Annotated in this window: 53 protein-coding genes and 1 tRNA gene (1 of these 54 cut by a window edge); 48 read left to right on the top strand and 6 right to left on the bottom strand. The window is 50.5% G+C overall.

What is annotated here, in order from left to right; genetic code table 11:
• The first annotated feature begins 742 nt into the window (after positions 1 to 742).
• The 12 genes from rpmH (at position 743) to NSU01_RS35500 (ending at position 12702) form a co-directional block, all read left to right on the top strand.
• Positions 743 to 877, top strand: coding sequence for a 50S ribosomal protein L34 (rpmH, locus tag NSU01_RS35555; protein ID WP_039295761.1), 135 nt, complete (start codon positions 743 to 745; stop codon positions 875 to 877).
• Positions 878 to 1381: 504 nt separating this feature from the next.
• Positions 1382 to 1732, top strand: a complete 351-nt coding sequence (gene rnpA, locus NSU01_RS35550) for a ribonuclease P protein component (protein ID WP_042140607.1) — start codon at positions 1382 to 1384, stop codon at positions 1730 to 1732.
• Between the two features lie 86 nt (positions 1733 to 1818).
• Positions 1819 to 2766 carry a YidC/Oxa1 family membrane protein insertase gene (locus NSU01_RS35545; protein ID WP_042140606.1) on the top strand — a complete coding sequence of 316 codons (948 nt, stop codon included), beginning with the start codon at positions 1819 to 1821 and terminating at the stop codon, positions 2764 to 2766.
• On the top strand, positions 2763 to 3497 hold the full coding sequence (gene jag, locus NSU01_RS35540) for an RNA-binding cell elongation regulator Jag/EloR (protein ID WP_039295766.1): 735 nt from the start codon (positions 2763 to 2765) through the stop codon (positions 3495 to 3497). Before NSU01_RS35545 ends, jag begins: the two co-directional genes overlap by 4 nt.
• A gap of 195 nt (positions 3498 to 3692) precedes the next feature.
• Positions 3693 to 5069, top strand: a complete 1377-nt coding sequence (gene mnmE, locus NSU01_RS35535) for a tRNA uridine-5-carboxymethylaminomethyl(34) synthesis GTPase MnmE (RefSeq protein ID WP_042140605.1) — start codon at positions 3693 to 3695, stop codon at positions 5067 to 5069.
• 15 nt (positions 5070 to 5084) lie between these two features.
• Entirely contained in the window at positions 5085 to 6971 is a 1887-nt protein-coding gene (gene mnmG / locus NSU01_RS35530; RefSeq protein WP_076243744.1) for a tRNA uridine-5-carboxymethylaminomethyl(34) synthesis enzyme MnmG, read from the top strand.
• Positions 6972 to 6974: 3 nt separating this feature from the next.
• Positions 6975 to 7697: a 16S rRNA (guanine(527)-N(7))-methyltransferase RsmG gene (gene rsmG, locus NSU01_RS35525; RefSeq protein ID WP_076243743.1), complete on the top strand. Its 723-nt coding sequence runs from the start codon at positions 6975 to 6977 to the stop codon at positions 7695 to 7697.
• 505 nt (positions 7698 to 8202) lie between these two features.
• Positions 8203 to 9018: a nucleoid occlusion protein gene (noc, locus tag NSU01_RS35520; RefSeq protein ID WP_039295780.1), complete on the top strand. Its 816-nt coding sequence runs from the start codon at positions 8203 to 8205 to the stop codon at positions 9016 to 9018.
• Positions 9019 to 9228: 210 nt separating this feature from the next.
• The gene (locus NSU01_RS35515) at positions 9229 to 9990 is read left to right on the top strand and encodes an AAA family ATPase (RefSeq protein WP_042140602.1); all 762 of its coding nucleotides are present in this window, start codon (positions 9229 to 9231) and stop codon (positions 9988 to 9990) included.
• Positions 9983 to 10825 carry a ParB/RepB/Spo0J family partition protein gene (locus tag NSU01_RS35510; protein ID WP_042140601.1) on the top strand — a complete coding sequence of 281 codons (843 nt, stop codon included), beginning with the start codon at positions 9983 to 9985 and terminating at the stop codon, positions 10823 to 10825. Before NSU01_RS35515 ends, NSU01_RS35510 begins: the two co-directional genes overlap by 8 nt.
• 93 nt (positions 10826 to 10918) lie before the next feature.
• Entirely contained in the window at positions 10919 to 12082 is a 1164-nt protein-coding gene (locus NSU01_RS35505; RefSeq protein WP_042140600.1) for an aminotransferase class V-fold PLP-dependent enzyme, read from the top strand.
• A 119-nt stretch (positions 12083 to 12201) separates the two neighbouring features.
• Positions 12202 to 12702, top strand: a complete 501-nt coding sequence (locus NSU01_RS35500) for a DUF4446 family protein (protein WP_076243742.1) — start codon at positions 12202 to 12204, stop codon at positions 12700 to 12702.
• Here the strand turns inward: NSU01_RS35500 and yyaC are convergent.
• Complete coding sequence (gene yyaC / locus NSU01_RS35495) at positions 12674 to 13282, bottom strand: spore protease YyaC (protein ID WP_039295795.1); 609 nt, start codon at positions 13280 to 13282, stop codon at positions 12674 to 12676. The genes NSU01_RS35500 and yyaC overlap by 29 nt on opposite strands.
• 104 nt (positions 13283 to 13386) lie before the next feature.
• On the opposite strand from yyaC, the gene NSU01_RS35490 reads away from it, so the two are divergent.
• The 4 genes from NSU01_RS35490 to NSU01_RS35475 all read left to right on the top strand — a co-directional run bounded on the left by NSU01_RS35490 (position 13387) and on the right by NSU01_RS35475 (position 15074).
• Positions 13387 to 13662: a DUF3343 domain-containing protein gene (locus NSU01_RS35490; protein WP_076243741.1), complete on the top strand. Its 276-nt coding sequence runs from the start codon at positions 13387 to 13389 to the stop codon at positions 13660 to 13662.
• Positions 13655 to 14695: a mechanosensitive ion channel family protein gene (locus tag NSU01_RS35485; RefSeq protein WP_076243740.1), complete on the top strand. Its 1041-nt coding sequence runs from the start codon at positions 13655 to 13657 to the stop codon at positions 14693 to 14695. Before NSU01_RS35490 ends, NSU01_RS35485 begins: the two co-directional genes overlap by 8 nt.
• Positions 14695 to 14907 (top strand): DUF951 domain-containing protein, encoded by a 213-nt coding sequence (locus tag NSU01_RS35480; RefSeq protein ID WP_039295799.1) that lies wholly within the window; start codon positions 14695 to 14697, stop codon positions 14905 to 14907. Before NSU01_RS35485 ends, NSU01_RS35480 begins: the two co-directional genes overlap by 1 nt.
• A gap of 76 nt (positions 14908 to 14983) precedes the next feature.
• Positions 14984 to 15074 (top strand) — tRNA-Ser (locus NSU01_RS35475).
• Positions 15075 to 15419: 345 nt separating this feature from the next.
• Here NSU01_RS35475 and NSU01_RS35470 read toward each other — a convergent pair.
• Positions 15420 to 15617 (bottom strand): YjzC family protein, encoded by a 198-nt coding sequence (locus tag NSU01_RS35470; RefSeq protein WP_039295806.1) that lies wholly within the window; start codon positions 15615 to 15617, stop codon positions 15420 to 15422.
• Between the two features lie 220 nt (positions 15618 to 15837).
• Here NSU01_RS35470 and rpsF point away from each other — a divergent pair, with 220 nt between their 5' ends.
• The 21 genes from rpsF to NSU01_RS35365 all read left to right on the top strand — a co-directional run bounded on the left by rpsF (position 15838) and on the right by NSU01_RS35365 (position 39411).
• Positions 15838 to 16122 carry a 30S ribosomal protein S6 gene (gene rpsF, locus NSU01_RS35465; RefSeq protein ID WP_038598251.1) on the top strand — a complete coding sequence of 95 codons (285 nt, stop codon included), beginning with the start codon at positions 15838 to 15840 and terminating at the stop codon, positions 16120 to 16122.
• A gap of 48 nt (positions 16123 to 16170) precedes the next feature.
• Entirely contained in the window at positions 16171 to 16680 is a 510-nt protein-coding gene (gene ssb / locus NSU01_RS35460) for a single-stranded DNA-binding protein (protein ID WP_039295814.1), read from the top strand.
• 21 nt (positions 16681 to 16701) lie between these two features.
• Positions 16702 to 16974 (top strand): 30S ribosomal protein S18, encoded by a 273-nt coding sequence (rpsR, locus tag NSU01_RS35455; RefSeq protein ID WP_036699837.1) that lies wholly within the window; start codon positions 16702 to 16704, stop codon positions 16972 to 16974.
• Between the two features lie 208 nt (positions 16975 to 17182).
• Positions 17183 to 17557, top strand: a complete 375-nt coding sequence (locus tag NSU01_RS35450) for a VOC family protein (protein ID WP_042140595.1) — start codon at positions 17183 to 17185, stop codon at positions 17555 to 17557.
• Between the two features lie 459 nt (positions 17558 to 18016).
• Positions 18017 to 19990 carry a DNA mismatch repair protein MutS gene (locus NSU01_RS35445; RefSeq protein WP_076243738.1) on the top strand — a complete coding sequence of 658 codons (1974 nt, stop codon included), beginning with the start codon at positions 18017 to 18019 and terminating at the stop codon, positions 19988 to 19990.
• A 229-nt stretch (positions 19991 to 20219) separates the two neighbouring features.
• Positions 20220 to 21941, top strand: a complete 1722-nt coding sequence (gene opp4A, locus NSU01_RS35440) for an oligopeptide ABC transporter substrate-binding protein (protein ID WP_076243737.1) — start codon at positions 20220 to 20222, stop codon at positions 21939 to 21941.
• Positions 21942 to 22345: 404 nt separating this feature from the next.
• The gene (locus tag NSU01_RS35435) at positions 22346 to 23392 is read left to right on the top strand and encodes an LCP family protein (protein WP_076243736.1); all 1047 of its coding nucleotides are present in this window, start codon (positions 22346 to 22348) and stop codon (positions 23390 to 23392) included.
• 188 nt (positions 23393 to 23580) lie between these two features.
• Positions 23581 to 24006 (top strand): CBS domain-containing protein, encoded by a 426-nt coding sequence (locus NSU01_RS35430; RefSeq protein WP_039295831.1) that lies wholly within the window; start codon positions 23581 to 23583, stop codon positions 24004 to 24006.
• A 256-nt stretch (positions 24007 to 24262) separates the two neighbouring features.
• Positions 24263 to 24565, top strand: coding sequence for a MazG-like family protein (locus NSU01_RS35425; protein WP_171717780.1), 303 nt, complete (start codon positions 24263 to 24265; stop codon positions 24563 to 24565).
• Positions 24566 to 24571: 6 nt separating this feature from the next.
• Positions 24572 to 25489, top strand: coding sequence for a DUF2232 domain-containing protein (locus tag NSU01_RS35420; RefSeq protein ID WP_076243735.1), 918 nt, complete (start codon positions 24572 to 24574; stop codon positions 25487 to 25489).
• A gap of 11 nt (positions 25490 to 25500) precedes the next feature.
• Positions 25501 to 27504 (top strand): DHH family phosphoesterase, encoded by a 2004-nt coding sequence (locus NSU01_RS35415; protein ID WP_076243734.1) that lies wholly within the window; start codon positions 25501 to 25503, stop codon positions 27502 to 27504.
• A complete protein-coding gene (gene rplI, locus NSU01_RS35410; protein ID WP_039295840.1) occupies positions 27501 to 27947 on the top strand; it encodes a 50S ribosomal protein L9 in 447 nt (148 codons plus the stop codon). Before NSU01_RS35415 ends, rplI begins: the two co-directional genes overlap by 4 nt.
• Position 27948: 1 nt before the next feature.
• Positions 27949 to 29310, top strand: a complete 1362-nt coding sequence (dnaB, locus tag NSU01_RS35405) for a replicative DNA helicase (RefSeq protein ID WP_042140590.1) — start codon at positions 27949 to 27951, stop codon at positions 29308 to 29310.
• Positions 29311 to 29642: 332 nt separating this feature from the next.
• On the top strand, positions 29643 to 30929 hold the full coding sequence (locus tag NSU01_RS35400; RefSeq protein ID WP_039295846.1) for an adenylosuccinate synthase: 1287 nt from the start codon (positions 29643 to 29645) through the stop codon (positions 30927 to 30929).
• A 195-nt stretch (positions 30930 to 31124) separates the two neighbouring features.
• Positions 31125 to 31790 (top strand): hypothetical protein, encoded by a 666-nt coding sequence (locus NSU01_RS35395; RefSeq protein ID WP_339302389.1) that lies wholly within the window; start codon positions 31125 to 31127, stop codon positions 31788 to 31790.
• 297 nt (positions 31791 to 32087) lie between these two features.
• A complete protein-coding gene (locus NSU01_RS35390) occupies positions 32088 to 33632 on the top strand; it encodes a M23 family metallopeptidase (RefSeq protein ID WP_076243732.1) in 1545 nt (514 codons plus the stop codon).
• 149 nt (positions 33633 to 33781) lie between these two features.
• On the top strand, positions 33782 to 34513 hold the full coding sequence (gene yycF / locus NSU01_RS35385) for a response regulator YycF (RefSeq protein WP_039295853.1): 732 nt from the start codon (positions 33782 to 33784) through the stop codon (positions 34511 to 34513).
• The gene (gene walK / locus NSU01_RS35380) at positions 34513 to 36345 is read left to right on the top strand and encodes a cell wall metabolism sensor histidine kinase WalK (protein ID WP_042140586.1); all 1833 of its coding nucleotides are present in this window, start codon (positions 34513 to 34515) and stop codon (positions 36343 to 36345) included. The genes yycF and walK overlap by 1 nt, the downstream gene beginning before the upstream one ends.
• The gene (gene yycH / locus NSU01_RS35375) at positions 36342 to 37634 is read left to right on the top strand and encodes a two-component system activity regulator YycH (protein ID WP_076243731.1); all 1293 of its coding nucleotides are present in this window, start codon (positions 36342 to 36344) and stop codon (positions 37632 to 37634) included. Before walK ends, yycH begins: the two co-directional genes overlap by 4 nt.
• Positions 37635 to 37847: 213 nt before the next feature.
• Complete coding sequence (gene yycI, locus NSU01_RS35370; RefSeq protein ID WP_076243730.1) at positions 37848 to 38588, top strand: two-component system regulatory protein YycI; 741 nt, start codon at positions 37848 to 37850, stop codon at positions 38586 to 38588.
• Between the two features lie 16 nt (positions 38589 to 38604).
• On the top strand, positions 38605 to 39411 hold the full coding sequence (locus tag NSU01_RS35365) for an MBL fold metallo-hydrolase (RefSeq protein WP_076243729.1): 807 nt from the start codon (positions 38605 to 38607) through the stop codon (positions 39409 to 39411).
• Here NSU01_RS35365 and NSU01_RS35360 read toward each other — a convergent pair.
• Positions 39380 to 39586, bottom strand: a complete 207-nt coding sequence (locus tag NSU01_RS35360; RefSeq protein WP_039295868.1) for a hypothetical protein — start codon at positions 39584 to 39586, stop codon at positions 39380 to 39382. The two genes, NSU01_RS35365 and NSU01_RS35360, sit on opposite strands and share 32 nt — an antisense overlap.
• 385 nt (positions 39587 to 39971) lie before the next feature.
• Between NSU01_RS35360 and NSU01_RS35355 the strand changes: the two genes are divergently transcribed.
• From NSU01_RS35355 to cydC, 7 genes are all read left to right on the top strand, one after another.
• On the top strand, positions 39972 to 41219 hold the full coding sequence (locus NSU01_RS35355) for a trypsin-like peptidase domain-containing protein (protein ID WP_076243728.1): 1248 nt from the start codon (positions 39972 to 39974) through the stop codon (positions 41217 to 41219).
• 394 nt (positions 41220 to 41613) lie between these two features.
• Complete coding sequence (locus tag NSU01_RS35350; RefSeq protein ID WP_019914582.1) at positions 41614 to 41814, top strand: cold-shock protein; 201 nt, start codon at positions 41614 to 41616, stop codon at positions 41812 to 41814.
• 92 nt (positions 41815 to 41906) lie between these two features.
• The gene (locus NSU01_RS35345) at positions 41907 to 42137 is read left to right on the top strand and encodes a cold-shock protein (protein WP_039295880.1); all 231 of its coding nucleotides are present in this window, start codon (positions 41907 to 41909) and stop codon (positions 42135 to 42137) included.
• A 223-nt stretch (positions 42138 to 42360) separates the two neighbouring features.
• A complete protein-coding gene (locus NSU01_RS35340; RefSeq protein WP_076243727.1) occupies positions 42361 to 43749 on the top strand; it encodes a cytochrome ubiquinol oxidase subunit I in 1389 nt (462 codons plus the stop codon).
• Positions 43750 to 43752: 3 nt separating this feature from the next.
• Positions 43753 to 44766, top strand: a complete 1014-nt coding sequence (gene cydB, locus NSU01_RS35335; RefSeq protein ID WP_039295886.1) for a cytochrome d ubiquinol oxidase subunit II — start codon at positions 43753 to 43755, stop codon at positions 44764 to 44766.
• On the top strand, positions 44766 to 46529 hold the full coding sequence (gene cydD / locus NSU01_RS35330; RefSeq protein WP_076243726.1) for a thiol reductant ABC exporter subunit CydD: 1764 nt from the start codon (positions 44766 to 44768) through the stop codon (positions 46527 to 46529). Before cydB ends, cydD begins: the two co-directional genes overlap by 1 nt.
• On the top strand, positions 46526 to 48310 hold the full coding sequence (cydC, locus tag NSU01_RS35325) for a thiol reductant ABC exporter subunit CydC (RefSeq protein ID WP_076243725.1): 1785 nt from the start codon (positions 46526 to 46528) through the stop codon (positions 48308 to 48310). Before cydD ends, cydC begins: the two co-directional genes overlap by 4 nt.
• A gap of 430 nt (positions 48311 to 48740) precedes the next feature.
• Here the strand turns inward: cydC and NSU01_RS35320 are convergent, their stop codons facing one another.
• Positions 48741 to 50078, bottom strand: a complete 1338-nt coding sequence (locus NSU01_RS35320; RefSeq protein WP_076243724.1) for a DUF2252 family protein — start codon at positions 50076 to 50078, stop codon at positions 48741 to 48743.
• A 195-nt stretch (positions 50079 to 50273) separates the two neighbouring features.
• Here NSU01_RS35320 and NSU01_RS35315 point away from each other — a divergent pair, with 195 nt between their 5' ends.
• A complete protein-coding gene (locus NSU01_RS35315; RefSeq protein ID WP_076243723.1) occupies positions 50274 to 52058 on the top strand; it encodes a M3 family oligoendopeptidase in 1785 nt (594 codons plus the stop codon).
• Positions 52059 to 52161: 103 nt separating this feature from the next.
• On the top strand, positions 52162 to 52329 hold the full coding sequence (locus NSU01_RS35310; RefSeq protein WP_063776434.1) for a CxxH/CxxC protein: 168 nt from the start codon (positions 52162 to 52164) through the stop codon (positions 52327 to 52329).
• Between the two features lie 80 nt (positions 52330 to 52409).
• Here the strand turns inward: NSU01_RS35310 and NSU01_RS35305 are convergent, their stop codons facing one another.
• On the bottom strand, positions 52410 to 53822 hold the full coding sequence (locus NSU01_RS35305; RefSeq protein WP_076243722.1) for an MFS transporter: 1413 nt from the start codon (positions 53820 to 53822) through the stop codon (positions 52410 to 52412).
• A gap of 197 nt (positions 53823 to 54019) precedes the next feature.
• Between NSU01_RS35305 and NSU01_RS35300 the strand changes: the two genes are divergently transcribed.
• Complete coding sequence (locus tag NSU01_RS35300; RefSeq protein ID WP_042140576.1) at positions 54020 to 54379, top strand: helix-turn-helix transcriptional regulator; 360 nt, start codon at positions 54020 to 54022, stop codon at positions 54377 to 54379.
• 280 nt (positions 54380 to 54659) lie between these two features.
• Positions 54660 to 55139 (top strand): 23S rRNA (pseudouridine(1915)-N(3))-methyltransferase RlmH, encoded by a 480-nt coding sequence (gene rlmH, locus NSU01_RS35295; RefSeq protein WP_039295905.1) that lies wholly within the window; start codon positions 54660 to 54662, stop codon positions 55137 to 55139.
• Between the two features lie 207 nt (positions 55140 to 55346).
• On the opposite strand, the gene NSU01_RS35290 is transcribed toward rlmH, so the two are convergent.
• Positions 55347 to 55393, bottom strand: the final stretch of a protein-coding gene (locus tag NSU01_RS35290; RefSeq protein ID WP_081972309.1) for a helix-turn-helix transcriptional regulator. It continues 211 nt past the right edge of the window; the window shows 47 of its 258 coding nt (coding positions 212–258); its start codon lies off the right edge, out of view; its stop codon occupies positions 55347 to 55349.

The following is a 55393-nucleotide window of genomic DNA, read 5'->3' as shown; positions in this document are numbered from 1 at the left end:
AGACTGTCACTCCTTTAAATCTTCCAAATGTGGCATCAGCCATGAAGTGGAAATGTCGAAGAAAATGGGTTGTTGCTGAATCTTATCCCCAATATGCAATATCAAGAGACAAAAAAATATGGATAAATTTGAATTGTTCACAACTTTATCCACAGCTTGTTGATAATATAGAGAACAAACAAATCTATTCACATTCAAAAGTAATACCATCATAGCAAAACCCCCCTTGTTTTTCAATGAGCCACGCTATTTTATCCACAAATTCAATCACTTGTGTATAATTTTTAGGAACACCACTACATATTGTTGATAAATTGTTTACCGTTCGACAGTTTCCGTCATGGCTTCGATATTTTTATACACAGGTTGTGCTCAGTTGTGAGCAGTCGACTATTTTTTTTGATCACAGGTGGATAACTATAATGTCCTGTGGATTACTTTTTGAGACAAAAGGGCTGTGGATAAGACGCGGAGGCCGAATTTTGGAGGGACGGAAGCAATCTGGGGATAGATAGACAGCAGCAGCTGAAGAGACCTGTGGAGAAATAAAAAAGAGGGAGGAAGGGGACAAGGTTGACTTTTGCCTTGATTATGTGTTTAAATATATAAAGGTGTTTTCTGTGAGGATATGTCTCCAAATTTAATTGATAATACTTGTAGATACTGTCCCTACTCTAAGGACGGCTTAGTCCGTTTCTGCTTATATGACAGTAATTAAGTTCCTGTAAGGGAGGTGCAATACATGAGACCGACGTTCAGACCGAATGTGAGCAAACGCAAAAAGGTGCATGGTTTCCGCAAAAGAATGAGCACGAAAAACGGCCGCAAAGTGCTGGCAGCCCGCCGCTTGAAAGGCAGAAAAGTTTTGAGTGCGTAAGTTAGGCCACTTAGGGACCACTGCGGTGGTCCTTTTTTACAAGATGAGAATTCAATGGGGTCCCCATAAAGTACCTGAGTAATCATCGAAGCAAAGCCCCACTTTGTGGGGTTATTTTACATGGGATCCCCGCAAAAGTTACGGATCACGCTTCACTACAGAGCCGCACTTTGCGGGGCTTTTTTTGATTGTTATATAAGGAAGGAAGAGGATGCCCGGCATTTTTCCCTTCTATATATAGCGCAGAATTGGATGCATCTCCTCAGAGCGGGAGGACCACTGTTATTCTGCAGCTGCAACAATAAAAGTTTGGCTCTGCAGAGGATGATAGCGCTACTGCGGGGTTTTTTTGAAAGATGAAAATGTATACGCTTTGCATTATGAAGGAGCCTTATCTTTCCGCTGAAACAGATGCCGTTTATGGCATCACCTGAATGACTATACTAATTAGAAGATGAAATTCCGGAGCTTACGCGAAATCCGGTATTTGAATAGGAGAGTCCCGTGCACAAAAGTCTACGATTACGAAACCGTGCCGACTTCAGCCGCGTATACCGCCATGGGAAGTCATTTGCGAATCATCAATATGTGGTGTACTGGTTTCCCAGAAAAGAGGTGGAGCGTTTCCGCGTAGGTATATCTGTCAGCAAGAAGGTTGGAAACGCCGTGGTACGCAACCGTATGAGGCGGCTGGTAAAGGAAATTGTCCGTCACCATGAGCCGGAAATTATCGGGGGTCTGGACATCGTGTTCATCGTAAGAAAAGGAGCTCTCTCCAAGGATTACGGCGAGCTCGAGAAAAGCGTGCTGCATGTGCTTCGCAAAGCCAAGCTGCTCAAGGCTTTGCACAAGTAAGAGGGGCACAGGGGGCTTGTTTATTTGTATCCATAATTATGTTATGATTTACGGTGCAATGGAATGTTTATGAGAGGGGTTTTGAAGTGTCTCTAATGAAGACTAAGCGAGGAAAAATGTTTCTTCTCCTCGGGTTAATGGTTCTAATGATTGCTGTTCTGTCGGGGTGTTCTCCGTCTGGGGCGGCATCAGTGACGCACACTACGGAAGATTTGAAAAATGGAGGCTTCTGGCAGAGTAATGTCGTCTATTATTTCGCCATTGCACTGGATACTTTCGCGAAGTGGTTTAATGGCCAGTACGGATTAGCCGTACTTGTAATGGTTATCATTGTGCGTACGTTAATTTTGCCGCTTACCATGAAACAGGTTAAGAGTTCACGTGCGATGCAGGCCATCCAACCGGAACTTGAGAAGATTAAGAAAAAATATAAAGATGAGCCCGAAAAGGTACAGCAGGAAACGATGCGCCTGTTCCAGGAGAACAAGGTAAATCCGATGGCAGGCTGTCTGCCGCTGATCGTGCAGATGCCGATCTTCATCGCCCTGTACAACTCGATCTATTACAACCCGGATCTTAGATTGCATGACTTCCTGTGGCTGCAGCTCGGCAAGCCCGATCACCTGTTCATTCTGCCGCTTCTTGCCGCTGCTACGACATTCATTCAGACCCGTATGATGACCAAAATGAACCCGGTACAACAGCAGGGTCCAATGCAGTTCATGATGATGGTATACCCGGTTCTGATTTTCATCATGTCCTACAACTTCCCGTCTGCGCTTCCGCTGTACTGGTTCTATAGCAATCTGTACACCATTATTCAGAACTACTTCTTGTACCGCAACAACGATAAACATAAAGCGGCTATTGCCGCTGCAAGTGCCACCGCTAACGCTACTGCGGGTAACGGCAAAGCCAAAGAAGTGAATTTGACGAAGAGCAAGAACAGCAACAATAACGCCCGCAAAGATGTTACTCCTGCTGCAAAAGGTAATAGCAGCAAAGGGAAGAAGGGGGTCAAAAAGTCAAAATGAGCAAAGTCGTCGCGACAGGGAAAACCATTGAAGAAGCTGTAGAACGGGGACTTAACCAGCTTGGAGTTCAGAAGGACCGGGTAACGGTCAACGTACTTGAACAGCCGTCAAAAGGATTCCTTGGATTGATCGGTGCGAAGGGAGCCAAGGTAGAATTGACCTTGATCTCTGAAGCCGCACCGGCATCAGCGGCGAGTGCTCCGCTACTGTCTCAGCAGTCAACAAGAGAGAGCAAACCAGAGGCGATCAGCGGCGTACCGCGCCAGGATTCCGGACAACCGGTGGAGGAAGCTTACCAACAGGCCGTTCATTTCATTGTGGATGTCGCCAAGAGCATGGGGCTCGAGGTGGAAGTTGAAATCGTTCATACCAAGGAATCAACTGTTCTGCAAATATCCGGTCCGGATCTCGGGCTGCTGATCGGCAGAAGAGGACAAACTCTCGATGCTCTGCAGTATTTGGCTAATATTGTTGCCAACCGCTATTCCGACAGCTTCATCCGCCTTGTGCTGGATGCGGAGAACTTCCGTGAACGCCGCAAGAAGACGCTTGAGGAATTGGCGGACCGGCTCGCGGGACGTGTAGTCCGGACCCGTAAAGAGGTCGTCCTGGAACCCATGTCCCCGCAGGAACGCAAGATTATTCATTCCAGATTACAAGATCACCGGCAGGTTAACACGCTTAGCAAGGGTGAAGAACCGAACCGCCGCGTCGTTATAACATTGAAGTAGATCTATATGCCGCAATGACTCCTTGACCTATGCGAGGAGTCATTGTTTTTTTGAAATATAACAATTTATATGGTTCGCGAAATATATTACCCTTATATTTCCCGCTGAAACGTATGCCGTCCTTTGGAGGACGGCTTAACCGTTTCCACTTGAAGATACAAATAAGAAAAGATCAAGTCAGAGGTGAATAACAACATGCTTAGTGACACTATTGCTGCTGTATCGACGGCTCTGGGCGAGGGCGGAATTGCCATCATCCGGGTTAGCGGACCGCAGGCTATCAGCCAGGTTGCTCCATTGTTCCAAAGCCGTATCCCCCTTACGGAAGCTGAATCCCATACTGTGCATTATGGACATATTGTAAGTCCGCTGGATGGGGAGCGGATGGAAGAAGTGCTGGTTACGGTTATGAAGGGACCGCGTTCTTTTACAACGGAAGATGTAGTGGAGATCAGTGCCCATGGCGGCGTAATCTCTGTAAGAAGAGTGATGGACCTGCTGCTGCAGCAGGATATCCGGCTGGCTGAGCCGGGGGAATTCACCAAACGTGCTTTTCTGGGCGGACGGATTGATCTTTCGCAGGCGGAGGCTGTTATCGACCTGATTCGTTCCAAATCAGACCGTGCCTTCTCGGTTGCGCTTAAGCAGGTTAGCGGTTCTCTATCCGCACGGATTCATGAGCTTCGGCACACTCTTATTGAGATGCTGGCTCATATTGAAGTGAACATTGATTATCCGGAACATGATGTGGAATCCTTAACTGCCGATTTCATCAAGGACAAGAGCCAAGAGGTTATGGAAGGCATTAACAAGCTGCTTCGTACAGCTAATGAAGGAAAGATTCTGCGCGAAGGGATTACAACAGCAATTGTAGGCCGGCCTAATGTCGGCAAATCCTCCCTGCTTAACGCGCTTGCCCGCGACAACAAGGCGATTGTAACCGATATTCCGGGAACAACGCGTGATGTAATAGAAGAGTATGTTACGATTAATAATATTCCCCTGAAGCTGCTGGACACTGCCGGTATCCGTGAAACGATGGATGTGGTAGAAAGAATCGGTGTGGAACGTTCGAAGGCGGCTTTTAGCGATGCGGATCTGATTCTGCTGGTGCTGAATGCCAATGATGAGCTGCATGAGGATGAACTGGCACTTATGGAACAAATCCACGGTAGACAAGCCTTGGTCATCATGAATAAAATGGACTTACCGTCCCGTCTGGATACGGATAAGCTGCGCTCTTTTTTTGACGAATCGAGCATTGTACCGATGTCTGTGCTGGAAGAGGAAGGACTGGATAAACTGGAAGAGGCGATCTCGGCACTCTTTTTCGGAGGCAAGCTGGAGTCGGGTGACTTGACTTACGTAAGTAATGTAAGACATATTGCCCTGCTGAAGAAGGCGCATAAATCACTTCAGGATGCCTACGAAGCTGCGGAGATGCTTATTCCTATAGATATGATACAGATTGATGTGCGTCTGGCCTGGGAGCAGCTCGGTGAGATCGTTGGAGATACGGCTGCGGATTCTCTGCTGGATCAGATTTTCTCGCAGTTCTGCTTAGGCAAATAAAAGGAGGGAACAGTTATGAATTATGATGGAGGCAGCTATGATGTTGTCGTCATTGGCGCCGGACATGCCGGCTGTGAAGCGGCTCTGGCTGCTGCACGGATGGGCTGCCGCACACTGATGATCACGATTAACCTGGATATGGTGGCCTTCATGCCATGTAATCCATCCATTGGCGGACCCGCCAAGGGCCATGTAGTGCGTGAAATTGATGCGCTGGGCGGGGAAATGGGCCGCAATATAGATAAGACTTTCATTCAGCTGCGGATGCTTAATACCGGGAAAGGACCTGCTGTCCATGCACTTCGTGCACAGGCAGACAAGTTCCTCTATCAGCATGCGATGAAGGAAACGATGGAAAAGACGCCAAACCTGACACTGCGCCAGGGCATGGTGGAAGAACTGATTGTTGAGGACGGCCGCTGTGCCGGGGTTGTTACGAAGACCGGAACCATATATCACAGCAAAACTGTTATCCTGACGACCGGAACCTATCTGCGCGGCAAAGTGATTATGGGTGAACTGACTTATGAGAGCGGACCGAACAATCAGCAGCCGTCCGTACGGTTGTCGGAGAATTTGCGTGAGCTTGGATTCGATCTTGTCCGCTTTAAGACAGGAACACCACCGCGTGTGCATAAGGACACGATTGATTTCTCCAAGACAGAAATCCAGCCGGGCGATGATAAACCGAAATTCTTCTCTTTTGAAACCAAGTCATCAGATAATGAACAGCTGCCTTGCTGGCTGACTTACACATCACCGGTCACACATCAGATTATTAATGACAACCTGCACCGGGCACCGATGTTTACCGGAATTATTGAAGGAACAGGTCCTCGCTATTGTCCATCGATCGAAGATAAGGTCGTGCGGTTCAGCGATAAATCACAGCATCAAATCTTCCTTGAGCCTGAAGGTAAAAACACATCGGAATACTATGTACAAGGTCTGTCTACAAGCCTCCCTGAGGATGTACAACTGGCAGTGCTGCGTTCCATTCCCGGTATGGAAAAGGTTGAAATGATGCGTAACGGCTATGCCATTGAATATGATGCGATGGTTCCAACACAGCTCTGGCCTTCCCTTGAAACCAAACGGTTGCCGGGACTGTTCACAGCAGGGCAAATCAACGGTACCTCCGGTTATGAGGAAGCTGCAGGGCAGGGTGTAATTGCAGGCATTAACGCAGCGCGTAAAGTACAGGAGAAGGAGCCGGTGGTGCTTGACCGGTCCCAAGGTTATATCGGTGTGCTGATTGATGATCTCGTCACCAAGGGAACCAATGAACCTTATCGTCTGCTGACTTCGCGTGCGGAATACCGCCTGCTGCTCCGTCATGATAATGCGGACCTGCGCCTGACTCCAATCGGTTATGAAATTGGACTTATTCCAGAGCAACGGTATGAGGCATTCCTTGATAAAAAAGGACGAGTGGACCGTGAAATCATCCGCCTGCAGGAAACGAAGGTTAAACCTGTTCAAGTAAATGAAGCTCTTGCCGGATATGACTCTGCACCGATTGTTGACGGAAGCAATCTGCTAACCTTAATGCGCCGTCCGGAGCTTGCCTACAGCTTCGTAGATATGATATCGCCTGCCCCAGAAGAACTGGACGAAGATATGAAGGAGCAGGTTGAGATTCAGATAAAGTATGCCGGATATATTGAGAAACAGCTCCAGCATGTTGAGAAGCTGCAGAAGATGGAGAAGAAGAAGATCCCTGAAGATATCAACTACAATGAGATTCATGGACTTGCGATGGAAGCCCGGCAAAAGCTGACCAAGATCGCTCCAATCTCCATCGGCCAGGCTTCGCGCATCGGAGGAGTAACACCGGCGGATATCTCGATTCTGCTTGTACATCTGGAGCATTATAACCGTGTGACAGCGGCGAAAGGATAATCTATGGATACTACGGCAGCCCAGTTCACCGCTCTGCTCAAGGAGCGCGGACTACAGCTCTCAACGAAGCAGTTAGAACAATTCGAACTATACTTCCAGGAATTGATTTCCTGGAATGAGAAGATGAACCTTACAGGTATTACGGAAAGAAGTCAGGTGTATACGAAGCATTTCTACGACTCTCTATCTCTGGCTTTCTATCTGAATATGGATGAAACCAAGAGTCTTGCTGATATCGGATCGGGTGCAGGGTTTCCTGGAATTCCGCTGAAGATTTGTTTCCCGCATCTGAAGCTGACGATTGTAGACTCACTCAGCAAACGGATCTCTTTTCTACAGCATGTATGTAACACCCTGGGCCTGACTGGCGTACAACTGATCCACGGACGTGCCGAGGATGTCGCCAGACAGTTTGTACACCGTGATGCTTATGATGTGGTGACTGCACGTGCAGTTGCCCGCCTATCTCTTTTGAATGAACTTTGTCTTCCGTTCACACGCAAGGATGGAATCTTCGCCGCAATGAAGGGGAGCGACCCGGCTGAGGAATTGGCAGAAGCCACACGCAGCTTCAAGGAACTTCGCGCTGAACTGCAGAAGGTGGAATCCTTCAGCTTGCCTATTGAAGAATCCGCCCGGCATATTATTCTCGTACGTAAGACCGGGGCAACACCAGCGAAGTATCCGCGTAAGCCAGGCGTGCCTGCGAAGTCGCCCCTTGTATAATTGTTTCACGTGAAACAATCAAAATCATATTTACGAAACCAGATCAAGCTCATGCAGAATGGGCTTGATCTTTTTTTATGAGATTTGTGGTATATGCCCCCATCAACGGCATTTTCACCTGTGCCATAACATATAACCTCAAGACTGGACCATATAGAGTTTATTTGTGAATAAGGGGACCCAGGGGGACCTTTAGGCAGGAAAAATAGGTCTATATGGAGAATAGGATTATGAGCAGAAAAGTGATAGAATACTATAGTAAGACTTTTTATAGAGAAGACTCTTCTGCTACTCTGTTACTACCCTGGTTACAGAGAAATGAAGGTCAGAAATATGGCTAGGCTGTTCTTGAATTAAAGAGCTGATCAGCGATCTGATTCATTCTTTAATTGTAGGGAAAGTGACTATGAATAGGATAGATGCTTTTCTCACGCTGTACGATAGGCTTTTCGCAAGAAAGGTTAGAAGGATCGTACTATAACGAAATTAGGTGGTTATGAACGGAATGAAAGAACAATTCACCAAGCTTTTTGGATTTACCGAGCGGAGCAGCGGAGAAGAGATCAAACAAATCCCGGTTCATGAGGTTATCAGCAGTCCATATCAACCACGGACGATATTTGATGATGACAAGATAGATGAGCTATGCCAGACTATCAAAACTCATGGAGTTATCCAGCCGATCGTTGTGCGTATGCGTGATTCCCAGTATGAAATCATTGCCGGTGAAAGACGTTGGCGGGCGGTCAAAAAGCTGGGCATGGAGACTATTCCAGCTCTTGTACGCGAATTCAATGATTCACAAGCAGCTTCAATTGCACTGATAGAGAATTTGCAACGTGAGGGTCTGACTTCTATTGAAGAGGCAATCGCCTATCAGAAGCTGATTGATCTGCATCAATTGACGCAAGAGAGTCTGGCCCAACGGCTTGGCAAAAGTCAGTCAACGATTGCCAACAAAATTCGCTTGCTGAATTTACCGGAGGCAGTCAAAGTTGCACTAATGGAAAGAAAGATCACTGAGCGTCATGCGCGTTCGCTTTTGTCTCTGGACAGTGAAGAGATGCAGATGAAGGTGCTGGCTGAGATTATCTCCAAAGAGCTCAATGTGAAGCAAACAGAAGCACGTATTGCATTCTATAAAGCCGTTACACAGACTAAGAAATCAAAACGGGTATCCTATACAAAAGATGTTCGTCTCGCTCTTAATACCATTCGCCAATCCATAGACATGGTGTCCGGTTCGGGGATGGAAATCAAGACCTCCGAGAATGACCGTGGCGATCATTATGAGATTGTTATTCAAATCCCAAAAAGATAAATGGTTTCAAAAGCTGAAGGCGGCCCTGAGGTGATTGGCCGCCTTTTCTATGACTAGCTCCAGACGTTATCACACATACACTTTATGGATAAGTTAATGTATATTTGTCTACACTTCCCGCACATGTGATGCCGTAGTATACAAATCATTATGCCAATACAACTCATGACCTTACAAGATGATTCTTTCTAACAATTCGAGGTGAAATAAGTGTCCAAGATTATTGCCATAGCAAATCAAAAAGGCGGGGTCGGTAAAACAACAACCTCTGTAAACCTGGGTGCCGGCATGGCTACTTTAGGGAAAAGAGTGCTGCTTGTTGATATTGATCCGCAAGGCAACACTACGAGCGGCGTTGGCGTCAACAAAGCGGATGTAGCAAATTGCATTTATGATATTCTTATTAATGAAGCAAACCCGCAGGAAACGATATTGGAGACTCAAATCGAAGGCCTTCATATCATACCGGCTACTATTCAATTGGCGGGTGCGGAAATTGAATTAGTCTCTACCATATCCAGAGAACTAAAGCTGAAGAAGGCTCTAAATGCGGTCAAGGCGAATTATGATTACATCATCATCGATTGCCCTCCATCATTGGGCATTCTTACCATTAATTCTCTGACAGCAGCGGATTCAGTCATTATACCGATTCAATGTGAATACTACGCGCTTGAAGGGCTAAGCCAACTGCTTAACACAGTAAGACTAGTGCAGAAGAATCTTAACCCTCACCTTAAGATAGAGGGGGTACTGCTCACTATGCTTGATGCCCGGACCAATCTGGGGATTCAGGTGATTGAAGAAGTGAAAAAGTACTTCCAGGAGAAGGTATATAGAACCATTATTCCGCGTAATGTCCGCCTAAGTGAAGCGCCTTCACACGGACAATCCATTATTACTTATGATTCCCGTTCCAAAGGAGCGGAAGTGTATTTAGAGTTGGCAAAGGAAGTGATTTCTTATGAGTAAGCGCCTAGGCAAAGGCTTGGATGCTTTAATACCTTCTTTATCCATTAACGAGGATGACAAGGTTGTAGAAATACCCTTGTCGCAGTTAAGAGCCAATCCGTATCAGCCGCGTAAAGATTTCAACGAAGAAGCTATTCAGGAGCTGGCTGAATCTATCAGACAGCATGGGGTTATTCAGCCAATCATTGTCCGCAGTGTATTGAAGGGGTATGAGATTATTGCTGGTGAACGCCGGTTCCGTGCATCCCAATATTGCGGCAAAGCAACGATCCCTGCGGTGGTCCGCAGCCTGAGCGACCAGCAGGTTATGGAGATTGCCCTGATCGAAAACCTGCAGCGTGAGAATCTAAACGCAATGGAAATTGCGGTTGCATATCAAGGGCTAATGGATCAATTTGCTCTTACCCAAGAAGAGCTATCACTGAAGGTGGGGAAGTCCAGATCCCATATTGCCAACTTCCTGCGGCTGCTTAGTCTGCCAGAGGAAGTGAAGGATTATGTTTCACGTGGAACAATTTCTATGGGCCATGCCCGGGCAATTGTAGCGCTGAAAGATCCGGAGACGATAAAGCAATTAGCTGAACAGTGTGTGGAACAGCAGTGGAGTGTGAGAGAGTTGGAAGAGGTAGTGAAAAACCTCGACCGCAAACCTGCGAATGGGATCAAAGCTAAGGTGGTCAAACGCGATCCTTATATTGATAACGTTGAGGAAGTATTGCGGGAACGCTTCAAAACAACCGTTAAGATTAAGCAAGGTAAGGAAAAAGGAAAAATAGAATTAAATTATTACAGTGCCCAAGACCTGGAAAGACTGCTGGAGTTGCTCGGGAACTGATTTGGATATTTGTGCCGAAAACATATCCTGAGATATCCCTAAAACGGATATGGAGGGATATGTTTTTTAAACGGAAAATAGTGAGGTGAAGAGATGGAGAGACTGGTTTATCTGGATCATGCAGCAACCTCGTGGCCTAAGCCGCCTGCAGTGGCTGCTGCAATGGTGGATGCTCTGGAGCATTCAGGGGCAAATGCCGGACGCGGTAACCACTCGCTGGCGATAGGTACAGGGCGCGTGCTGGTGCGGGCACGGGCTTTGCTGGCTCAACTGTTCGCTGTCTCCAATGCTCAGAATATTGCCTTTACCCATAACACAACCATGGGGCTAAATATGGCTATTAAGGGTACACTTCAACCAGGGGATCATGTGATTTCAACGATGACAGAACATAACTCTGTACGCAGACCCTTAGAGTATTTGCGCCGGACAATAGGTATTGAAGTGGATTATTTACAGGTGGATGGTGAGGGGCAGGTTGATCTGCTAGAACTTCAAAAATCATTCCGCCACAATACCAGAATGGTGGTTTGTAATCACAGTTCCAATCTGCTCGGGAGCATACTTCCTCTTGGAATTATCGGCGATATGGCCAAATCACACGGAGCTGTGTTTCTGGTGGATGCTGCTCAGAGTGCGGGCTCGCTGGATATAAATGTGCCGGAAATGAATATCGATCTGCTGGCTTTTCCGGGGCACAAAGGGTTGTTGGGACCTCAAGGCACCGGGGGGCTGTATATATCGCCACACTTAGATCTGGAACCTCTGATGCACGGCGGAACAGGCAGCCAGTCGGAAAATAGTGATCAGCCCATGGTGCGGCCTGACCGCTATGAAGCTGGCACTCAGAACGCTGTTGGTGTAGCCGGGCTGCTGGCGGGTGTGAAGGAGATACTGGCCATGGGAACGGAACGGATTCATATGCAGGAGTGGGAGCTGACGCAGAGGCTGATGGAAGGCTTGGCCTTCATCCCGGGGATTAGGATTCTCGGCCCTGGCCTGGGCATTCAGCGCAGCGGAATTGTCGCGTTTGTAGTGGAGGGACAAGAGTCAGCGGATATTGCCCATCGCCTGGACCGTGAATATAACATTGCAGTGCGTGCAGGCATGCATTGTACGCCGCTGGCCCATAAAGCCGCAGACACTTTGGAGAGTGGTGCGGTGAGGGCGAGTGTTGGTGTAAGCTCGACAGAAGAGGATGTTAACAGATTGCTGGATGCCATGGCCGAAATGTATGGTGCTTCACGAACAAGATAACAAGTGGACATGGCGTTGGCGTCCTTTTTAAAGGACGGTACCGTTCGGCGGGAAATAGAAGGATAGCTATCATGTGAAACCTGATGAATTTTTATATTTAGACAAAGGATGGTCCATATATGTCGGAATTAAATGAAGTAATAAGTGAACAGCTGTCGGTGTTCATTATGGGTTTTGCAGTGATAATTATTCTGCTGGCAATTGTTCTAATTATTCAAGGTGCCAAGATCCGCAAGATGCGGCGCAGATATGAAGCGATGATGACCGGGAACGGCATTGAGGATCTGGAGAGCCTGCTGGTAAACCTGAAGAACCAGGGAGATATGCTGGAGGATGGTCAGCGTGAGCATAAGGCAATGATTGAAGCCGCACAAGCCAAAATGCGGGGGATGAAGTCCAAGGTAGCCATGAAACGCTATAATGCCTTTGGAGAGCGCGGCAATGATCTGAGCTTCTCGCTTGCCATTCTGGATGACAACCATAGCGGAATTGTGCTGAGCAGCCTGCACAACCGCGAGAACTCATATATATACTCCAAGCCGCTTGAAAAGGGAGAGTCGCAGTATCCTCTGTCTCCAGAGGAGAAGGAAGTTATTGCTCTCGCGCTGCAGCAGATCTAGCATGAAGGTTCCATTGCTTAAGTGCGGAGTATAGGCTGGAAGCAATGATATCGGATAATCTCATTACAAGGCTTAATCTCGTATTCTGCAGTACAAAATATTCCATGAAGCCGCCGACATTCACAATGCCTGTCAAATGGATATCGCCTACTGGCGGGAGTTGCTTGTTGACCCCTGCTCCCGGCCGGAGGGGGCCGTCTACGACCTGGATACAGCCAACGCTTGTTGACTGGCCCAGACAGGCATCAATTCCGATGATGAACGGGTTAGGGTGCTTCTGATAAATGAGGGAGAGAGTCTCCTCCAGGTTAACAGCATGAACTGGCTCGTCCAGCGTTCCGTAGAGATGGAATAAGGGGCTATGGAAGCGGGCAAGCGCAGTGCCGACCAGCGGTCCAAGTGAATCACCGGTAGAGCGGTCTGTGCCTACACAGACAATGACAATTGGTGTATCTGTACGTGTGCGTGAAAAGTGGAAAAGAAGCCGGTGGGTAATCGCAGAATAGATATCGGGATCAGCATGTGATATTTTTAAACAGGATGGTTCTTGCAGGGATGAAGCTTTAGAAGAGAAATTCATATGATCTTCCTTTCTGTTCTGATGATCCTAGTATATGGATGAAAGTGGCTTTTTATACTATGGCGGCAGTAGATAGGACGAATAGCCCAGAGGAGGCGCGGAGTGTGGAGGATGAACTGCTAATAGCCTTTGATTCGACCCAGCAGGCGCTGCGCGCTGAGATGCTGCTGGAATATGCGGAGATTGAAATTGATATATTTCCTACACCCAAGGAGATTACAGCCGGTTGCGCCATGTCGATCCAATTCTACCGGAATGCATTGGAAGAGGTGCGGGTCATTGTGGCGGAGCAGAATGTAGAGATACGCGGGATCTTTGCCAAATCAAGTGATGGTATTGGATATGTGGAGGTTGTGGAGAAGGAGGGGCAGGATGAATAACTGGATGCTGGAAGTGACAACACCGAGCGAGGCAGTCGAAGAAGCGGTCCGCTTTAAGGATAGAATATGGGAATGGATAACCAATGCAGATATGTGGGCAACCGTGCTGTTTTCCGGGGTACAGATTCTGCTGCTTTTTCTTGTGACCCGGGTGATTATTAAAGTAGTCTCGGGTGTTATCGACCGTTCCCTGGAGAGGGAGACGCGGGGAAGGCGCTTAGCGAATAACCGCCGATTCTCAACAGTAGGCGGACTTATGAAAAATGTGGTTGCCTTCATCTGTAATTTTGTCATGATTATGATGATTCTGTCTGTATTCCAATTCGATCTGAAACCGCTGCTGGCCGGGGCCGGAGTTGTGGGGCTGGCGATAGGGTTCGGCGCACAAAGTTTGGTCAAAGATGTAATTACCGGTTTCTTCATCATCTTCGAGGATCAATTTGCAGTAGGCGATGTCATCCAGAGTGGAACCTATAAAGGTACGGTAGAAATGATTGGCCTGAGAACGACCCGGCTGCTGAGTGCGACAGGGGAAGTGCATATAATACCGAATGGCACGATTGTAAACGTTACGAATTATTCGCTGGCTAATGCCCTGGCGGTAGTGGATGTGCCTGTCAAAATAGAGCGGGGTTTAGAAGCAACACTTGCACTGATTGGAGAAGCGCTTAAGGGGATAGAGGAACGGAACCCCAGTGTAATTGACTATCCCAATGTACTGGGTATTCAGTCGATGAGTACTTCGGAGTATGTAATCCGGGTGGCGGCTACTTGCATGCCTAACGCCAGAGATTCCGCAGAGCGGCAGATTCAGAGTGATATTAAGCAGGCCCTGGAGCAGCAGAGCGCTTTGGAAGCAGCCAAGGCAGAGCAGGAGGCTCGTGTGCAGGCAGACAGGGAGGCAAGGGAGGCTGAAGCGGCTCAAGAGGAGGAACTCTCTGAGAGCGCCCGTAGAGCCCGTGAGGAGCAGCAGGCAAGTCCGAGAAGACAGATAGCTGCTGCGCAAGAGGGAGAGGAAGGGGAAGAAGAATAATGGAACGCAAAGTATTCGGGCTGGGTGATATTGTACAGATGAAGAAGCCGCATCCCTGCGGAACGAACGAGATGGAGATTATCCGTATGGGAATGGATATCCGGATTAAATGTACCGGCTGTCAGCATAGCGTCCTAATCCCCCGTGCTAAATTCGAAAAAAATATGAAGAAGGTTCTTCATTCTGCTGAGAGCGGAGCCGAAAACAATTAAGCTTGCAGCAGAGGTAAAGCGCTAGTGCAAAAAGCTTGCAATTGTAACTTTGGCATGATACAATAACTCTTGCTGCGGAGAGGTACCCAAGAGGCCCAAGGGGGCTGACTCGAAATCAGTTAGGCGTGTCACAGCGTGCGTGGGTTCGAATCCCACCCTCTCCGCCACTTCAGCATTATATACAATAACTACTATCCCTTCGTTCAGGTGACGAAGGTTTTTTTATTTCTGCATGAAGACATACAAAAAGAGAGACCTTTGCAGGTCTCTCTCCAGAGGCAGTACATCAATGATGTTTGGAAATCTCTGTTTGTAGCCGCTAAAGTGAAACAGGTTGTGCCAGGCTGCTTTTTTTAGGAGCGGCCTTTACTCTCCCCGGGTTACAATAGTTGCTGATTCAGAATCCCTGTGATTGTGTTCGTCTACGACGTTCAACGGAACCACACCTCTCTTTTGTACTGCCTGAGTATAGTATGTGCAGCCGGACAGGTTTTATACATGCGATTGATTAATTAATGCACGCGTGCTTTCTCGACTTTTTTCCACTTGCGGTTCTGGTTGGAGGTCTCAGGAAACGTGTCGCCCTTCTCCATTTCAATCCGCTTGGGATTCTGGATCTCGGTATGGAAGCTGCGCGCTTCGCCTACTTCTGTATAAACCCCCGGATTGGGGGCTTTATCGCCCTTTTCGTACTCTGTTTTCTCGCCCATAGTATGATAAGCCTCCTTCTGTAAAGTGGTGGAGCGGTTATATTGTGGCCTTGCAGAGACATCTTCATGTAATTAATATCGGTCCATGATCTGGTGCGTATGAATAAAGCTTGCATTCATCAGTGGGATTTGGTATATTGATTTGGTGCGAGTCTATGTTTGTGCTCGTTCCTTGCTCCTGACGTGATCAGGGGCCTCAGACCATAAGGAGGTGAAAATTATGCGCAAATATGAAGTCATGTACATTATTCGTCCTGACATTGAACAAGAAGCCGTTCAAGCAGCAGTCGAAAAATTCCAAGGCATCATCTCCAACGGCGGAGAAATTACAAAGCACGATGTGCAAGGTAAACGCCGTCTTGCGTATGAGATCAAGAAATTCCGTGATGGCGTTTATGTTTTGGTTAACTTCAATGCAGAACCTGCAGTAGTTACCGAATTGGAACGTCTCATGAAGATTTCCGACGAAGTAATTCGTTATCTCATTACGAACGACGTTGCCTAAGATATTGACAAGCTTTGTAACGAATCGCGCTATAAGGAGGGGATTGAATTGTTGAACCGTATCATTCTGATCGGTCGGTTGACCCGTGACCCGGAACTTCGTTATACTCCCGCTGGTGTTGCCGTAACGCAGTTTACGCTTGCCGTAGACCGCAATTTTACGGGCCAGAACGGTGAACGCGAAGCGGACTTTATCCCGGTAGTAACCTGGAGACAGCTGGCTGAGACCTGTGCCAATTACTTGCGCAAAGGACGACTGGCAGCCGTAGAAGGACGCATCCAAGTACGGAATTACGAGAATAATGAAGGTAAACGTGTATACGTCACTGAAGTTATTGCTGATAATGTCCGATTCCTGGAATCCTCGCAGAACCGTGAAGGCGGAAATGCACCAAGTGGTGGAAGTACTCCCGAAGAGCCTGCCTTTGGTGGCGGCGGTAACGGCGGTAACAGTGCACGCGGAAATAACAATAATTTCTCGCGTAACAACAATACTCAAGATCCTTTTTCAGGCGATGGAAAACCGATCGATATATCGGACGATGATTTGCCATTTTAATAAGGAAGGACTGAACTGAACATGGCTTTTAAACCAAGAGAAGGCGCGGACAACGACAAAAGACCGGCACGTCGTGGTGGACGCAACAAGCGTAAAAAAGTGTGCTACTTCACTGTGAACAAGATTACTCACATTGACTATAAAGACACTGAGCTTCTTAAGAAGTTCATCAGCGAACGCGGAAAGATTTTGCCGCGTCGTGTAACTGGTACAAGTGCAAAATACCAACGCGCTCTGACCATTGCTGTAAAACGCTCGCGTCAAATCGCGCTGCTGCCTTACACAACGGAATAGGACGTTTTATGAAGCAGCCGGCTAAGCCGGCTGCTTTTTTGCATGCATACAAAAGAAATACGCGGGCAAAAACTGTATAATAGGGGCAGAATACTAGCTATATAGATTGAACTTGAAAATATTCTCTGGAGTCACGGCAATCCCATAATAGAAAAAATACAAGTTCAATCTATATAGGCCATTTAAATAAAACTTGGAGGAATGAACAATGATCAGCGCAAGTCCTTACATCATTATTGAGCACGTGCAGGAGTCTGTGGAGTACTACAAGAGCGTTTTTGGCGGAGAGATCAAGGTTCTGAATGAACATAATGGCAAGCTGCTGCATGCTGAGCTGCATTTGGGGCAGACACTGATTCATTTCTCCGATGATTACGGCAAAGGTGCCAAGACAGAGAATGTAAGTGTTATTCTGGGGCTGGACAACGAAGATGAGATGCGGGCGATTTATGAGAAACTGAGCTCAGAGGGCGGGCAGGTCAAGGTGGAGCTGCAAAAAACCTTCTTCGGCGCACTTCATGGACAGGTTACCGACGGTAAAAACGGAATTACATGGGTAATGAATTGCTTTGCCGGCAATTGACAACCGGATTCCAGATGTAGTAAATTACAGGTATCCTATAACTAAAGGGGAAATTTTGATGTTGGTGAGCGTTCTTAACTAAGCAACTTCATATCATTCCGGCAGTAAGCCGCAGCGTGCTCCAATCATTGCCAGGAGCATGTCTTGTTAGACTATGTCCAGGTGACATGTCTGATTAGCCGCGGGCTGTAAGAATGAATGATTTAGTTAAGAACACATGCGAAGCGTCATGATGGCCTCTTTACGGCTATTATTCTCTTTGTGATTAACCGTGCTCTTTGCAGCACGGTTTTTTCTGTTTTCAGGAGCTTTTCATCCAGCGGGTGGGGCCAGTACCTGAAGCCGAAGAGGAGAATAGCAATCAAAAGAGGGCGAAGACTGCCGCAGTGGCGGGTCTTCGCCCTTTTTGCGTTAGGGAGCAGGCCTGAAATACAGGCATCTATACAAGGAGGAATCAGAGTGAATCTACAGAGTATGAACACCTTGGAATACGAGACAATCAAACAGGAATTAATGCGCCATGCCGTATCCTATGAAGGGAGAAGATATGTGAGCGAGCTTGCGCCGATGACCTATCTGCCGGCTATACACCGCGCACTGGATGAAGCGGACGAAGCCAAAGAACTGCTGGAGCGGGGGGCGAGTGTGCCCATTCCGTCACTGGAAGGCATTGAGTGGGTTCTGTCACTGCTTGGAACGGGTTATCTGTACAATGAGCAGGATTTTACCGCAGTATCCGTGTTCCTGCACAGCTGCGGACAGCTGCGCAAGTATATGGCATCCAAGGAGCAGAGTGCGCCGCGTATTGCTGCTTACGGAGCTTCTCTGCAGGAGCTGAGTTCTGTCAGGGATGAGATCGAACGTTGTATCCGGCTGGGTGTTATTGACGATCAGGCCAGTAAAGGACTGGAGCGGGTACGCAAACGGCTGGCTGTGGCCAAGGATCGACTGCACCGAAAGCTGGAGAGTATTATGGCGCGCCATAAGTCCATCCTTCAGGAGAGTCTGATCAGCATGCGAGGCGGCCGGTATGTGATTCCGGTGAAACGGGAGTATCACAAGCAAATCAAGGGTTCCGTGCTGGATCAGTCAACCAGCGGGCAGACCGTCTTCGTAGAGCCAGACGAGGTGGCCTCCCTTCAGGGGGAGATTGAGCTATTGTCAGCTGATGAAGCCCGGGAGGAAGGAATCATCCTAAGTATGCTGACAGGGCTGCTAGAGCAGGAACAGGCGGCTCTGCGGCTGAATATTGAAGTAACCGGCACCTATGATTTCATCTTCGCCAAGGGAAAGTATGCCAGGGTTCTTAATGCCCGGACGGTCTCACTGAATGAACGCGGCTTCCTGCGGATGAATGGAGGCAGGCATCCTCTGCTCAAGGATATGGTGCCGGTCAGTCTGGAGTTTGGTCAGGGCTACAAATCTCTGATCGTAACCGGCCCCAATACAGGCGGCAAAACAGTAGTACTCAAAACGCTGGGCCTGCTGTCGTTGATGGCGCAATCCGGTCTGCTGGTGCCGGTTGCGCCGGACAGTGATTTTACTGTGTTCAGCAATGTAATTAGCGTAATTGGCGATGGTCAGAGTCTGACGCAGTCGCTCAGTACCTTCTCTGCACAAATGAAGAGTATAGAAGGAATGCTTAGTGATGCCGGCAGAGGCGTACTTCTGCTGATTGATGAGCTGGCGGCAGGTACCGACCCCGGGGAAGGGTTCGCACTTTCGATTGCTATTCTGGAGGAGCTGAACCGTAAGGGTGCTAATATTGTGGTAACCACCCACTTCAACGAACTTAAGGTATTTGCTGCAGCTACACCGGGATTTCAGAATGCACGGATGGAGTTCGATAAAGAGACTCTGCAGCCGCTGTACCGGCTGACGATTGGCGAAGCGGGCGATAGCTATGCCTTACAGATTGCCGAGCAGCTCGGCATAAACAAACCGGTTATTGAGCGTGCCAAACAGCTTGTAGCCGAGCAGCAGGAGCATAGAGGCAGCCAGAGGCCGTGGAATAGCCCTTACAGACAGGAACAGAGTTCAAGAGCTGCTGATGCAGAGAAGAGGAACGCTGCGTCTCAGAGCGGCAATCCGGATCAAAACCGGGATGATGCAGCTGATGCGGGGCACAGCGTGCCGGCGGCGAAGCCCGATTTTGAAGTGGGAGATGCTGTTTACGTCACTACCCTGGGGCGCACGGGAATTGTATATATGAAGAAGGACAGCCGGGGGATGGTCGGAGTGATGATCCAGAAACAGAAAATAACCGTAAACCATAAGCGCTTGAAGCCATATCTGTCCAAAGAGGAGCTATATCCGGAGGATTATGATTTTGATATTATTTTCGAGAGCAAGGATACCCGCAAGAAGCGCAAACTGATGCAGAAGAAGCATGTTGAGGGCCTTAGCATCATACATCCCGAGGAGGAAAAATAAGTGTGATTACTCCAGAAGTCTGCCCGTCAGGGCAGGCTTTTTTCACATTTCACGGGGGCCTCTGCAGACCGAATAGAAATTAAAGGCTTCACTTTAGAGCCAATATTGGTTATCCTCTATTATGTGGCGTAGTCAAATGTCCATGAGCTGAACAATGAGAGTTATAGTAAAATTCAGTGTAGAAACCGCTTACATTAAAGCGCGATGGAACCCGGGAGGGAAGAAATATATGTCAAAACATATCATCGGCCGGCTAATGCTCCTGCTTATGCTTGCGGTGGCGTTGTCTGCATGCAGCGGGCCAAGCCCGGGCGCCGAGTCTTATATGACGCGCTTAAGCAAAACAGCCGATGAACCTATAGCAGGCGGGACAGTAACATATGGATATTCATCTGCGTTTCAGGGCAATTTCGAACCGGCCTTTATTGAAGGGGAAGACGATGCAAATGTGCTTGAATTCACTACGGAAGCCATGTTCAAAGTCAACGATGACCTGTCTACCGCTCCTAACATTGCCACTTGGCAGGAATCTGAGGATCATACGGTATTTACGTTCACCATTAAACCCGGTGTCCGCTGGCATAACGGCGATGAGCTGACCGTGGAGGACTGGAAGTTTGCCCTGGAGACCATCGCCAGCCCGGATTATCCGGGCTCCAGGTATTATAGCGTGGAAATGATTAAGGGAGCCGAAGCTTACCACCTGGGGGAGGCCAAGGAAATCACCGGACTCAAGGTGATGGACCCGTATACGCTGCGCATTACGATGAATTCAGCGCGGGCGAACATGATCGATAATCTGTGGGCCTATCCGATGAACAAGAGGTATTTCGAGGGCGTCGCAGTGAAGGATATGTTGGACAGTGATCAGGTCCGTAAGCAGCCTATTGGCACCGGTCCTTTCATGATTAAGGCTATTGTGCCGGGTGAGAGTGTCGAGATGATACGGTTCGATGACTATTATAAAGGGGAAGCTCTGCTGGACGGAGTAACCTACAAGGTCATTGACAGCAAGGACATGACGGCCCTGCTTGAAGCCGGAGACATCGATATCGGTACCCTTCCGCGGGATGCTTACCAGGCTGCAGGGCAGCTGAACAATGTGGAGATCAAAGTGACACCGGGGCTGTCTTATGAATATATAGGGTTCAAGTTTGGACACTGGGATGATGAGAGCGGCCAGGTGGTGATGGATAATCCCAAATTCCAGGATAAGCGGCTCCGCAAAGCGATGTATTATGCGCTTGACCGGCAAGGTATTATTGATAAATATTCCTATGGCCTGGGAACACTGATCGAGACTCCTATTCCCAGCTCAAGCTGGGCTAAGATCGATGACCAGGAAATAGATACCTATGCCTATCTTCCGGAGAAGGCAGAGACCCTGCTGGATGAGGCAGGATATCTCGATACGGACGGAGACGGGCTCCGCGAGGATCCAAGCGGTAAGAAATTCACGATTCATTACGACGCGATGTCCGGGAGCAAAACAGCAGAGGCGCGTACTGCAGCGATTCTGCAGAACTGGCATGATGTCGGCCTGAATGTTCAGTTAAACGGCGGCAGCCTGAAGGAGCTGAACAGCTTTTATGAAGCGGTAGAGTCCGATGATCCGTCCGTAGAGCTGTTTAACGGTGTATGGGGGCTGGCCAGCGACCCCGATCCTTCGGGCTTATGGCGGGCAACCGATTCGTGGAATTATCCGCGGTGGACGTCCAAGCGCAGCGAGGAACTCATCCGTGACGGGGTAAGCCTGAAAGCTTACGACCAGGATTTCCGCAAAGAGGTTTATTATGAATGGCAGAAGCTGATTAATGACGAGGTTCCGATGATCTTTTTCTCCGAACGCTCTAATATTACCGCGGTTAATAAACGCCTCCAGGGTGTATCTACGAACGCGCTCAGCAACATACGTGATCCGCAGAACTGGTGGATAAAGGAAATCGAATAGATAAATAATGACGGTCCGATCTGTTGCCTATGCAGGCAGTGCGGGCCGTCATTTTTAATTATTTTTTGGAAATGGGCATCAAAACGGACTTTCCTGCGTCATATACTTTAAGGAATACAGGCGGCTATCGCGCCGATGCTGTCGTTATTTGTTGTTTCTTTTTAGGTGTGAAGTGATTACAATAGAAATATTGTTTATGTGTCAAAGCAGTTTTCCAGGTTTATTCTACAATTAGAACGACCCGAAATCCCGGAAAGGGGGAACCATATCCTTAAGCAGGGCAGCGCATAGCAGCAAGAAGAGCCCAGTCATGACTGTCTGAAAGTCCAGGCAGGCATTATAAATAGAGCACGGCAATCACGGCAATCATATGTACAATCCACCATAAAGAAGGAATTATAATTATGAAAAAAATAAAAAAACTGAAGAAAAGATACATTGCACTCATTGTAGCCCTGGTCATTGTAGCCGGAGGATTTTTGTTCCAGAAGCCGCTCGCGGTGCTGGCCTTTGACCTCTTTTTGTCGGATCAGGTGGAAACCAAGCTGGCGGAAGAATCCTACCAGCCTTTGGACAATAACGGTACAACTACCACAACGGTTAAACCTGCCCCGGTAGTATACAAAAGCGACCCGTTCTCTTTAATGCTCCTGGGTACAGACCAGCGGGGCAATGAAGTGGCCCGGTCCGATACGATGATCTATGCCGTCATCCGTCCGGAGGATTATAAGATTCTGCTGATCTCAATCCCCCGTGACACGTACACGGAAATTATCGGGCATGGTGACAATAAGAAGGACAAAATCACGCATGCTTATGCTTTTGGCGGCCAGCAAATGGCTAAAGATACCCTGGAAGCACTGCTGGGCCATGATATTCAATATTATGCCACAATTAATTTTCAGGGCCTGAAGGATGCGGTTGACGCTATTGGCGGTGTTCCGCTGCCGATCAAGAAGGATATTGTCAACAAAGGTGCGGATCATGAGAAATTCACCATTAAGGCCAATAAGTCGAATTATAGTGGTGAAGAGGCGCTTAACTACACCCGTTACCGCGAGGATAGCGATTTCAACCGGACTAAACGCCAGCAGGTATTTATCGATGTAGTAGCGAATAAAATGTTATCAATCAGCCAAATCGGCAACATCCCGGAGCTGCTGGATATTATGGGCGATAATTTCAAAACAGACATACAGCCTTCCACGATTATCAGTCTGGCTAAGAAATTCATGGGCGGCAAGGATATGGATATCTCCAGCTTCACGGTGATGGGCGAAGGCGAACGTATCAATGGCGTGTATTACGATATTGTTGATGAAGAGGATCTGAGTGAAGCTAAGGCCATGATCGATAACTGGATGAATGCCAGCACACCAGTGGACCAGCTAATTGAACCAGGCAAAGCAGAGAATGCCCTGGAGCCTGCGGCTACAGCTACAGCCCAGTAAGGGCGGACGTGTACCTTCTGTCCCCCATAAAAACAGCAGCCATTCGCAAGGTTAATGGCTGCTGTTTATTGTCTTCATGGTATAATGAAGTGGAACGAATTGCTGTCTCAGGCGTATAACTACGGTGGGCCTTGCAGCACGGAAGGTAGAGCATCATTCCTTCGGAACTCTTTGAGGAGGATCAAGAGATGAATATTGCGTTTTTTTTACTTCCGAAACAGGAGGTAGCTTGCGTTACACTGGATTCGACGCTGCGCCAGACCTTGGAACGGATGGAGTTTCACCGCTATACCGCAGTGCCGATTCTGAACCGGAACGGGGAATATGCCGGAACAGTTACAGAAGGTGATTTGCTCTGGTACATGAAGGAGTCGGGCGGCGCCGTTACTTTTGAGAATGCTTCCAAATATCTGCTTAAGGATGTACCGCTGCGGATGAATAATCTGCCAGTATCCATTGATGCGGATATGGAGGACTTGATTAACCTGGCCAAAGTACAGAACTTTGTACCTGTAGTTGACGACATGAAACGGTTCATTGGTATTGTACGCCGGAGTCAGATCATCGAATATTGCGAAAAGGTTGTCTCGCGGCAATCCCAGGAATCGTTATAACCTCATCCATATGGCGACAAATGCTTAAGGAACCAAGGCCTGTATTTCCGGCGTAACGGAATGCGGGCCTTTTTTGAAAGGCAAAGGCAGGCACTGTGGACCCCTTCCGGTGTGCCTGTAAAGTCCATGAATCACACCCGGATCTAAGGCTCCGCTATGCGGATGATCCGGGAGGCTGGCGTCCGTGTGGCTCGGAAATATTTATGCTATAATGGAGAATAATGCTTTTTGCCGGAGGTAGAGAGACGTGCCCAATGTGCCGAAGGACCTGGACGTGGCCAAACGCGCCAAGGTAATTGAGTGGTTAAAGACCGAAGTAATCGATCAAGTCTCACGGTTATTCAAAGCGTTGTGGGAAGGCAGTACCGCCCGTGTAGGCGACAGCCTGGCCAGCCTGATTATGAGCTCATATATATTGGGGCGCAGACTTGGTATCCCTTATCGTGAACTGGATGACTTGCTGATGGAGAAGCTGAGAAAGCACAGGCAGGAAGGCCATCAGCTGGAAGAATGGTACCAGGATATATCTGCACTAGAAGAACATATGCGTAAGAGGTGAATACTGTTGAAATTTCGCTGGACATCTGTGGCTTGGAGCATAGCTTATCTGCTGCTGCTGTTATCCCTGTCCACCCCATTACTGCTTATCACGACGCTGTTTATGATTATCCCGGCCATTGTGCTCTTTACGACTCTTAGCACGAAGCAGTTTATTCTGCATATAGTGCCGGTCCTGCTGATTGTGGGCCTGATTACACCGTTTTACGTATTGATAGCTATTTATTTCCTGATACCGGCCCTTGTAATGGGACGCCGGTATAAGAAACGCGCATCAGCGATGTCTACGCTAATTGCCGGTATGGTCGCAGTATTAGGTGAATTCCTGCTGATTCTGTTAATCAGTACTACATTCCTGCAGTTTAACTTGTACGATTATGTATACGATGTTCTGCAGACTTATACGGACTGGCTGGCCACTATGGGGGCAAGCAATCCTCTGCTCTCCGAGATCACCATTTCATCGGATCAGATTGGCATGATGAGCTGGTTGACCATCCAGGCTATTCCGATGACGCTCATCCTTAGCGCATTCATCATAGCTGTCATTACGCATTCCATTGTCCGTCCGATTCTGAACAGCATGGAATACGCGGTGCCAAGACTGAAGCCTGCACGGGAGTGGAGACTGTCCAGAGCCTTCATCTGGTATTATCTGCTTGGCGTAGTGCTCAGCCTGCTCTTCGGCGGTTCGGACAGCGGCTTCATGCTGATGGTCTCGGCCAATCTGCTGCCGCTGCTGCAAATCGCATTCAAGATTCAAACCATCGGTTTCCTCTTCTTCCTCATACATGAACGGAAGTGGAGCAAGATAGTAGCGCTGCTGCTGGCGATACCTGTTATCGTCCTGCCGGGATTCTGGATTATCGGTGTTGTCGATCTGGCGTTTCCGCTGCGGGAGCTTGTGAAGAAATCGAAACGATAGGGTGAGAGCTCATGCCAAAATTTCTGCAAAGACGCTGGCACGGGTATCATACCGTGTGGGCGTTCTTGCTGCTGCTGGTCCTGATTATAGTGGTCAGTATCTATAACTGGGTCCTCGGTGTTTCCAGCCTCTTCCTGGCCGGCACATTGTGTTTCACCATGCTGCAGGCCGAGCTGTCGTTCCGCCGCAACCTTGTAGATTATATTAACGGCCTCTCCTTCCGCATTAAACGGGTGGAAGGAGAGGCTGTAAGTATGCTTCCCTTAGGGATTATCCTGTACAGTGAAGACCGTACAGTGGAGTGGAATAACCGCAATGCCAGCCAGATCTTCTCCCGCAAGACTCTTGTGGGTGAAGATTTGCAGGAGCTGATGCCCGATGTCATTGCTTCTCTGAAGAATATACCGCAGAAGCGCGAACCCGCCAAAGACGGTGCAATGAAGGATCACCGCCAGGAGATCACGGTCGATGACCGTTATTATCAGGTGGTGGTGATTCCAAGTGAACGTCTGCTCTATCTCTACGATATCACTGAGCTGGTGGTCCTGCGTGAGCGGTATGAGGAAGAAAAGCTGGCGATCGGTATTGTAATGATGGACAATCTGGATGAAGCAGCCCAGGGAATGGACGATCAGCAGCGCACGTCGCTGATCGCCAAGGTAGCCAGCGAGATTACGGAGTGGAGCAAGCAGTTTGAAGTCTATCTGCGCCGCCTGTCTTCAGAGCGGTATCTGATGCTGCTGAACCACCGCAGTCTCCAGGCGCTGGAGGAGAGCCGGTTCGTTGTACTCGATGAGGTCCGCGAGATGACGGCTGATCTCAAGGTGCCGATGACGCTCAGCATAGGCCTTGCCTATGGCTCGGAATCGGCCAGCGAGCTCGGAGCTCTTGCCCAGTCGAGTCTGGATATGGCACTGGGCCGGGGTGGAGACCAGGCGGCTGTGAAGGCGGGCCAGCGGCTCTCCTTCTACGGCGGCAAGAGCAATGCTGCAGAGAAACGGACGAGGGTACGGGCGCGGGTGATCGCCCACGCCCTGCGCGATTTGATGCAGGAGAGCGACCGGGTGCTGATTATGGGGCACAGGGTGCCTGATATCGATGCTGTAGGTGCGGCAATCGGCCTGCTCAAGGCCGCGCAGATGTACAATGTGGAAGCCAGTATTGTAATGGAGACGCCGAATCCGTCCATTACCCGCATGATGGAGCAGATCCGTAAGGATGAGGCGCTATACAAGACCTTCATCACGACAGAGCAGGCGCTGCAGGTCATGACGGAGCATACGCTGCTGATTGTTGTAGATACACATAAGGCTTCCATGACAATGGAGCCGCGGCTGGTGCAATACGCCAGCCGGATCGTAGTAGTAGACCATCACCGCCGGGGAGAAGAGTTCATCAATGATGCAGTGCTCGTGTATCTGGAGCCTTACGCATCTTCAACCTGTGAGCTGGTGACCGAGCTGCTGCAGTATATTCACGACAAGATCAAGCTCAGTCCGCTGGAGGCTACCATGCTGCTGGCGGGCATCACGGTGGATACGAAGCATTTCGCGCTGCATACCGGGTCGCGGACCTTCGAGGCAGCCGGATTCCTGAGGCGTGTCGGGGCAGATACGATTCTGATTCAGCGCATGCTGAAGGAGGATCTGCAGGAGTACATCTCCAAGGCGGAGATTATCAAGCATGCGCGGATGGTATATGATCATATCGCGCTGGTGGTTACTGCGCCGGGAATGAAAATCCCACAGCTGCTGATTGCCCAGACGGCGGATACGCTGCTGGGGATGACGAATGTGGTTGCCTCATTCGTGATCAGTGAGCGGCCTGACGGCCTGATCGGCATCAGTGCCCGGTCACTGGGGCGGATGAACGTACAAGTGGTTATGGAGAAGCTGGGGGGCGGCGGACATCTGTCCAATGCGGCTGTACAGCTTGAAGGAACCACTAAGGAAGCAGAAGCCAGACTGCTTGCAGTACTGGCCGAAATTGAATCGAAAGAGGGGCTATTCGAATGAAGGTCATTTTCATCAAGGATGTTAAGGGTCAAGGCAAGAAGGGGCAGGTTAAAGAGGTGTCGGAAGGTTATGCAGCAAACTTCCTGCTGCCGCGGGGACTGGTTCGTCCGGCTACCGACGGCAATGTGAAGACGCTGGAGAACCAGGCGGCAGCGGAACAGCGCCGTAAGGACCAGGAGAAAGAGGAAGCTGTTCAGCTCGGCAAGAAGATTGATGAGCTGACCTTGACGCTGAAGGCCAAAGCGGGCGAAGGCGGGCGTCTGTTCGGAGCAATCACCAGCAAACAGATCGGCGAAACGCTGGCGGCTACGCAGGGAATCGTGATCGACAAGCGCAAAATTGAACTGAGCGATCCGATCCGCCATGTAGGCACGTTCCAGGTAACAGTGAAGCTGCACACTGAAGTAAAGGCTAACCTCACGGTGCAGGTAACGGAGGAGTAGAATGGGTGGAGATCTCTTTTTCGATCGGGTTCCCCCGCAGAATCTAGAGGCAGAACAGGCCGTACTAGGTGCGGTTCTGCTGTCGGATGAAGCGCTTATTACCGCGATGGAGCGGGTGAATACCGAAGACTTCTACGACAAACCGCATCAGATGATATTTGAGGCGATGGTGCAGCTCGGAGAAGAGAGCCAGCCGATTGACCTGATTACATTGACATCCCGGCTCCAGGACAAGGGGGAGCTTGAGGATGTCGGCGGTGTCAGCTATTTGGCTAAGCTGGCGCATGCAGTACCGACTGCGGCCAACGTCGACTATTATGCACAGATTATAGAAGAGAAGGCGATGCTGCGGCGGCTGATCCGTACAGCAACGCAGATTGTCAGCGAAGGTTATACGGGCGGCGAAGATGTAGGCATCATGCTGAGTGATGCCGAGCGGCGGATCCTGGAGATCTCTAACCGCCGCAGCGGCAGCGGGTTCATTGCCATCCGTGATGTGCTGATGCAGGTATTCGACCGGGTGGAGCTGCTCCATCAGAACAAGGGCGGCACTTCGGGGATTCCCTCCGGGTTTGCCGATCTTGACCATATGACGAACGGTTTCCAGCGTAACGACTTAATCATTGTGGCTGCCCGTCCATCCGTAGGGAAGACGGCATTCGCCCTCAATATCGCCCAGAATGTTGCGGTCCGTGCCAAAGAGACCGTAGCGATCTTCAGTCTGGAAATGTCGGCGCCCCAGCTGGTACAGCGTATGATCTGCGCAGAAGCCAATCTGGACGCCAATATTATGCGTACCGGTGATTTCAAAAGCGATGATGACTGGTCCAAGCTGACCATGGGTATCCAGTCGTTGTCCGAGGCTGAAATTTATATCGATGATACACCCGGGGTTACCGTTACAGATATCCGCGCGAAATGCCGCCGGCTGAAGAAGGAAAAAGGTCTCGGCATGATCGTCATCGACTACCTGCAGCTGATCCAGGGCCGCGGCAAGGCCGGAGAGAACCGCCAGCAGGAAGTATCCGAAATCTCCCGTACCCTGAAGCAGATTGCCCGTGAGCTGGATGTTCCGGTTATTGCCCTGTCCCAGCTCAGCCGTGGTGTGGAGCAGCGTCAGGACAAACGGCCGATGATGAGTGACCTTCGTGAATCGGGTTCGATCGAGCAGGATGCCGATATCGTAGCGTTCCTGTACCGTGACGATTACTACAATCAGGATACCGAGAAGAAGAATATTATTGAAATCATCATTGCCAAACAGCGTAACGGTCCGGTAGGCACGGTAGAGCTGGTGTTCCTCAAGAACTTTAACAAGTTCGTCAACTACGAGCGGGCACATGCGGAACCGTTCGCAGGTTAGGCGAATTTCGCACAATACACGAACGATCGCACATCTTCAACTGTGATCGTTCGTTTTTATTTGACTTTAAAAAGTGCCGCTGTTACACTGGTTATTGTGCTTTGGCGGGCTAGCCCGCTCTAGTGTCCGGAGGGCTGCGTACATAAGAAATCCGTACAGAGCCCATATTACAAGTGGAAACAGCTTCGCTGTCCGTATAAAGGGACGGCGGGTTTCAGCGTGGAAATAGAAGGATAATTTATAGCTTAATCATGATAATTTATAGCGTAAGCATATAAATTCTTCTATTGTGAAAAATAATGGTGCTTGCTAGCACCTACGGAGGAATGAACATGTCAACGGTAGTCGTCGTGGGAACACAATGGGGAGACGAAGGCAAAGGAAAGATCACGGATTTTCTGGCAGAGAGTGCAGATGTGGTCGCTCGGTATCAAGGGGGTAACAATGCCGGTCACACGATTCTGATTGACGGGAAGAAGTTCAAGCTCAGCTTGATTCCATCAGGTGTATTTTATAAAGAAAAAACTTGTGTTATCGGCAACGGAATGGTTATCAATCCAGAGGCCCTGATTCAAGAAATTAATTATATTCATGAGAATGGCTTTGATACGAAGAACCTGGTGATCAGCGACCGCGCCCATGTCATTATGCCTTATCATATGCTGCTGGATGCGCTTGAAGAAGACCGCAAAGGTCCGAACAAAATCGGAACAACACGCAAGGGGATTGGACCGTGCTACATGGATAAAGCAGCCCGCAACGGTATCCGGATTGCCGATCTGATGGACGCCGAGGAATTCGAATTGAGACTTCGTCCGTTGATGGAAGAGAAGAATCAGGTTATCACTCAGGTATACGGTGCCCAGCCGCTGGATGTAGAAGAAATTCTGACCAAATATCTGGAGTATGCAGAAGTGCTGCGCGGTTACGTGACGGATACTTCGGTTGTGCTGAATGATGCTATTGATGCAGATTCCAGAGTATTGTTCGAGGGTGCACAGGGTGTAATGCTTGATATTGACCAGGGTACCTATCCGTTCGTTACTTCATCCAATCCTTCCGCAGGCGGTGTCTGCATCGGTTCGGGCGTTGGCCCGTCCAAGATCAAACAGGTTATTGGTGTGGCTAAAGCCTACACTACCCGCGTTGGCGACGGTCCGTTCCCTACAGAACTGAACGATGCCACTGGTGATTATATCCGTGAAACAGGCCACGAGTACGGTACTGTAACCGGCCGCGCACGCCGTGTGGGCTGGTTCGACAGTGTAGTTGTACGTCATGCCCGCCGCGTAAGCGGAATCACGGGTCTGTCCCTGAACTCGCTGGACGTGCTGAGCGGCCTCGAAACCGTCAAGATCTGCACAGGCTACAAGTTCCGCGGAGAGATCATTACGCATTACCCGGCCAGCCTCAAGATGCTCGCGGAATGCGAAGCTGTCTATGAAGAGCTTCCAGGCTGGAGCGAGGATATTACAAGTGCGAAGACTCTAGACGATCTGCCTGCTAACACTCGCAAATATGTGGAACGTGTATCAGAGCTGACAGGTATTCCAATCTCTATCTTCTCCGTAGGCCGTAACCGGGAACAGACAAATCAGGTACTGCCAATCTATATCTAGATTGAAGCAGAATGAATATGAATTACAGGAGCAGGGGCCTCGGAGGAGGCTCCTGTTTTTGTATTTTGGCAGCTGCTAAGCGGCTTTTCTAGGGATAACAGAGGTTTCCCGGGCCGGGTTCTAGTCAATACTGGGAGAATAGGATCACCAAGGACTGATTCTCCGGAGTTGAATAGAGCAGGGCATAAGGGAGCGATGATGATGAAACTAATGAAACGGACGCTTGGCATATGTATGATTGTTGTACTGGCCAGCGGGTTGTCCATGCTGACGACTGCGTATGTGGTCAATACGTATATCCAGTCAGTGCTGGCAGGCTTTGATATTAAGGTAGACGGGCCTGAGCCGGGTATGCTTGGCTTCGTGAAGAGTCTGACGGGGATGGGAAGCAGCAGTTCCTCGTCTACGGATACTAAGGATACTAAGGATACAATTAAAGAGGCAGACTCAAGCAAGGTGGACGGAGAAAAAGGAACTGGCGGAGATTCTCCCGCGAGTGAAACCGGGGATACGGTGGACGAAACGGTGCCTGAGGATGCGCTGCCTGTAATGGGACAAGCGGCGGCCGGAGAAGAACAGAGTGACCGTGCACTGGATCAGGAGCTGGTGATGACGCCGGGTGCACTAAACGACTTGAAGGAGAATATTCCCGCCGATGAGAAATCCAATATTTTCAATATTCTGATGAATAAGCTCCCGCAGGAGGAAATGCTAAAGATTTCCTCGGCTATGGAAGACGGGTTGACAGAGAGTGAGGTAAAGGAACTGCAGGAGATCATTGCGAGGTATGTGGATGAGGAGGAATATGAGTCCTTAATGAAAATGCTTACACCTGATTCTGTACCCTCCACGCAAAATTAATAAATGTCACTTTTTGGACACGGTATATCTGTTTAAAACGCATATTTTGGGATTAAACCCGCGATTTTCGCGGGTTTTGTTGTGTGAAGAAAGTTGAAATTTTTCTTCAGGCTATGGTACAGTAAAAAAGGACTATGAGGGGTTAATATTTTGTAACCTTTTCCGGGCCCAAAAAAGCAGCAATATTCATACTCATGCAAACAGATAAATAGATGACGTACAACATATAAAAGGGGCTCTAAAAATAAGTTTATCCGCTAAGGCGGACCGTATGGGCGGACTGAAAGGGAGAGTTTCATGAAAGGTTTTAAGTTTATGCGCCGGATGGGGAAACTGCGGAACAGCGAAGAAACATCCGCAGGGTCCGGTGCAGCAGGTCAACAGGGCAATAGCACTGCCAGCGAACTCCGGGTCTTTCAGCCGGAAACCAAACCACGCAGACTCCGGCGTTCATGGATAGTGGCTACTGCCGGTCTGGTTCTTCTGACTACCTTCTTAATCGGAGCGGAGAAGAAACATGTTGCGGCGAATACAGTAACCTACTACAAGGTGCTGGTGAAAGGCGAAGAGATCGGAACTTTAAGTCAGGATTCGGATCTTAACAAGCTGTTTGAAGCGAAGAGACGGGAATATCAGCTTAAGTATCCGGATTCCGTCATGGTGCTGCAAACCAGCGGTATCACGACAGAGGCAGCCGAGGCGTACAAACCGGAGATCGACAGCGAAGCTACACTGGACAAGCTGGATGGCATGCTCAAAGCCTATGCGGTAGGCGTGGAATTGACGGTTGATGGCAAACCGCTCGGGATCGTGAAGGATCAGGAGACGGCAGCCGCGGTACTCGAGGCCGTGAAGGCGCATTATATTCCGCAGGCTGCAGCCACTGGCGCGAAGCTGATGAAGACGGCGGCCAAGACGACAGCAGCAGCATCAGCTAAGGCAGACCAAGTGGAATCGGCGGCCATCCGCGAGGAAGTCAGCATTGTTCCGGTCAAGGCAGACCCCAACAAGGTGCTTAGTGTAGAGGAAGCCGTGAAGGTGCTGACCGAAGGCAAGGAAGAGCCGCTGGTCTACTCGGTTCAGGAAGGAGACACGGTCTCTGCCATCGCTTCCAGATTCCAGATTACCCAGGCCGATATCTTCCGCAACAATCCTGCCGTCAAGGAACTTAGCCTGCAGATCGGGGATCAGTTGCAACTGACGGTTCCCCAGCCTGATCTTACGGTCGTGACTGTGGAGCAGGTAACTGAACAAGTAGTTACAGAGCCTGAAGTCATTGTACGCAAAAGCGATCAGCTGGCGGCAGGCAAGAGAAAGGTGGTCCGTGCCGGTCAGACGGGACTCAAGACGATGCAATACAGGCTGACCAAAGAAAATGGACTGGTTGTCAAAGAAGAATGGCTCGGACAGACGGTTGTGAAGGCTTCGCTGCCTGAAGTGGTCTATTCTGGTACAAAGGTTGTAGGTGAAGGAACGGGAATGTTCGCCTGGCCGGTTACCGGAGCTACGATATCCAGCAGTTACGGCGAGCGTTGGGGACGTGCACATAAGGGACTGGATATTGTATCCGGCAACCGTACAATCAAAGCCGCTGATGCCGGTACGGTAAGCTTTGCCGGTGTGCAGAGCGGATACGGTAATGTGGTTATCGTCAATCACAACAATGGATACGTTACTTACTACGGACATTTAAGCAGAATCTCCGTCTCCGTCGGCCAGAAGCTTGGACAGGGCAGCCAAATAGGCATTATGGGCAACACCGGCCGCTCAACCGGAACACATCTGCACTTCGAAATCCGCAAGAATGGAACAGCGGTCAACCCTATGAAATATCTGAAATAATATATATATTTTAAGCTCCGCTTATAGAATGACCAGCCGTCCGGATAATTTCGGGCGGTTTTTATTTAGTTAGATGTGACGCCCGTACAGGTATGTTAAAATAAAGGAATCAAGGACCTGAGTATCGTTAGAAAGGTGAAGCTGAGCATATGCAAATGGGCACGATTCTGGTAGTGGATGATGAACAACCTATTGCTGATATATTGAAATTCAATCTGGAAAAAGAGGGCTATGAGGTTATCTGTGCGTTTGACGGCAACAGTGCGGTTGAGCTGGCCCTGTCCAGACGCCCCGACCTGATGCTGCTAGACCTGATGCTGCCCGGCAAGGACGGGATGGACGTGTGCCGTGAGGTGCGCTCTGCACATCTGGATATTCCGATCATCATGCTGACCGCCAAGGACGGAGAAATTGATAAAGTGCTGGGCCTGGAGCTGGGCGCCGATGACTATGTAACTAAGCCGTTCAGTACGCGTGAGCTGCTGGCCAGAGTCAAAGCCCAGATGCGCCGCCAGCATAAGCCGGCCTTATCCGAAACGCCGAACGAAAGCGTGGAGAGCAAGCAGGGTGTATATCATTTCGGCTTATTCATCGATACGGATATGTATTTGGTCTACAAAGACGGCGAGCCGCTGGATCTGACGCACCGTGAATACGAACTGCTGTATTATATGATTCGCCATGCCGGTAAAGTAATGACCCGGGAGCATCTGCTGCAGGCCGTTTGGGGCTTCGAATATTTCGGTGATGTGCGGACTGTGGATGTAACGATCCGCCGGCTCAGAGAAAAAATTGAGGAGAATCCCAGCAAGCCGGAATATATATTCACACGGCGCGGACTCGGTTATTTGATGCATAGCCCCAAAAGCGGAGGGCTGTGATGAAAGCACTGTCCTTTTTCCGGACGATTCAGGCCAGGCTTATCGTAATTTATGTGCTGCTGATTCTGATTGCGATGCAGCTGATCGGCGTATACTTTGTCAGCTCCATGAAGAATTCCCTGACCGATAATTTCACCAAGGACCTGAAGGCGCGTGCAGAGATGCTCTCGATCCTTACCGCCGACAAGTTCGGGAGTGAGACGGGCACGGCAGATGAAGAATCTGCTGTGGAAAGCCTGCGGGGCATGGTGAACAATCTGTATATTAACGGCGCAGAAATCCAGGTGCTGGATGCGAGCGGCAAGATTATTACCACCTCTGTTCCTTCACAGAATGATTATGTGGGCCGGCGCAATACGCAGACGGTTGTCAGCCGTGCCTTGCAGGGTATCAGTGACAACGAGGAATATATCATTGCGGATGACAACGTGCGCAAGAAGGTTGTAGCCAAGCCGGTGATTTCCGGTGATAAGGTCGTAGGGGCAATCTATATCGCCGCAGATATGAAGGATCTATATGCCACCATGAGCCGGATTAACAGCGTATTCCTCTCGGGTCTGCTGCTGGCGCTCGCGCTGACAGCGGTGCTGGGGGTTATACTCGCGCATACGATTACCCATCCGATAAAAGAAATGACCAAGCATGCCACTGCGGTGGCAGAAGGCCGCTTCAACCGGAAGGTCCCCGTATTCGGCAACGATGAGATTGGCCAGCTGAGCCAGGCATTCAACTATATGACGGACAGACTGCGCGAAGCGCTGTCGCAGAATGAAGAGGAGAAGGAGAAGCTGTCCTCCATCCTCGCGAATATGAGTGATGGTGTGGTAGCGACAGATGAGAGCGGCGCAGTCATTCTGATGAACACCCGCGCCGCCCTGATGCTTGGAGCGGAAGGGCCGCTTCCGGAGGGAGCGCCGCTCGATGAGCTGCTCGGCCTTGACCATGAGCAGTCCGGATCGCTGGCCCAGGGCAATGCGCAGTCGGCAATGCTGCATCTGTCTCCGATGGGCGGAGAGGACCCGAATATCGTGCGGGTCACCTTCACCCCGATCCACCGGCGCGATGGCGGCCGGATCGCCGGGACGATTGCGGTGCTGCAGGATGTCACCGAGCAAGAGAATCTCGAGGAGTCGCGCCGTGAGTTCGTAGCGAATGTATCGCATGAGCTGCGGACGCCGCTCACCACCATTAAGAGCTATGCGGAGGCGCTGGATGACGGTGCGCTGGATGATCCGCAGCTTGCCGTGCGGTTCGTCGGGGTTATCCGCAACGAAACGGAGCGGATGATCCGCCTGGTCACCGATCTGCTGCATCTGTCACGCTTGGATTCGAAGGAGTCCAGTCTGCGTATTCAGCAGACAGATATCTCCGAGATGCTGGAGGATGTGGCGGACCGCTTCTCCTTCCAGATCCGCCAGAAGCGGATTCATATCAGCACGAGAGTGCATAAGGAGGTAGCCGCTGCCTGGCTGGACCGCGATCAGATTGATCAGGTGCTGGGCAACCTGGTCTCCAATGCCTTGAAATATACGCCTGAAGGCGGGACGATCCGGCTTGAAGCCCATAAGACTGAGGACGGCATGCTGGCCGTTTCTGTACGCGATTCCGGGATCGGAATTCCGAAGAAAGATATTGAACGCATCTTCGAACGCTTTTACCGGGTCGATAAAGCCCGCTCCCGGAACATGGGCGGAACGGGTCTCGGGCTGTCCATTGCCCGGGAAATTGTCAAAGCGCACGGCGGCTCCATTTCCCTGCAGTCTGAGTTGAATGAAGGCTCTCTGGTAACGTTCACGCTGCCTTTGATGAAGCATAGGGGGAGTGAGGCGTGAAGGAGAAAATCAAGTCATGGATGCTGTTCCTGCTTATACTCGGAAGCCTTGTGGAGAGCTATTACTTAATTTACAGGCTGCCGGGTAGTGATTCGGCGGTATTGTCGGAGAGCCAATATGTGAAGACCGATATTATGGGACCTAAAGAGAAGGTAGAGAACCTGCTCTACCCGGATAAAATGATCATTCATATGGGAGAGGACAAGCACACGCTTTTCTATCCCAGCTCAACCTTCTATAATCTGATTCTGAACCGGCTGAAGGGGCGCAGCTTCGAGAGCTTCCAGCGCCGCTCCGTGCAGGATTTCGACTGGAATAAGATCCGCAGTGAGAATTCTGGCATTGAGCTGTCCTTCGGGGCAGGCATTCCGGTAACGCTGCTGCAGCGGGTGATGCAGATCTCGCCGGATTCGCTGTTTGAAGGAGAGAGCATCGACCGGATCTGGATTTACAATATCAAAAATGATTCCAAAGCGCATGCCATCTTCTTCAGCACACGCGGTGATATTGTATATGAGGCGGCCAAAGCAGACCTGACGGTTCAGGATGTGCAGCAGCATGTGGATTTCGGCAAGAATCTGACGCCTTATACCGCTGTGAACGGCGAGTATTATGTTCCGGAAGCAGCAATTCCGCTGGTTGAGGTAGTGATGCCTTCGGGTATGTATACCATTGAGCAAATGCAGAGCAATCTGTTCTTCGATGCAGGCAGCACAAGATATATTCCTGAGAAGGACGGCTCCAAAATCTACACCGACAGCAAACGCAGCCTGCAGGTGGACCAGGAGCAGAACTGGATGAGCTATAGTGATCCTGCAGCACCTCCGGACGGGGACAGCACACCGGCGAAGGATGCGCTGGAGGCGGTGGAATTCGTCAATAACCATGGCGGCTGGAACGGAACCTACAGGCTGGCTGCGACAGAAGAAGGCCGGCAGGACCGCAAGGTGTCCTTTCAGCAATATTACGGTGCCTATCCATCTGGCTCCTATCCGATTATGAGTAATCCTCAGCTCCAGTACGGTGTGATCCATCTGGAGCTGCAGCAGGGGACCGTATCCTCTTATGAGCGCTCCCTGATGTATATGGATGAAGAGAAGTCCGAGAAAACAATCGTTGAGCTGTCCGGGGGTGAAGCGCTGAAGCAGCGGCTGGCCCGGATCGGCAGCTCCTTGCGGGTTACCGATCTGACGCCCGCCTATATGCCTACGCTGACTGAGGAGAAGCTACAGCTTCGTCCGGTCTGGCGGGTGACGCTCAGTGACGGCAGTATGCTGACGCTGAATTAGATTAGAGGAAAGCAAAGCTGATTTAACAAAAGGCGTTGAGGATCGAAGGGGGATTTTGGAACTGCAGGAGCGGTAGCGACCGCCTTCGTCTGCGGATTTCCACCGCGAAAAGCGGTTGAATTAAAGAAATCTGTAGACGGGCAGCGGCCGGAAGTCCAAATATTCACCGTAGTGATGTCTTAGCCTTACGTTGTTATCTGAGGAGGAAACGGTATGGACTGGGGAAGAGCCAAAAGTGTATTAATCTACGCCTTTCTGGTGCTGAATCTGCTGCTATGCTATCAGCTATGGATAGACGTGCGCGATCAGGTTAGCGCGGGGCTTGATTTCACTTCCCTGTCCGCAGAAACGCAGGCGGTGATGGAGGAGAAGGGCATCCGGCTGCTGTGTCCGATTCCGGCTGCCACTCCGCAGCTGCCGGATATCACGTACCGCTACTCCGGAGAAGAGCAGAATGAAGTGCCGGTGAAGCTTAATGAGCCGATCGACAGCAAGTTGATGTATTCCTCGTTCTCCGAGCTGAGCGGTCTGCTGGAGAGCCAGATAACAGATATCGCGAATTACCGCTTTGATTCACAGGAGAGCGAGGTGGGCAAGTTCGTGCTTCATCCGCTGGTGGACAATAAGTGGTCGCTGTTCAGGGTAAGGCTGGAGCTGATCAACAGCGATCAGAAGATTGTGGCGTACCGCTGGCCGCAGATTGAGATCGGTGCAAGCCGGAGTGATAATCTGCAAAAGGTACTTCCGGCCTCACAGGCGCTAAGCAGCCTGATCGAGAAGTATTTTCCGGCCGATTCTGCGGTGAAGGAGATTGAGCTTGGCTATTACGGCGAATTGTTCAATTCCGAGAGTCAGGTGGCTTCGCCGATGTGGCGGTTTATGCTGGAGAACGGCAGTGCCTATTACGTGGATGCGATAAGTGCGGACATTATCAGTCCCAAGACAACAGAGTAGAAGGAGCAGGAGAGATATGGGGATTTCATTTACAGTACTGTCCAGCGGTTCTACCGGGAATGTGACGGTGGTGCGGAACGGTGAGACCACGCTTATGATCGATGCGGGCCTTAGCGCCAAACGGATAGATGAGCTGCTGGCGATGCGTGAGCTGACAGGAGCAGAGTTAGACGGGATTCTTGTGACCCATGAGCATTCTGATCATATTAAAGGGCTGGGGGCGATGGCGCGCAAATATGATCTTCCGATCTATGCGAATACCAATACCTGGGGAGCGATAGAGAAGGGGATTGGGAAGATTGCCGAGCATAACCGGGTCATTATGGAAACCGGCCAGCACCGGGATTTCGGCAGTATGCGGGTAGAGTCGTTCGCGATTTCCCATGATGCAGCGGAACCGGTAGCCTACAATTTCTATGACGGCAAAGAGAAGCTGTGCGTAGCCACAGACCTCGGGTATGTCAGCGACAAGGTAAGGACGGCAATATCGGATGCCGATGTGCTCGTGCTGGAATCGAATCATGATATTGAGATGCTGCGGATGGGACGTTACCCGTGGAATACGAAGCGGCGGATTCTTGGCGATCTGGGGCATCTGTCGAATGAGGCGGCGGGAGCAGCGCTCAGCGAGATTCTGACGGGGCGGACCAAACGCACCTATCTGGCTCATTTGAGCAGAGACCACAACATGATGGATCTGGCAAAAATGTCTGTACGCGGGGCAATGGAGGACCGGGGCTGCTTCTTCAAAGACAGCGAGTTCAGGCTCTGTGACACCTACTATGACCGGCCTACGCCATGGGATAAGGTGAGCCAGTCATAAGGCGGTCCACTTCAGTGATTTTGTGCTCCAGCTCCTGGCGGGAGAACAGCCCTTTGTCAATCAGCAGCTCGATCATCGCACTTTGGACAAGAATCAGGTGGTAGTGTTCATCCTTAAGATCACCCAGCTTGCCGATAAACTGTACCAGATCCATACTTGTTGAGAATGACTCCATAGTCCGGCCCTCCTTTTGAAATGGATTGTAGCGGGAATGTAAAAAATTCGCATCTTTTTTAACACAGAAAAAATGTGGGCGGCGGTGCTGCCTGTGATACAATCATATAGACCGTTCCTTTAAAGTTATGAGCTGTTGCCGCTTCTAATTCTAGTGTAGTCTTTTAGGTTGCAAAATATTCCGGATACAAGCTTATAAACTTTTTAGTAGGTTGCAAGAATAGGAGAGCCCCCTTACGCTTAGAACCCACAGGAATGTGGTGAATGAATCAAGTGAAACCTTTTAGCACTTTGTGAAGTCTAAGAGATATAGCGGTTAAGCTCGGGCGTGGTTGCTTGGCGTTCAGGTCTTGAATGCGGTGGCAATAGAGGGGAGAGGATTTAACGTGGGATTGTTTGATGATGATTTCTATTCAACCAAGGTGTCGCGGCGCAGAGCCGGCAAACAGGGTACCTCCAAAGGATACGCCGAAGGGAAATGGTCTGTCCGCAGATCACGGCGTTCGCTGGCAACATGGCAGGTATCGCTGATCAGCTCCGTATGCAGTGCGGTTGTGGCTGTATTGCTGTTCAGTCTGGTGACGGGACAGTTCACCGAGGAGAAAGCACAGGCCCCGGCAGTCATTGACAAGGTGGCTGTGAGCAGTGCGGATCCGTTTGACCGGATTATTCAGGCTGCTGCGCTTGTCCGCCCGGCGGCAGTAAGCATCATTAATCATAAGGAAGACAACAAGGAACTTAATATTCTCGATGAGTCTGCATTAGGATCGGGAGTTATCTATAAAAAAGATGAAGATAAGGCATATATCATTACCAATAATCATGTGATTGAAGGCTCCAGCAAGCTGGAGGTTGTTACCGTGGATGGTGTGACCCGCAAGGCAGAGCTGGTCGGCGCCGACAAGGTGAGTGATATCGCAGTGCTCTCCATTGATTCCAAAGGTATCCACACGGTTGCGCAGATCGGGGATTCCTCCAAACTGCGTCTGGGTGAGACGGTCATTGCGATCGGCAACCCGCTGGGCCTCGGCGATACGCTGACCTCTGGCATTGTGAGCAATACAGAGCGGACGATCCCGGTATCTCTGAACCAGGATGGGGTATACGACTGGGAGCAGGAGGTTATCCAGACCGATGCTGCCATTAATGAAGGCAACAGCGGGGGCGCACTGGTTGACCTGGACGGCAAAGTGATCGGCATCAACACGATGAAGATCTCGGATACAGGTGTGGAGGGGCTGGGATTCGCGATTCCTGCCAACCATGTAATGGAGACAGCGGATGAGCTTGCGGCTAACGGGAAAATTGCCCGTTCCTACCTGGGCGTGTACTCTGTAGATTTGAATAATCCGTATGTACCGCTTGCTGAAGACCAGCGCAAAGAGCTTAACCTTCCAACAACGGTAACCGACGGGGTTGTAGTATTGGATGCAGTGGGTCCGGCTAAGGATGCAGGCCTGCAATTCAATGATGTAATTACCAAGTTTGATGATAAATCGATTACATCCACCTTGTCCCTGCGCAAATATCTGTACGACCATACCAAGATCGGCGATGATCTGCAAATTACATTTTACCGCAATGGTGAAGTGAAGCAGGTGACGGTACAACTTCTTGAGAAACCCGAGGAATAAAACCGGAAGCCGCCGTATATAATAATAAGGCAGTCAGGATAACGGAAACGGTTCAAGCCGTCCTTTTATGCAAAATTTAAGAGGACGGAGCCCGTTTCAAGTCCAAAATAATGGGGTAAACAATGATATCAGCTATAAATATTACTATTTAGACCAACTGGTAACCCTTACATTGGGAAGAAGACCTTATAAGGGAAAAAACGGAGAAATTCGGATAGGACAGCTTGCCTTTGTTAATAAGGTGTGGTAACATGAAATTATTCATACAATTGATACCTAATTCTCGCATTGAAAAGGGCTGTCAAATGAATCACAACCTTTCTCAATGTGTGAATTTTTTCTTTGTCTGAAGATAAAAAGAACATATTAATTTAAATTTGTGGAGGTAACACACATGCAAACAGGTACAGTTAAATGGTTCAACGCAGAAAAAGGATTCGGTTTCATCGAAGTTGAAGGCGGAAGCGACGTATTCGTTCACTTCAGCGCAATCACTGGCGACGGCTTCAAAACTTTGGACGAAGGCCAACGCGTTGAATTCAACGTTGTTCAAGGCAACCGCGGACCACAAGCCGAAAACGTTGTAAAACTGTAATTAATAGAAGGTGCCGTCCCCGCTTGTGAAAGTTGGGACGGTCTTTTTTTATCGTTACTCAGCTTGTAACATAAAGGAAGGGAGGAACGGCAATGAACTACCGGAAGAAGCCTTTGGAGGAAGTACCGGAAGAAAATACCGCAATATGGGCCTGTACCAACGATGGATGTAACGGATGGATGAGGGATAATTTCGCATTTGAGCATGCGCCTTCTTGCCGTCTCTGTCATTCCCCGATGGTTCGTAGCATGAAGATGCTGCCGCAATTGCTTAATTCGAATGGCGATCTCAAATCGCTTAAGAAAGGTATTTCCATTACCTAAACCAATGCCTTTATGAACCAAGACAACTATAAATGATGGACAAATCCAAGACGGTGAAACCGTCTTATTTTTTTTGCTTTCTTTATGTAATATTGTGATATTTGTCACAAATTTATTGAATTTCATGCTCAAACAGGGTGTATAATGTGATAATTATCACACTTTAGGCCCTAAAAATTTGACAGAATAGACATATCGAATGGGGAGAAGGAAGGGGAGAAATATGGATACAGTAATGCTGTCGCGTATACAATTTGCGTCGACGACGATTTTTCATTATTTCTTTGTGCCGGTATCAATCGGACTAGCGCTCTTAATTGCTATTATGGAGACCATGTACGTTAGAAAAGGCAATGAAGAGTACAAAAGAATGGCGCAATTCTGGGGAAAGCTGTTCCTCATTAACTTCGCAGTAGGCGTAGTGACAGGGATATTGCAGGAGTTCCAGTTCGGAATGAACTGGTCTGACTATTCGCGCTTCGTCGGTGATGTTTTTGGAGCCCCGCTAGCTATTGAAGCCTTGTTGGCATTCTTCCTGGAGTCCACGTTCATCGGAATCTGGATCTTCGGCTGGGATAAAGTATCCAAGCGTATTCATCTATTATCGATCTGGCTGGTAGCCTTCGGAACGATGCTCTCGGCATTCTGGATTCTGGCCGCCAACTCGTTCATGCAGCATCCGGTAGGTTTCCAGATCAACAACGGACGGGCTGAAATGAATGATATCTTCGCACTGATTACAAACGGTCAGCTGCTGGTGGAGTTCCCGCATACAGTGCTTGCCGCATACGCTACAGGCGCATTCCTGGTAACGGGGATCAGTGCTTATAAATTGCTTAAGAAGCAGGACGTGGCCTTTTTCCGTAAATCGTTCGAGATCGCGGCCATTGTCGGTATTATCTCTTCATTTGGCGTAGCTGTTGCCGGACATGCCCAAGCGCAGTATCTGGTTGAAACACAGCCCATGAAGATGGCTGCTTCTGAAGGGCTATGGGGTGAGAGCGGCGACCCGGCACCTTGGACAGTCTTTGCTAATATCGATACAGAGAATCAGACCAGCAGCGGAGAGGTGCAGATTCCGTATCTGCTCAGCTTCCTGTCTTACAGTAAATTCTCCGGTGAGGTTAAGGGTATGCTTGAGCTCCAGAAGGAGTACGAATTAGCGTATGGACCTGGAGATTATATCCCTCCTGTCAAAACAACCTTCTGGAGCTTCCGGATCATGGTTGCGGCAGGCTCGCTAATGATTGCACTTGGCGTGTATGCCATCTACCTCATGTGGCGCAAGAAGATGGACAAACCGAATACCTGGTTCATGCGGTTCATGTTCTGGGGGCTGCTGCTTCCGCCGATTGCCAACACGTCAGGCTGGATTATGACGGAGATCGGGCGTCAGCCATGGACAGTATTCGGACTTATGACTACGGAAGACAGTGTATCACCTAATATTACAAGCGGACAGGTGCTGTTCTCGGTGATTTCGTTTACCGCAATCTATGCCATACTGGGTGCGGTAATGATCGGCCTGTTCATCAAGGTTATCAAAAAAGGTCCTTATGCTATGGATAACGAACACGGTGAATCCCACGATCCGTATAACAAGGAGGGCTAACCCATGTCACTTAATGAATTATGGTTTCTGCTGATTGCAGTGCTGTTTGTCGGGTTCTTCTTCCTTGAAGGCTTTGACTTCGGTGTAGGGATGGAGACGCAGATTCTGGCCAAGAATGATACAGAGCGCCGGGTACTGATTAATTCCATCGGGCCGTTCTGGGATGCGAATGAGGTATGGCTGATTACGGGAGCGGGCGCGATGTTTGCCGCCTTCCCGCATTGGTATGCGACGCTGTTCAGCGGATTCTATATCCCGTTCGTGTTCGCTCTGCTGGCCCTGATTGCCCGCGGTGTTGCCTTTGAATTCAGAGGTAAACGCGATTCGAAGACGTGGCAGAAAACCTGGGATGTCTGCATCTTCTTCGGCAGCTTCCTGCCGCCGTTCCTGCTGGCTGTGGTGTTTGCCAGCTTCATCAAAGGCTTGCCGATTGACGGGGATATGCAGATGTATGCCGGTTTCTTCGATATCGTAAATGCCTATACAGTTGTAGCGGGAATTACAGTAGTCCTGCTGTGTCTGGTACATGGACTGATGTTCACTACGCTCCGCACCCTGGGAGACTTGCAGGAGCGGGCCCGTAAGCTGGCCCAGAAACTGCTGATTCCTCTGGCAGTGCTACTGGTGGCCTTCGTTATAATGACGTACAACATGACAGATATCTTCGATAAACGCGGAACCCTGCTATGGATTGTAGTTGCTCTAGGCGTAGTTGCGTATCTGCTCTCCGGATACTTTATGACCAAGAAGAAGGATGGTTATGCCTTCGGAATGACCGGGGCAGTAATGGCGCTGTCGGTAGCTTCGATCTTCATCGGACTGTTCCCGCGGGTGATGATCAGCTCGCTGGATCAGGCGTTCAACCTGACGATTACGAATGCGGCTTCCGGCCACTATTCATTGAAGGTAATGACGATCGTGGCGCTGACCTTGCTGCCATTCGTGCTTGGTTATCAGATCTGGAGTTATTTCATCTTCCACAAACGGGTTCACGAGAAGGAGCATCTTGAATACTAATGGATAAAAATTTGCTTGGGTACAAAGGAGTAAAGCCTGTCTTTCTGATTGTCGGCTTCCTTACCCTGGTGCAAAGCCTGTCCATTCTTCTGCTGGCGAAATCGCTGGCCGAAGTTGTCTCTGCGCTGTTTGCGGGAGAACCGCTGAAGGAACAAGGGGCTAAATCGCTCTTGTTCCTTCTTGCGTTTCTCGTGCGCCATGCCTGTGCCATGCTGATGAGCCGCACATCTTACCGCTTCGCGGAAGCTACCGGAAGCAGCATGCGGAGACAAATGATGGACAAGCTGTTCCAGCTGGGACCGAGGCTGGCAGGTGACCGGGGAACCGGGAACGTGGTCACACTTGTGCTTGAAGGAGTAACCAAGTTCCGCACTTACCTGGAACTGATTATTCCGCGGATGGTCGGTATGGCAGTAACACCGGCTCTGCTGCTTGTCTATGTATATACCCAGGATACGTCCAGCGGTGTCATTCTTACCTTAACGATGCCGATCATCATTGTCTTCATGATTCTGATCGGTATGACGGCCCGCAAGCAGATGGACCGTCAGCTGAAGTCCTATCGTACACTTTCCAATCATTTCGTGGATTCGCTGCGCGGGCTGGAAACCCTGAAATTCCTTGGACGCAGCCGCAGCCATAGCGAGAGTATTGCAGCGGTCAGCGACCGCTACCGCTCGGCCACGATGCGTACGCTGCGCGTGGCGTTCCTGTCTTCATTCGCAATGGACTTCTTCACCATGCTGTCGGTGGCATCGGTAGCGGTAAGCCTTGGGCTGCGGCTGGTCAATGAGCAGATGACACTGGTTACGGGGTTAACAATCCTGATTCTGGCCCCGGAATATTTCCTGCCGGTACGGCTGGTGGGCGCGGACTTCCATGCCACACTCGACGGCAAGGAAGCCGGAGAAGCGATGAAGAGCATTATTGACCGCGAGACCGTGCAGGCGAAGCTGCTGGAGCCAGGGGAAGAGGAAGCTATACAAGATGGGAAGGCTCCGGGAGCGTTTTTCACGTGGAACAATAACAGCACTTTACGGCTTAACGAAGTTAGCGTCAAATATGAAGAAGAAGGCGCATCCTCGCTCGAAGAGGTGAAGCTTGAATTCAACAGATATGCGAAGATCGGCATTATCGGGGAGAGCGGGGCAGGCAAGTCTACACTCGTGGATATCCTGGGCGGCTTCCTTCATCCGACCTCCGGCAATATCACGATTAACGGAAATGGGGTCAGTGCGCTTACGGATGAGGAATGGCGCAAGCAGACCGCTTATATCCCGCAGCGTCCTTACATCTTCAGCGGCACACTGGCTGACAATGTGCGGTTCTATTATCCGGAGGCTACGCAGGAAGCTGTTGCGGCAGCACTGGAGTCTGCCGGATTATCAAAGCTGGTATCTTCGCTGCCGGGCGGCTTGGATGAAATGATCGGGGGCGGCGGACGTTCGCTAAGCGGCGGACAAGAGCAGCGTGTGGCACTGGCCCGCGCTCTCTTGAGCAGCCGCCCGGTTATGCTGCTGGATGAGCCGACGGCTCACTTAGACATTGAGACAGAATATGAGCTGAAGGAAACGATGCTGCCGCTGTTCGAAGGCAAGCTGGTATTCCTGGCTACGCACCGCCTGCACTGGATGACCGACATGGATCTGATTGTCGTCATGCAGCAGGGACGGGTAGCTGAAGTAGGCACACACAGCGAGCTGACAGCCCGTAAGGGTGCTTACTATGAGCTTATTCAAAGTCAATTGGAGGGAATCCATTGAAACGTGAAGGATGGTTTGCTCCCTATTACTCTGCCTACTTCTGGCGGTTCGTGCTGATCATTGCATTAGGCGCACTGACGATCTTCTCGGCGTCTTCCCTGATGTATACCTCAGGCTTCCTGATCTCGAAGGCATCGATTCCGCCGGAAAATATACTGATGATCTATGTACCAATTGTCGGCGTGCGCACGTTCGGAACCAGCCGGGCCGTCATCCACTATGTGGAGCGGCTCGTAGGGCATGATACCATTCTGCGCATTCTCTCGAAGATGCGCATCCGGCTCTACAACATTCTGGAGCCTCAGGCGTTGTTCCTGTCCTCGCGCTTCCGGACCGGGGATATTCTCGGCATGCTGGCCGACGATATCGAATATCTGCAGAATGTGTATCTCCGTACGGTCTTCCCGAGCATCATCGCACTCCTGATCTATGCGGTAGCCGTTATTTCGCTCGGCACGTTTGATCTGGCGTTCGCCCTGCTTATGGGCCTGTACATGCTGATCCTGGTGGCCGTATTGCCGCTGATCTCCCTGCTGTTCACCCAGAAGCGCCAGCGTCAGGTGAAGCAGGAGCGCAACCGGCTGTATCAGAAGCTGACCGATGCCGTGCTGGGTCTGGGCGACTGGGTCATCAGCGGACGGCAGAGCCAGTTCGTCGACACCTATGAGGCCGACGAACAGACCGTCGCCCGGACGGACGGTGCGCTGCGGCGCTGGGCGCGGCTGCGCATGTTCATCGGCCAAGCCGTTGTCGGGCTTGGCGTGCTGTCCCTGCTCTACTGGGCAGGCGGACAGTATGCCGATGGAGCGATTGCCGGAACGCTGATTGCCGCGTTCGTGCTCGTCGTCTTTCCGGTAGCGGATGCCTTCCTGCCCGTATCGGAGGCCGTGGAGAAAATTCCGCAATACCGGAATTCACTGGAGCGCTTGAATGGGGTGGAAGCAGCGGAGGGAGCTGTGCCGCCCGCGGCCGAAGTAGCCAAGAGTGCAGAAGCCAAAGCGAAGGCGGCTGCCGCTGTGCAGGCGATTCAGGCCAGCGGTCAGGCCCATATTGAACTGAAGTCGGCGGGCTACCGCTATGCGGCGGGAGACGACTGGTCAGTGCAGAATATGGTGCTGAACCTGCCGCAGGGCCGGAAGGTTGCCGTGATTGGCCGCAGCGGAGCCGGTAAATCGACGCTGCTTAAGATGGTACAAGGCGTGATCACGCCAAATATCGGATCAGCCACGATTAACGGGATTGACGCTGCGGCTTACGGTGAGCAGATTCCGCAGCTCATCGCCGTGCTGAACCAGAGCCCGCATCTGTTCGACACTACGGTGGCGAACAATATCCGGCTCGGGGACCCGGGGGCTTCGGAGGCAGCGGTTAAGCAGGCGGCAGCCCTGGCGAAGCTGGATCCATTGATCTCTTCGCTGCCGGAGGGCTATAACACTCCGGTACGCGAAGCAGGGCAGCGCTTCTCCGGCGGAGAGCGCCAGCGGATCGCACTGGCCCGTATTCTGCTGCAGAATACGCCGGTTGTTGTGCTCGATGAGCCAACGGTAGGCCTTGACCCGCGCACAGAGCGCGAGCTGCTGGCCACCATGTTCGAGGCGATGGCGGGCAAGACGCTGATCTGGGTTACCCATCATCTGGTGGGTGCGGAGCAGATGGATGAGGTTATTTTCATGGAGAATGGCCTGGTGGAGATGCGCGGCACCCATGCGGAGCTGATGGAGCGGGAACCGCGTTACCGCAAGCTGTATGAGCTGGACCGGCCGAGTCAACTCAATTCATAAATGTTGCGGACGGCAAATAAATATGGATAGATCAAGAAGCTCTTTCCGCCCGGTTGCCGGGTAGAGAGAGCTTTTTTGATCTTTTTAAAGTAAATCCTCCATTGGGAGGAAGGGTATTCAAACGGAATCTCCGGGATAGCTGTACAATATGCAATTAAAAACAGCGATAAGGTCTACTTGCAGACTATAACTGTAGTTCATACAACTAAATTAGCCCGAATTCGTTAATGCGGTCATTATAAGGCCGCTTAAGTGTACAGAATACAATTAAACGGATGCCGGGGCGGAAAACAGACTTTTTAGTTGTACGAAGTGCAGTTAAAGCGCAACAGATGTAAAGAAAGCGGGATAGCTGTATATCTGCTGTGCTTCAACAAGCGATTGTCAAAAGTAGAATTCACTGCGATTAATCTGAGGTAGTACCTGCCCGTTATATACCGTACCGCTCCGACACCCAATCCGCGAACATGGCATAGTCTTTCTCTACCTGCCCGGCATAGCCGTAAGCCCATTCTGCGATATAACGGGCAAAGGCATCAGAATCGGGACCCATGGCCTTGGCGATCTCCTGCTCACTGTGATAGTCGAGAATACCCTTGTCGACATCGGCGTCGGCGCGGGCATGCATTTTGGCGGTCAGGCTGCCCATCTGCTGGATAACTGCGGTCAGCTCGTCCATGTCAGCGATATTCTCCAGCTTCAGACTTTTTTTGTACGGGGAACGCTCTCTGACATAGAACTCCCGGCCGTCCATCGTTAAGAAGCCGAGGTAGGGATCAGCCTTGTGGTGCATCGCCTGCTGGGTCGCGGATACACGTTTGCCCTGATGGGCAAAGGATTGCCAGAACGAATCCGAGTAGGGCAGAAAATAGGCGGGAACGGGAACACGGACTTCTTTGACCTCAAGTACCGTATCGTCGGTCCCGGCCTGCTCCATGCCGCCTTCAATGAGAATATAATAGCGGTCCAGTCCGATGGAAGCCGTTCCCGAGCCGCGTTTGACCGCGATGTCCTTGATCCGGAAATGCTCCTCGTTCAGGCTGCGCGTAACCACTGTCTGTGTATAGAAGCTCCAGGCCAGCTCCAGCTGTGCCTGCTCGGCAGCTCCGGGAATCAGCAGCTCCGAGGTCTCGAGGAATACCCGGCTGGTCTGCATCTGGGCAGTGACCTTCTCCAGGAAATGACTCTGCCGGCGTTTCTCCAGCTTGCGGAGCAGCTTCTTGACGGGGCCTTTGGCCGTATCCTCATCCAGGACGAAATTTCCGGGATTGTCTTTACCATCACAAAAGCGGTGAATTTGCCGGTAATACGCCTCCGCATAACTCCGGCTCAGCTTAAGCTGTTCTGTCTGACCCAGCCCGAGCTGCCTGCCGGCAAGCGCAATACTGACCGCCATCCGCAGCAGATCGTACAGATAAGAGCCGACATACCCCTCGTCAAAATCATTCACATCATACACAATCTCCCCGTCTTCACTGCGGAAAGCGCCGAAGTTCTCGAAATGCAGGTCCCCTTGAATCCATGTAGGGCGCCCGGGTGAGCTGTGGTAAGGGAAGTACTGCCTTGTCGTGTCAAAATAAAACAGATAGGCGCTGCCCCGGTAGAAGGAAAAGGCATTTTGCGCCATTTTGCTGTATTTCTCCGTTCTCCGGTCAGGAGATAGGGCCATGATGCTGCCGTCGAACTCGTCAAAAATAGAAACCAGCAAATCCTTGCGCAGCTTTGAACGTGTACGTATGACTCCTTCGGTAATAGACTGGTTAACCATGCGGTGCTCCTTTCCGGAAATCGGTTATGGCTTGGTATATTGGTATAGTTGATTATATCTAATATTTCCATGGACTTCTAATTTGGCAGGCGTGATATACTGAAATGGATTTTGCAGCAAGGATTATGGCGGGACGGGGTGGAAGCATGTGAGGATGAATTGTTCCTGCGACTATAGATAAGGGGATGTTAGAAGATGCAATTAACATGGGATCTGGACCGAATCTATCCCTCCTTCCAGTCGGAGCAATTTCAGCAGGACCGCAGGCTGGTGGAGACACTTGCCGGGGAGCTAAATACATGGTCAGCCTCGCAGATGAATAGCGCTCAGGATGCTGCTAGTGTGATGGGAGAGTTCCTTAGACAATATAATGCTTATCAACATATATATCTTCGCTTGTTCAGCTACGCGGAATTAAGATTCAGCGCAGACAGCAGTAATACGGAAGCCGTTAATCTGATGGATGAGCTGGAGGAGGTTACTTACGGTGCGGGTGAAGCTTTAGTCAGCTTCAGTAAATGGCTGGCGAAGGTAAGCGCAGAGGAACTGGAGCGGAGTATCGGGTCGAGCGCTTATCTGGAGCAGCACGGCTTCTACTTGCGCGAGCTTAAGAGTAAATCAGAGCATTTACTCAGCGAGGAAGGCGAAGCAGTGATTGCCCGGATGCAGGCGACGGGGTCCAAGGCTTGGGAGCGGCTGTACATGCAGACGCTGTCTACCTTGCGGGTCGAGGCGGAGCTGGACGGGCTGAGCCGGAGTGTGTCGCTTGCCGAGCTGCGCAATCTCGCCTATGATCCCGATCCTGCGGTACGCCGGGCGGCGGCAGAAGCGGAGCATGAGGCCTGCCGCAGTGTAGCGGAGCAGAGTGCAGCCTGCATTAATGCCGTAACCGGGGAGGCTGCAGCCGTCTATGAGCTGAGAGGATATGCTTCACCTCTGCATAAAGTGCTGGAAGCATCGCGGATGGATCAGGAGACACTTCAGGTGATGCTTCAGGCCATCGAAGAGAGCCTGCCGGACTTTCAGCGCTATTATGCCAAAAAGGCGGAATTGCTGGGGCACGCGGGAGGGCTGCCGTTTTGTGATGTTTTTGCGCCTGTCGGGGCGGCGGAAGCTGCTGCGGAGCGCATCACTTATGCTGAGGCCCAGGGGATGATTATTGCCGGCTTCAGCAGGTTCAGCCCGGAGCTTGGCGCATTCGCCCGTAAGGTGTTTGAGCAGCGCTGGATCGATGCCGAGCCGCGGAGCGGCAAAGGCAACTTCGGGATGTGCGTTGATATTTTCCCGGTTGGGGAGAGCCGGATCATTACCAGCTTCAATGGCAATTATATAGATGTGAGTGTGCTGGCCCACGAGATCGGTCATGCGTACCACAGCAGCCGCTTAGCTGGAGAAACGATGGTTAACACGGAATATCCGGTTCCGATTGCCGAGACGGCGTCGATTTTTTGTGAGAGTCTGATTCATGTGGAGCTGCTTCAGTCTCTGCCTGCGGGTGAAGCGGCTGCCATACTGGAGCGGAGTCTCTCGGATGCAGGGTATTATATCGTTGATTTCTATGCCCGGTATTGCTTCGAGAGCGGGTTATATGCCCGCAGGAAATCCGGTGCTCTGTCTGTGGAGGAGCTGAATGCGCTGATGCTGGAATCCATGCATGCGGCTTACGGTGAAAGTGTGCTGCCGGACTCAATTCATCCTTACCAGTGGATCAGCAAAGCCGGGTATTATATGGCGGGTAATGAGTTCTTGAACTTCCCGTATTCCTTCGGATTATTATTTTCCAAAGGCCTGTATGCGCAGTACAAGAAGCGGGGCGGAGCCTTCGTAGAGCGCTATGAGCAGTTCCTCTCAGCCAGCAGTACCCGGAGTATTGCGGATGCCGCAAAGCTGATGGATATCGATGTACATTCACTGGCATTCTGGCAGGATGCGCTCGGGCTGATTGCCGGAGATATTGATAAGTTTACAGGGCGGGAATAAGGCGGGGATTTTGCGCTGCGGAAGGTTCCTTTTTGCCGGGAAATGTGGTAGAACAGTAGTAGAAGTATACACCGAAGCGGCACAGAAAGGGATGCTTGATTGAATGTATGTAGTGTGTAAGGAACACGTAGAGCTGGCCATCGACAAATTTGTGGACGAATACGAGGATGCACCCGATGTAGTGGATCTGAAGGAGACGGAGTTCTCGGACTGGGACCCGCCGGCGAAATGTGCGGAATGCGAGCAGAATGCGGAATATCTGGTGGTCTGAGGACTGCTGTAATTAAAAACACCCTGTAGCCGTGAAGGCTGCGGGGTGTTTGGGCTTTCCGGCATAAACATTACTTAATGTTAGGCGTCTGCTGCTTCCGCCATTTCGGCCAGCGTGCTGCTCTGGCTGCTGCGCCCATATATAAAGGCTGATACAATCGCCACGATTGCCGCAATGGATAATCCCCAGTAGATGTTGGAGTAAGCTGTCTGGAGCGGTAGACCACGTTGCCATTCCAGGGCGCTTGCGGCCATCGCCACGCTGAAGGCTCCGCTGAAGAACTGCAGCAGTTGGAACAGCCCCATTCCGGAGCCAATCTGCGAAGAAGGCAGGATGCGCGAGATTTCGTTCGATACGCTGCTGGACAGTACGGTGAACGAGAGACTCATAATCATATAGACGAGCATGACAGCAACCCACGACCGCCCGGCGAACAAGGCGAACAGTACGGTCGCGGCCAGTACCAGGAACGGTGCCAGGCGCAGAATTCCGGCATTGCCGTAGCGGTCAATGATCCGCCCCACGGTGCGGGAGACGAAGATCGCCAGCAGCGAGCCGGGGAAGATTACAAGTCCGGCATGGCTGGCGCTGAAGCCGAAGCGGTGAACCAGAATCTGCGGCAGCAGGAACAAGGTGGCGAAGCTGCACAGGTAGGAGGCGACACCCACCAGGGCCAGCACGAGATAGGACCGGTTACGGAACAGCGCCGGCATCACGAATGGATCAGGAGTGGTACGGATGCGGCCGACAAACAAGATAATTGCTACTATTCCGGCGATCAGGGCAACCCACAGTCCGCTGGTCAGGAACAGCAGCAGACCGGTGGTGCCGACACCGAGGAACACACCGCCCAGGATGTCGAAGGAGCCCCGGGTGGGAACTTCCTTAGGCAGCAGGATCAGGAATAGCGGTACCAGGAGCAGAATAGCTGCGGTGACCGCGAACAGCCAGGTCCAGCCGAGATACTCGACAATGGAACCTCCGGCTACCGGCCCGAGTCCCAGACCCAGCGAAACAGCGGACATGATCGTCGCCATTGCTTTGCCGCGGCGGGCCTGCGGGACATAACGGGTGAACAGGACGAGCGATAAGGACATGACTGCGCCTGCTCCCGAAGCTTGCAGAATGCGCACTATAAGCAGAAAAATAAAGTTAGTGCTGAAGAAACCGGCCACGGCAGCAAGCCCTAGCGTAAGCAGCCCGATAACCAGCAGCCGGCGGATCGGCAGGAAGTCAGAGAGCCGGCTGTATGTGATAGAGGCAATAGAGAACATGATGGAATACCCGGTAACAATCCAGGAGGCGGATGCTGCTGTGATGCCGAAAGTCTCGGTCACGTCAGGCAGCGCCAGATTGAACATCGCTGTATTCATAATGACGAGAACAACAGCAACGCTGAATAGCAGAGTCAGCAGTCCTTCGCGTGGAAGAGTTGCCTGCGGAGCAGCGGTTGAATCGTTTGTACTGTCCTCAGATGTATGTAATGAGGTCATTTAAGGGCCACTCCTTTGTTATTGGACTTATTTAAAATAAAAAAACTAGACATTTTTATTTTATAGTTCGATTACTTACGAACAATTGAAATATAGCATGGGCTGATGTAAAATGCAATTAGGAAATAAACAAATCATCTGGAATTTAAAATATATAAATGAATGACAACTATTTGTATTTCAAAGGAGTCTTTCTTATGAAGCAGCTTCATCATCCGGAACGCAAGGATATTCAGCTCGCCTCTGTGCTGTATGCGCTTAGCGATCCGGTCCGTTTATATGTCGTGTCGGAAATCCGCAAACATGGCGCACAGGCCTGCAACAGCTTCAAGGTGCCGATTGCCAAGTCCACCCTGACCCATCATTCCCGGACACTGCGCGAAGCCGGCATAGTGAATACGCGGGTGCAGGGCACGCAGCGTATTCTGTCACTGCGGACAGAGGATCTGGAGGAGCGGTTCCCTGGGCTTCTGGATTCAATATTGCTGGCGTATGAAAAGACGGAGCCCGGTGAGGGATTCGGGGAGCAGGAGCAAGTGACGGAAGAGCAGGGGTAGCGCGAGCAGTAAGATAGCTGAAAGAGCTAGGAGACAGGAATAGTAAAGGCGGATTCCGGTTTATTTTTACCCGGAAATGTGGTAGAACATAGAGGATAACCTTAAGCAGAAAGGACGTAGCGGATACGTCCTTTTGCTGTTTATATAATGAGATAACGGTGATTGAGCCGTGGGACACTATTATGGAGCCCTCTTGATCGGCGAAGGCAAACTCAGGGGGCTTCTGGAACCTCAGCGAATGGTCAGGTGTATATAGAAGCATAACCCACAGGAGGAAGACATGTTCATTCAGATTATCGGCGTAGGCAAATTGAAGGAAAAGTATTTGGTCAGCGGCATCGCAGAATATGCCAAGCGGCTGACGCCATACCTCAAGTTCCAGATGATTGAGGTGGCGGATGAGAAAGCACCTGACAACCTCAGCGATGCGGAGGTTGTTCAGGTGAAGGTGCGCGAGGGCGAGCGTATCCTCGCGCATATCAAGAGCGAGGCGCATGTCATTGCGCTCGCGATCGACGGCAAGCTCTGGAGCTCGGAAGAGCTTGCCGCCGAGATCGACCGGCTCGGCACCTACGGGACGAGCCATGTCGTCTTCGTCATCGGAGGCAGCCACGGGCTCTCCGATGAGGTAATGCGCCGCGCCCAGCAGCGCATGAGCTTCGGCCGAATGACGCTGCCCCATCAGCTCATGCGGCTGGTGCTGGTGGAGCAGGTTTACCGGGCGGTGAAGATCAATCGGGGGGAACCGTATCATAAGTAGGGGGAAGTTTTTGAAGAAAAACCTGCAGGAGCCTCTATCTACATCATCACTACAAGGGGCAGGGTATGTCACACTCTGGCAGGAACGATGTGTATTTACCGTTAAAACAAGTAGGACGCCAATATCTATGAAGCCTCTTTAATTCCCTTAATAACAGTAAGAGCGGAACATAAGCTAAACAGCTTCATGCACCGCTCTTATTTTTGTTCACTCGTTCTCTTGCACTTTCTCATACTCTATCTCAATCAGCTTGA

It is taken from the genome of Paenibacillus sp. FSL H8-0259 (genome assembly GCF_037963255.1).
GTDB lineage: Bacteria > Bacillota > Bacilli > Paenibacillales > Paenibacillaceae > Paenibacillus_AQ > Paenibacillus_AQ phytohabitans.
The sequence above is the reverse complement of the archived record's forward strand: the minus strand, read 5'-3'. Positions and strand labels throughout refer to the sequence as shown.

Coding starts and splice junctions, on each gene's coding strand:
- rpmH (WP_039295761.1), top strand. CDS start 743: ATGAGACCGACGTTCAGACCGAATGTGAGCAAACGCAAAAAGGTGCAT.
- jag (WP_039295766.1), top strand. CDS start 2,763: ATGAGCAAAGTCGTCGCGACAGGGAAAACCATTGAAGAAGCTGTAGAA.
- mnmE (WP_042140605.1), top strand. CDS start 3,693: ATGCTTAGTGACACTATTGCTGCTGTATCGACGGCTCTGGGCGAGGGC.
- mnmG (WP_076243744.1), top strand. CDS start 5,085: ATGAATTATGATGGAGGCAGCTATGATGTTGTCGTCATTGGCGCCGGA.
- rsmG (WP_076243743.1), top strand. CDS start 6,975: ATGGATACTACGGCAGCCCAGTTCACCGCTCTGCTCAAGGAGCGCGGA.
- noc (WP_039295780.1), top strand. CDS start 8,203: ATGAAAGAACAATTCACCAAGCTTTTTGGATTTACCGAGCGGAGCAGC.
- NSU01_RS35510 (WP_042140601.1), top strand. CDS start 9,983: ATGAGTAAGCGCCTAGGCAAAGGCTTGGATGCTTTAATACCTTCTTTA.
- NSU01_RS35505 (WP_042140600.1), top strand. CDS start 10,919: ATGGAGAGACTGGTTTATCTGGATCATGCAGCAACCTCGTGGCCTAAG.
- NSU01_RS35500 (WP_076243742.1), top strand. CDS start 12,202: ATGTCGGAATTAAATGAAGTAATAAGTGAACAGCTGTCGGTGTTCATT.
- yyaC (WP_039295795.1), bottom strand. CDS start 13,282: ATGAATTTCTCTTCTAAAGCTTCATCCCTGCAAGAACCATCCTGTTTA.
- NSU01_RS35485 (WP_076243740.1), top strand. CDS start 13,655: ATGAATAACTGGATGCTGGAAGTGACAACACCGAGCGAGGCAGTCGAA.
- NSU01_RS35480 (WP_039295799.1), top strand. CDS start 14,695: ATGGAACGCAAAGTATTCGGGCTGGGTGATATTGTACAGATGAAGAAG.
- NSU01_RS35470 (WP_039295806.1), bottom strand. CDS start 15,617: ATGGGCGAGAAAACAGAGTACGAAAAGGGCGATAAAGCCCCCAATCCG.
- rpsF (WP_038598251.1), top strand. CDS start 15,838: ATGCGCAAATATGAAGTCATGTACATTATTCGTCCTGACATTGAACAA.
- rpsR (WP_036699837.1), top strand. CDS start 16,702: ATGGCTTTTAAACCAAGAGAAGGCGCGGACAACGACAAAAGACCGGCA.
- NSU01_RS35450 (WP_042140595.1), top strand. CDS start 17,183: ATGATCAGCGCAAGTCCTTACATCATTATTGAGCACGTGCAGGAGTCT.
- opp4A (WP_076243737.1), top strand. CDS start 20,220: ATGTCAAAACATATCATCGGCCGGCTAATGCTCCTGCTTATGCTTGCG.
- NSU01_RS35435 (WP_076243736.1), top strand. CDS start 22,346: ATGAAAAAAATAAAAAAACTGAAGAAAAGATACATTGCACTCATTGTA.
- NSU01_RS35430 (WP_039295831.1), top strand. CDS start 23,581: ATGAATATTGCGTTTTTTTTACTTCCGAAACAGGAGGTAGCTTGCGTT.
- NSU01_RS35415 (WP_076243734.1), top strand. CDS start 25,501: ATGCCAAAATTTCTGCAAAGACGCTGGCACGGGTATCATACCGTGTGG.
- rplI (WP_039295840.1), top strand. CDS start 27,501: ATGAAGGTCATTTTCATCAAGGATGTTAAGGGTCAAGGCAAGAAGGGG.
- dnaB (WP_042140590.1), top strand. CDS start 27,949: ATGGGTGGAGATCTCTTTTTCGATCGGGTTCCCCCGCAGAATCTAGAG.
- NSU01_RS35400 (WP_039295846.1), top strand. CDS start 29,643: ATGTCAACGGTAGTCGTCGTGGGAACACAATGGGGAGACGAAGGCAAA.
- NSU01_RS35395 (WP_339302389.1), top strand. CDS start 31,125: ATGATGATGAAACTAATGAAACGGACGCTTGGCATATGTATGATTGTT.
- NSU01_RS35390 (WP_076243732.1), top strand. CDS start 32,088: ATGAAAGGTTTTAAGTTTATGCGCCGGATGGGGAAACTGCGGAACAGC.
- yycF (WP_039295853.1), top strand. CDS start 33,782: ATGCAAATGGGCACGATTCTGGTAGTGGATGATGAACAACCTATTGCT.
- walK (WP_042140586.1), top strand. CDS start 34,513: ATGAAAGCACTGTCCTTTTTCCGGACGATTCAGGCCAGGCTTATCGTA.
- yycI (WP_076243730.1), top strand. CDS start 37,848: ATGGACTGGGGAAGAGCCAAAAGTGTATTAATCTACGCCTTTCTGGTG.
- NSU01_RS35365 (WP_076243729.1), top strand. CDS start 38,605: ATGGGGATTTCATTTACAGTACTGTCCAGCGGTTCTACCGGGAATGTG.
- NSU01_RS35360 (WP_039295868.1), bottom strand. CDS start 39,586: ATGGAGTCATTCTCAACAAGTATGGATCTGGTACAGTTTATCGGCAAG.
- NSU01_RS35350 (WP_019914582.1), top strand. CDS start 41,614: ATGCAAACAGGTACAGTTAAATGGTTCAACGCAGAAAAAGGATTCGGT.
- NSU01_RS35345 (WP_039295880.1), top strand. CDS start 41,907: ATGAACTACCGGAAGAAGCCTTTGGAGGAAGTACCGGAAGAAAATACC.
- NSU01_RS35340 (WP_076243727.1), top strand. CDS start 42,361: ATGGATACAGTAATGCTGTCGCGTATACAATTTGCGTCGACGACGATT.
- cydB (WP_039295886.1), top strand. CDS start 43,753: ATGTCACTTAATGAATTATGGTTTCTGCTGATTGCAGTGCTGTTTGTC.
- cydD (WP_076243726.1), top strand. CDS start 44,766: ATGGATAAAAATTTGCTTGGGTACAAAGGAGTAAAGCCTGTCTTTCTG.
- NSU01_RS35320 (WP_076243724.1), bottom strand. CDS start 50,078: ATGGTTAACCAGTCTATTACCGAAGGAGTCATACGTACACGTTCAAAG.
- NSU01_RS35315 (WP_076243723.1), top strand. CDS start 50,274: ATGCAATTAACATGGGATCTGGACCGAATCTATCCCTCCTTCCAGTCG.
- NSU01_RS35310 (WP_063776434.1), top strand. CDS start 52,162: ATGTATGTAGTGTGTAAGGAACACGTAGAGCTGGCCATCGACAAATTT.
- NSU01_RS35305 (WP_076243722.1), bottom strand. CDS start 53,822: ATGACCTCATTACATACATCTGAGGACAGTACAAACGATTCAACCGCT.
- NSU01_RS35300 (WP_042140576.1), top strand. CDS start 54,020: ATGAAGCAGCTTCATCATCCGGAACGCAAGGATATTCAGCTCGCCTCT.
- rlmH (WP_039295905.1), top strand. CDS start 54,660: ATGTTCATTCAGATTATCGGCGTAGGCAAATTGAAGGAAAAGTATTTG.